Annotated in this window: 56 protein-coding genes and 1 riboswitch (2 of these 57 cut by a window edge); of the genes, 37 read left to right on the forward strand and 19 right to left on the reverse strand. The window is 27.6% G+C overall.

The features are described 5' to 3' along the window. The 13 genes from IC175_RS11225 to IC175_RS11285 form a co-directional block, all read left to right on the forward strand. A protein-coding gene (locus IC175_RS11225) for a flavin reductase family protein (RefSeq protein ID WP_227835340.1) crosses the window boundary here: on the forward strand, positions 1-281 show its 3' portion. 274 nt of this gene lie to the left of the window's left edge; 281 of the gene's 555 nt are visible here — the last part of the coding sequence; its start codon lies beyond the left edge, outside the window; the stop codon is at positions 279-281. Positions 282-510: 229 nt separating this feature from the next. Further along, a complete protein-coding gene (locus tag IC175_RS11230; RefSeq protein WP_227851517.1) occupies positions 511-1629 on the forward strand; it encodes a C45 family peptidase in 1119 nt (372 codons plus the stop codon). 157 nt (positions 1630-1786) lie between these two features. Next, on the forward strand, positions 1787-2656 hold the full coding sequence (locus IC175_RS11235) for an AraC family transcriptional regulator (protein ID WP_227851518.1): 870 nt from the start codon (positions 1787-1789) through the stop codon (positions 2654-2656). A gap of 379 nt (positions 2657-3035) precedes the next feature. Next, on the forward strand, positions 3036-3581 hold the full coding sequence (locus IC175_RS11240) for a PTS glucitol/sorbitol transporter subunit IIC (protein WP_227432620.1): 546 nt from the start codon (positions 3036-3038) through the stop codon (positions 3579-3581). Positions 3582-3593: 12 nt separating this feature from the next. After that, positions 3594-4607 carry a PTS glucitol/sorbitol transporter subunit IIB gene (locus IC175_RS11245; RefSeq protein ID WP_227432621.1) on the forward strand — a complete coding sequence of 338 codons (1014 nt, stop codon included), beginning with the start codon at positions 3594-3596 and terminating at the stop codon, positions 4605-4607. Positions 4608-4827: 220 nt separating this feature from the next. Beyond that, positions 4828-6801: a BglG family transcription antiterminator gene (locus IC175_RS11250; protein WP_227432622.1), complete on the forward strand. Its 1974-nt coding sequence runs from the start codon at positions 4828-4830 to the stop codon at positions 6799-6801. 50 nt (positions 6802-6851) lie between these two features. Beyond that, complete coding sequence (locus IC175_RS11255; RefSeq protein WP_227432623.1) at positions 6852-7211, forward strand: transcriptional regulator GutM; 360 nt, start codon at positions 6852-6854, stop codon at positions 7209-7211. 28 nt (positions 7212-7239) lie between these two features. Further along, entirely contained in the window at positions 7240-7596 is a 357-nt protein-coding gene (locus IC175_RS11260; RefSeq protein ID WP_227432624.1) for a PTS glucitol/sorbitol transporter subunit IIA, read from the forward strand. A 37-nt stretch (positions 7597-7633) separates the two neighbouring features. Continuing rightward, positions 7634-8926 carry an NAD(P)H-dependent oxidoreductase gene (locus IC175_RS11265; protein ID WP_227432625.1) on the forward strand — a complete coding sequence of 431 codons (1293 nt, stop codon included), beginning with the start codon at positions 7634-7636 and terminating at the stop codon, positions 8924-8926. Between the two features lie 456 nt (positions 8927-9382). Next, entirely contained in the window at positions 9383-10021 is a 639-nt protein-coding gene (locus tag IC175_RS11270; RefSeq protein WP_227432626.1) for a helix-turn-helix transcriptional regulator, read from the forward strand. Positions 10022-10027: 6 nt separating this feature from the next. Next, entirely contained in the window at positions 10028-10870 is an 843-nt protein-coding gene (locus tag IC175_RS11275) for a pyruvate, water dikinase regulatory protein (RefSeq protein WP_227432627.1), read from the forward strand. 63 nt (positions 10871-10933) lie between these two features. After that, positions 10934-13561, forward strand: a complete 2628-nt coding sequence (gene ppdK, locus IC175_RS11280) for a pyruvate, phosphate dikinase (protein WP_227432628.1) — start codon at positions 10934-10936, stop codon at positions 13559-13561. 228 nt (positions 13562-13789) lie between these two features. Then, a complete protein-coding gene (locus IC175_RS11285) occupies positions 13790-14035 on the forward strand; it encodes a hypothetical protein (RefSeq protein ID WP_227432629.1) in 246 nt (81 codons plus the stop codon). Positions 14036-14200: 165 nt separating this feature from the next. On the opposite strand, the gene IC175_RS11290 is transcribed toward IC175_RS11285, so the two are convergent. Genes IC175_RS11290 through IC175_RS11300 form a run of 3 tightly spaced genes read right to left on the reverse strand, consistent with a single transcriptional unit; the run spans position 14201 to position 19899 of the window. Then, entirely contained in the window at positions 14201-15517 is a 1317-nt protein-coding gene (locus IC175_RS11290; protein ID WP_227432630.1) for a TolC family protein, read from the reverse strand. Positions 15518-15539: 22 nt separating this feature from the next. Beyond that, the gene (locus IC175_RS11295; protein ID WP_227432631.1) at positions 15540-18671 is read right to left on the reverse strand and encodes an efflux RND transporter permease subunit; all 3132 of its coding nucleotides are present in this window, start codon (positions 18669-18671) and stop codon (positions 15540-15542) included. 4 nt (positions 18672-18675) lie between these two features. Then, complete coding sequence (locus IC175_RS11300) at positions 18676-19899, reverse strand: efflux RND transporter periplasmic adaptor subunit (RefSeq protein ID WP_227851519.1); 1224 nt, start codon at positions 19897-19899, stop codon at positions 18676-18678. A 250-nt stretch (positions 19900-20149) separates the two neighbouring features. Here IC175_RS11300 and IC175_RS11305 point away from each other — a divergent pair, with 250 nt between their 5' ends. Beyond that, positions 20150-20635 (forward strand): MarR family winged helix-turn-helix transcriptional regulator, encoded by a 486-nt coding sequence (locus tag IC175_RS11305; protein WP_227432633.1) that lies wholly within the window; start codon positions 20150-20152, stop codon positions 20633-20635. A gap of 114 nt (positions 20636-20749) precedes the next feature. On the opposite strand, the gene IC175_RS11310 is transcribed toward IC175_RS11305, so the two are convergent. Next, positions 20750-22990, reverse strand: a complete 2241-nt coding sequence (locus tag IC175_RS11310) for a type IA DNA topoisomerase (protein WP_227851520.1) — start codon at positions 22988-22990, stop codon at positions 20750-20752. Between the two features lie 112 nt (positions 22991-23102). Between IC175_RS11310 and dut the strand changes: the two genes are divergently transcribed. Both dut and IC175_RS11320 read left to right on the forward strand, forming a co-directional pair. Next, positions 23103-23534: a dUTP diphosphatase gene (dut, locus tag IC175_RS11315; RefSeq protein WP_227432635.1), complete on the forward strand. Its 432-nt coding sequence runs from the start codon at positions 23103-23105 to the stop codon at positions 23532-23534. A gap of 260 nt (positions 23535-23794) precedes the next feature. Continuing rightward, on the forward strand, positions 23795-24985 hold the full coding sequence (locus IC175_RS11320) for a C40 family peptidase (RefSeq protein WP_227482824.1): 1191 nt from the start codon (positions 23795-23797) through the stop codon (positions 24983-24985). Positions 24986-25249: 264 nt separating this feature from the next. Here the strand turns inward: IC175_RS11320 and IC175_RS11325 are convergent, their stop codons facing one another. From IC175_RS11325 to IC175_RS11335, 3 genes are read right to left on the reverse strand one after another with little or no spacing between them, the layout of a single operon-like run. Further along, positions 25250-25822, reverse strand: coding sequence for a manganese catalase family protein (locus tag IC175_RS11325; RefSeq protein WP_227432637.1), 573 nt, complete (start codon positions 25820-25822; stop codon positions 25250-25252). 28 nt (positions 25823-25850) lie between these two features. Next, positions 25851-26117, reverse strand: coding sequence for a spore coat protein CotJB (locus IC175_RS11330; protein WP_021385274.1), 267 nt, complete (start codon positions 26115-26117; stop codon positions 25851-25853). Further along, positions 26117-26326: a spore coat associated protein CotJA gene (locus tag IC175_RS11335; protein WP_227432638.1), complete on the reverse strand. Its 210-nt coding sequence runs from the start codon at positions 26324-26326 to the stop codon at positions 26117-26119. The genes IC175_RS11330 and IC175_RS11335 overlap by 1 nt, the downstream gene beginning before the upstream one ends. Before the next feature lie 267 nt (positions 26327-26593). Between IC175_RS11335 and IC175_RS11340 the strand changes: the two genes are divergently transcribed. The 6 genes from IC175_RS11340 (at position 26594) to IC175_RS11365 (ending at position 32216) form a co-directional block, all read left to right on the forward strand. Then, positions 26594-27454: a tRNA 2-thiocytidine biosynthesis TtcA family protein gene (locus IC175_RS11340; protein ID WP_227432639.1), complete on the forward strand. Its 861-nt coding sequence runs from the start codon at positions 26594-26596 to the stop codon at positions 27452-27454. A 37-nt stretch (positions 27455-27491) separates the two neighbouring features. Further along, complete coding sequence (locus IC175_RS11345; protein WP_227851521.1) at positions 27492-28529, forward strand: 3'-5' exonuclease; 1038 nt, start codon at positions 27492-27494, stop codon at positions 28527-28529. A 373-nt stretch (positions 28530-28902) separates the two neighbouring features. Beyond that, positions 28903-29409, forward strand: coding sequence for a flavin reductase (locus tag IC175_RS11350; RefSeq protein ID WP_227824161.1), 507 nt, complete (start codon positions 28903-28905; stop codon positions 29407-29409). Between the two features lie 332 nt (positions 29410-29741). After that, positions 29742-30413, forward strand: a complete 672-nt coding sequence (locus tag IC175_RS11355) for an MORN repeat-containing protein (protein ID WP_227835345.1) — start codon at positions 29742-29744, stop codon at positions 30411-30413. A gap of 158 nt (positions 30414-30571) precedes the next feature. Continuing rightward, a complete protein-coding gene (locus IC175_RS11360) occupies positions 30572-31078 on the forward strand; it encodes a PolC-type DNA polymerase III (RefSeq protein ID WP_227432643.1) in 507 nt (168 codons plus the stop codon). 127 nt (positions 31079-31205) lie between these two features. Then, positions 31206-32216 carry a biosynthetic peptidoglycan transglycosylase gene (locus IC175_RS11365; protein ID WP_227851522.1) on the forward strand — a complete coding sequence of 337 codons (1011 nt, stop codon included), beginning with the start codon at positions 31206-31208 and terminating at the stop codon, positions 32214-32216. A 104-nt stretch (positions 32217-32320) separates the two neighbouring features. On the opposite strand, the gene IC175_RS19665 is transcribed toward IC175_RS11365, so the two are convergent. Next, positions 32321-32587: a tyrosine-type recombinase/integrase gene (locus tag IC175_RS19665; RefSeq protein ID WP_413927245.1), complete on the reverse strand. Its 267-nt coding sequence runs from the start codon at positions 32585-32587 to the stop codon at positions 32321-32323. After that, on the reverse strand, positions 32560-33096 hold the full coding sequence (locus IC175_RS11370; protein WP_413927246.1) for an N-terminal phage integrase SAM-like domain-containing protein: 537 nt from the start codon (positions 33094-33096) through the stop codon (positions 32560-32562). Before IC175_RS11370 ends, IC175_RS19665 begins: the two co-directional genes overlap by 28 nt. 222 nt (positions 33097-33318) lie before the next feature. On the opposite strand from IC175_RS11370, the gene IC175_RS11375 reads away from it, so the two are divergent. Both IC175_RS11375 and IC175_RS11380 read left to right on the forward strand, forming a co-directional pair. Further along, positions 33319-34692, forward strand: coding sequence for a cell wall-binding repeat-containing protein (locus tag IC175_RS11375; protein WP_227851523.1), 1374 nt, complete (start codon positions 33319-33321; stop codon positions 34690-34692). Positions 34693-35467: 775 nt separating this feature from the next. Further along, positions 35468-35863, forward strand: coding sequence for a hypothetical protein (locus tag IC175_RS11380; protein WP_227851524.1), 396 nt, complete (start codon positions 35468-35470; stop codon positions 35861-35863). Positions 35864-35975: 112 nt separating this feature from the next. Here IC175_RS11380 and IC175_RS19670 read toward each other — a convergent pair whose 3' ends face one another. The 7 genes from IC175_RS19670 to IC175_RS11410 all read right to left on the reverse strand — a co-directional run bounded on the left by IC175_RS19670 (position 35976) and on the right by IC175_RS11410 (position 39365). Further along, complete coding sequence (locus IC175_RS19670) at positions 35976-36209, reverse strand: IS3 family transposase (RefSeq protein ID WP_255613168.1); 234 nt, start codon at positions 36207-36209, stop codon at positions 35976-35978. 36 nt (positions 36210-36245) lie between these two features. Then, positions 36246-36521: a DDE-type integrase/transposase/recombinase gene (locus IC175_RS19675; RefSeq protein WP_413927247.1), complete on the reverse strand. Its 276-nt coding sequence runs from the start codon at positions 36519-36521 to the stop codon at positions 36246-36248. Next, a complete protein-coding gene (locus IC175_RS19680; protein ID WP_413927248.1) occupies positions 36518-36817 on the reverse strand; it encodes an IS3 family transposase in 300 nt (99 codons plus the stop codon). Before IC175_RS19680 ends, IC175_RS19675 begins: the two co-directional genes overlap by 4 nt. A gap of 64 nt (positions 36818-36881) precedes the next feature. Continuing rightward, the gene (locus IC175_RS11395) at positions 36882-37166 is read right to left on the reverse strand and encodes a helix-turn-helix domain-containing protein (RefSeq protein ID WP_227851526.1); all 285 of its coding nucleotides are present in this window, start codon (positions 37164-37166) and stop codon (positions 36882-36884) included. Positions 37167-37256: 90 nt separating this feature from the next. Further along, positions 37257-37400, reverse strand: coding sequence for a cyclic lactone autoinducer peptide (locus IC175_RS11400; RefSeq protein WP_227824155.1), 144 nt, complete (start codon positions 37398-37400; stop codon positions 37257-37259). 12 nt (positions 37401-37412) lie between these two features. Beyond that, positions 37413-38000 (reverse strand): accessory gene regulator ArgB-like protein, encoded by a 588-nt coding sequence (locus tag IC175_RS11405; protein ID WP_227824154.1) that lies wholly within the window; start codon positions 37998-38000, stop codon positions 37413-37415. Between the two features lie 42 nt (positions 38001-38042). Further along, on the reverse strand, positions 38043-39365 hold the full coding sequence (locus IC175_RS11410; RefSeq protein ID WP_227851527.1) for a sensor histidine kinase: 1323 nt from the start codon (positions 39363-39365) through the stop codon (positions 38043-38045). Between the two features lie 440 nt (positions 39366-39805). On the opposite strand from IC175_RS11410, the gene IC175_RS11415 reads away from it, so the two are divergent. After that, on the forward strand, positions 39806-40027 hold the full coding sequence (locus IC175_RS11415) for a hypothetical protein (protein ID WP_227851528.1): 222 nt from the start codon (positions 39806-39808) through the stop codon (positions 40025-40027). A gap of 418 nt (positions 40028-40445) precedes the next feature. On the opposite strand, the gene IC175_RS11420 is transcribed toward IC175_RS11415, so the two are convergent. Then, a complete protein-coding gene (locus IC175_RS11420) occupies positions 40446-40622 on the reverse strand; it encodes a hypothetical protein (protein WP_227824151.1) in 177 nt (58 codons plus the stop codon). Positions 40623-40670: 48 nt separating this feature from the next. Continuing rightward, positions 40671-40767: riboswitch (cyclic di-GMP riboswitch) on the reverse strand. Positions 40768-41482: 715 nt separating this feature from the next. Here IC175_RS11420 and IC175_RS11425 point away from each other — a divergent pair. Genes IC175_RS11425 through IC175_RS11435 form a run of 3 tightly spaced genes read left to right on the forward strand, consistent with a single transcriptional unit; the run spans position 41483 to position 43538 of the window. Then, on the forward strand, positions 41483-41857 hold the full coding sequence (locus IC175_RS11425) for a BlaI/MecI/CopY family transcriptional regulator (protein WP_255612849.1): 375 nt from the start codon (positions 41483-41485) through the stop codon (positions 41855-41857). Then, the gene (locus IC175_RS11430; protein ID WP_227851529.1) at positions 41850-42893 is read left to right on the forward strand and encodes a M56 family metallopeptidase; all 1044 of its coding nucleotides are present in this window, start codon (positions 41850-41852) and stop codon (positions 42891-42893) included. The genes IC175_RS11425 and IC175_RS11430 overlap by 8 nt, the downstream gene beginning before the upstream one ends. 57 nt (positions 42894-42950) lie before the next feature. Continuing rightward, positions 42951-43538 (forward strand): peptidoglycan-binding domain-containing protein, encoded by a 588-nt coding sequence (locus IC175_RS11435; RefSeq protein ID WP_227851530.1) that lies wholly within the window; start codon positions 42951-42953, stop codon positions 43536-43538. A gap of 275 nt (positions 43539-43813) precedes the next feature. Here IC175_RS11435 and IC175_RS11440 read toward each other — a convergent pair whose 3' ends face one another. Then, positions 43814-44830 carry an alpha-hydroxy-acid oxidizing protein gene (locus IC175_RS11440; protein WP_227851531.1) on the reverse strand — a complete coding sequence of 339 codons (1017 nt, stop codon included), beginning with the start codon at positions 44828-44830 and terminating at the stop codon, positions 43814-43816. A gap of 332 nt (positions 44831-45162) precedes the next feature. Further along, the gene (locus IC175_RS11445) at positions 45163-45345 is read right to left on the reverse strand and encodes a hypothetical protein (protein WP_227432649.1); all 183 of its coding nucleotides are present in this window, start codon (positions 45343-45345) and stop codon (positions 45163-45165) included. A gap of 325 nt (positions 45346-45670) precedes the next feature. Here IC175_RS11445 and IC175_RS11450 point away from each other — a divergent pair, with 325 nt between their 5' ends. The 9 genes from IC175_RS11450 to IC175_RS11490 form a co-directional block, all read left to right on the forward strand. Further along, positions 45671-46090: a DUF3785 domain-containing protein gene (locus IC175_RS11450; RefSeq protein WP_227432650.1), complete on the forward strand. Its 420-nt coding sequence runs from the start codon at positions 45671-45673 to the stop codon at positions 46088-46090. 340 nt (positions 46091-46430) lie between these two features. Further along, complete coding sequence (locus IC175_RS11455) at positions 46431-48062, forward strand: GGDEF domain-containing protein (protein ID WP_227824147.1); 1632 nt, start codon at positions 46431-46433, stop codon at positions 48060-48062. A gap of 83 nt (positions 48063-48145) precedes the next feature. Then, positions 48146-49972 (forward strand): diguanylate cyclase, encoded by a 1827-nt coding sequence (locus tag IC175_RS11460; RefSeq protein WP_413927249.1) that lies wholly within the window; start codon positions 48146-48148, stop codon positions 49970-49972. 21 nt (positions 49973-49993) lie between these two features. Next, a complete protein-coding gene (locus tag IC175_RS11465; RefSeq protein WP_255613374.1) occupies positions 49994-51985 on the forward strand; it encodes a sigma 54-interacting transcriptional regulator in 1992 nt (663 codons plus the stop codon). 260 nt (positions 51986-52245) lie between these two features. Beyond that, on the forward strand, positions 52246-53505 hold the full coding sequence (locus IC175_RS11470) for an aminotransferase class I/II-fold pyridoxal phosphate-dependent enzyme (RefSeq protein ID WP_227432654.1): 1260 nt from the start codon (positions 52246-52248) through the stop codon (positions 53503-53505). A gap of 60 nt (positions 53506-53565) precedes the next feature. Continuing rightward, entirely contained in the window at positions 53566-55353 is a 1788-nt protein-coding gene (gene iorA, locus IC175_RS11475) for an indolepyruvate ferredoxin oxidoreductase subunit alpha (RefSeq protein ID WP_227432655.1), read from the forward strand. A 1-nt stretch (position 55354) separates the two neighbouring features. Continuing rightward, the gene (locus IC175_RS11480) at positions 55355-55930 is read left to right on the forward strand and encodes an indolepyruvate oxidoreductase subunit beta (protein WP_227432656.1); all 576 of its coding nucleotides are present in this window, start codon (positions 55355-55357) and stop codon (positions 55928-55930) included. Positions 55931-55983: 53 nt separating this feature from the next. After that, positions 55984-57054: a butyrate kinase gene (buk, locus tag IC175_RS11485; RefSeq protein WP_227432657.1), complete on the forward strand. Its 1071-nt coding sequence runs from the start codon at positions 55984-55986 to the stop codon at positions 57052-57054. Positions 57055-57270: 216 nt separating this feature from the next. Further along, positions 57271-57671: the 5' portion of a YczE/YyaS/YitT family protein gene (locus tag IC175_RS11490; RefSeq protein WP_227835358.1), read on the forward strand. The gene runs 301 nt beyond the window's last position; only the first 401 of its 702 coding nucleotides appear in the window; it begins with the start codon at positions 57271-57273; its stop codon lies off the right edge, out of view.

Consider the following 57671-nt stretch of genomic DNA (forward strand, 5'->3'; position numbering starts at 1 on the left):
TATTTGAATACGAAATAGGTGATGAAGGTGCACCACTAATAAAAGAATCAAAACTAAACATGGAATGTTATGTGGATGATATTTATGAAACAAATGGATTTGAAAATTTTATCTTAAAAATAAGTCATACATATGCAGCCGAAGAAATTTTAAATGAAGAAAGCAAAATCGATTATGATAAATTAAAACCAATTTTATTTGAAATGCCTGGATATACATATTTAAAAACAGGAAATACATTTGCTAAATGTATGACACTTAGAAAGAATGAAGGGGAATGATTATAATGCACTAGTAAAACAAGCCCAACAAGAAATACAAAAAGGTATTATGCCTAGTATTAAAAAAACATCATATGATTTAAATGATATAGAAACTTAAATAATCCTATATAAATCTGGTACTTATTAGACCTTTTAGATTTGTTAACTTATCATAGCAAAAAATATCATGAAAGGTTATAGCTCTGATGATAAAATTAAATACAAGATATATGTAGGAGGAAATAATATGGAGACCTTAAAAGTAAGAACTTTCGAATTATGTGGTACAAATTATGAAATAGGGTATGAGTTAGGAAAATCAATTGTAAATATACCAGAGTTGATAGGTGAACAAATTAATAAATCTAATGTTTTAACTAAAGAAGAAGAAAATCATATGGTGGAGTTATTTGATAAATATTGTCCAGGGCTTAATGAAGAATTACAAGGTTTTGCTGATGCTATTAATGTAAATCAGAATCAAATTTTATACTATACTATGACATATCTTAGACCAGGTTGTAGTCAAGTTGCATTAGCACCAGAATTAACTGAAAATGGTCATGTACTATTTGCACGTAATTTTGACTTTTCACACAAGATGGAGGATTTTGTATTATGCAGAACTAAGGTAGCTGGTAAATACGCACATATTGGGACTACAGTAATGCAGTTTGGTAGAACTGAGGGAATGAATGAATGTGGTTTAGGTGTGAGTCAGTCATCTTGTGGTTTACCTGTAGGTAATTCAGAGGGACTGAGAAAGCCAGCTGTTGTAGGTTTACAATTTTGGGCTGTTATTAGATATTTGTTGGAAAACTGTAAGGATGTAGAGGAAGCATTGGTATATATAGAAGACATGCCAATAGCATATAATATTAATTTATTGATTGCAGATAAGTCTGGAAATATTGCACTTGTAGAAACTTTAGATGGAAGAAAAGACATAAATAGAATAAATAAGGCAGAAAGTGAAAGGGAATCATTTTTGCATTCTACAAATCATGTCCATATTGAGGAACTTCATAAACTAGAACCACAATCAATGAGCAATTCTATTCATAGATATAAATTAATTAAAGAGTATATAGAAAGTTCTAAAAAGATTGGAGAGAAAGATTTAATTAATTTATTGACTTCAAAATATCCACAAGGTCTATCTTGTAATTATTATAATGATTTTTTTGGAACTTTAAAAAGTATAGTTATGGACCTAACTATGGGAAAATTTAATATTTTATGGGGTGGATTGGAAGACAATGGTTGGAATAGTTACTATTTAAATGATAACTTTAAGCATACAACACAACTTGTAAATATAAATATAGAGAAATCACCATCAGATTTTTTTAAATTAATTGAATAAGAAATACTCTGATTATCCTATGTAGTTATATATACAAAATAAAATGAAAGTGCTACATAATGTTGAATTGTTTATGATATTTTAGTATAGTAAACAAAATAGTGTTACTTAAAATATTATAATACTTGAGAATATTAAAGAGAATAGGGGGATAATCTTGGATTATTTAAAGTATTTTGAAAAATCTATAATATATATTGAAAATAACTTAAAAGAAGATATAAGTGTAAATGATGTAGCAAAAGAATCTGGATATTCTTATTATCATTTAACACGTTTATTTAAATTTATGTTTGGTGAGAGTGTAGGAAGTTATATAAAAAAAAGAAGATTAGTTAATAGTTCTAAAGAACTTTTATACAGTGATAAAAAGGTACTAGATATAGCAATTGATAGTGGTTTTGAATCTTCAGAAGCATTTAGTAGAGCATTTAAATCTATATACAAGGTCAGTCCCATAGAATATAGAAAAAATAGAATAGATGTATTTGTTGGAAAGAAGAAAAAACTAGAATTAGATTTTATGAAACATTTAGTTGAAAATGTAACAATCAAACCAGTTATAAAAGAGATAGATTCAATAAAAGTAATTGGTATAAAAGAAAAAGTAACACTAGAAGATGAGTCATTACCTAGTTTGTGGGAAAAATTTAGAGAAGTATACAATATGGTGCCAAACACTTTGCCATCAAACAGAGCATTTGGAATTTGTGAAGCAACTCCACAAATACATCTACTTAGTGAAACTATGGAATTTAACGAAATAATAGGGCTTGAAGTTAGTAGCTATGAAAATATACCAAGTTTATTTGTTTCAAAAAATATTGATGGAGGAAAATACGCTGTATTCACTCATACTGGTAGCTTGGACAAGCTAGATAAAACTTATGAATATATATGGGGAACTTGGTTCTTAAGCACAAAGGAAAAAATTGATATAAGAGATGATTTCGAGATATATGATGAAAGATTTTTAGGACCTGATAATGTAGATTCACAGATTGATATTTGTATACCTATAAAATAACTGTAGATAAAACTAAAAATAAGCTGAAATAGAAAGTAGATGCTCAGAAAAGAGCATCTATTTTTTTATTTATAGTAGCTATCGACAATTTCGATAATAAAATAAATAAAAACAAGTTCTTAAATTTCTAAGAAAAATTTAAAATATAGTCATAATAAAATTTGTATATTTCTGAAAATTCTAATTAGTACAACTTTTTCCTTTGCAAAGTTGAAAAAAGATGTATTAATTTATCAAAAATATTATATTAAAATGATATTAATCAAAGAAAAACATTTATAATAATAGTATATCTTACAGAAAAAGGATACAATTTGTAGAATTAAAGCTAGTCAATAAAATTAAAAATTTAAAGAAATTATAGGGAGGTTATAATCTTATGGAAAACGTTATTACAGGTCTAAGTAAAGGTGCAGAGTGGTTTATTGGTTTATTTCAAAAGGGAGGAGAACAATTTGTAGGTCTTATATCAGGGACTCTTCCAACATTAATCGTTTTAATGGTAGCTATTAACTCATTGATTAAAATAGTTGGTGAAGAAAGAGTAAATAAATGGGCTTCTAAACTTGGAAGAAATGCTTTTACAAGATATACTTTGCTTCCATTAGTGTCAGTATTTTTCTTAGGAAATCCTATGTGTTATACATTTGGTAGATTTCTAAAAGAGGAACATAAAGCAGGATTTTATGATGCAGCTGTTTCATTTGTACATCCAATTACAGGACTTTTCCCACATGCAAATGCAGGAGAACTTTTTGTATGGCTAGGTATATCAGCAGGTTTAACTACATTAGGTAAGGAAACAACTACATTAGCATTATGGTATTTTATAGTTGGTCTAATTGTGATTTTTATAAGAGGTGTAGTAACAGAAAAAATGTACGCATTTTTAACAAGAAAAAATAAAGCAACAAATAAGGCTTAGGAGGGGTTTAAAATGGATGAAAATAGAGTATTAAAGATAGAAAAGGGAACTTCTGGTTGGGGAGGACCTTTATACATAAAAAAAGAAGCAACTAGAAATAAAATATTGTCAATGACTGCTGGTGGTATTCATGAAGTGACATTAAAAATAAAAGAATTATTGGATTGTGAGGTTATAGATGGATTTAAAACTGGGATTCCTGATGAAGAGGTGGCAGTAGTTATTATTGATTGTGGTGGAACAGCAAGGTGTGGGGTTTATCCAAAGAAGAAAATACCTACAATTAATGTAAATCCAGTGGGAAAAACAGGGCCTTTAGCAAAATTTATAACTGAAGAATACTATGTATCAGATGTTAATATTAATTGCATAAGTATTTTAGATGGTGAAGAAACACAAAAAAAATCTCAAGAAAATAAAAATGAAAGTCAAAGTTCTATTAGAAAGCCTGATAATTATAATGAAGTAAAATCAAAAGCTCAAGAAGAATATGCGAAGAAAAACATAATACTTTCTATTGGGCAAGGAGCAGGACAAGTAGTATCAAAGTTTTATGATGCGGGTAGAGATACCATCCAAATGATAATGAATAATGTAATACCATTTATGGCATTTGTAAGTATGCTTATGGGAATTATTTTGGCATCTGGGTTAGGTGATTGGATTGCAAAGGTAATATCGCCACTTGCAGGAAACATTGGTGGTTTGTTAGTTATATCAATAATTTGTACACTTCCATTTTTATCACCTATATTAGGCCCTGGAGCAGTTATAGCACAGGTAGTAGGTACTCTTGTAGGAACACAAATTGGTCTTGGTGCAATACCAGCATATTTAGCACTTCCTGCTTTATTTGCAATAAATGGGCAAGCTGGCTGTGACTTTGTCCCAGTAGGATTAAGTTTAGGAGAAGCAGAACCAGAAACCGTGGAATATGGCGTACCAGCATTATTTTACTCTCGTTTAATAACTGGGCCAATATCTGTAATTATTGCGTATGGCGTTGCAATATTTGCATTAAGATAGTATTTTATGTTGTTATGAGATTTAAACTTAATTAATAAAATTGTAAATGTAAACTTAAGCTAGTCAAAATTTTAGTTAATGAAAGACTAGCTTTTGTAGTATTAATTAGGAGTGATTATTGATTTGGATTAATACTAAATTTTCCTCTAGCAAAGTGAAATTTTATGTATTAATTTGGTTTCAAGTTTGTACTAGAATGAAATCAAGGAGGAGATGCAAAATGAATGTAACTGAGAAAATTCCTTCTATTGACCGTAAAATATTCAAGATATTGATTATGTGTAGTAAAAAAGAGTTTGTAAGTATTGATTCAATAGCAGACGAATTGAATGTTACAACCAGAAGTGTCAGAACATATATAAAGCAATTGAATAAAGATTTAGGAAGTAACATAGCAATAATAAAATATATAAAAGGTCAAGGCTATAAACTAGAGATAAAAGATAAGCAAATACTCAATAAGATTATTGATGTGAATAAAAAAAGTGTATTTTCATTAAATTCAAAGGAAGAGAGGGCAGAGTTTATACTAAATTATTTGATAGAACTAGATGGATTTATTACACTGGATAGTCTAGCAGATGAGATGTGTATAGGAAGAACTACGCTAGTAAATGACTTTCAATATGTAGAAAAGGTATTAAATTCTTATAATTTGAATTTAGTAAAAAAGCAAAATACAGGAATGAAATTGCATGGTAGTGAACTTGATATTAGGTTACTTATATTAAATCAGTTGTATAAAGATTCAAGAAAAGATTTAAATAATTCTAAGTACTTTAAATGTATCAAAAAAGAAGAAATTGCAAGTTTAGAAGAAGAATTATTGACTTTATTTAAAAATAATAATTTTTATGTTACAGATGAAATGCTCAGAGAAGTTTTTAATTACATAGTAGTTTTGATGTATAGAGTAAAAGAACAGAAGATAGTAAAAGAGTATGATGTAAAATTTGATTTACTTAAGTCATATGATGAGTATCTTATTGCTGGGGAAATAAAGAATATTTTATCAGAAAAATTTGAATATATTTTAAATGATGAAGAAATTATTTATTTAACTATACCATTAGTAAGTGGAAATGCACCAGCATCAGAATGTGCTTTAAATAGTAGTAGAATAAATAAAAATATTGATGATTTAATGGAAAGCATATTCAATCAGATATATGTTGATATGGGTATTTTTATAAATGAGGATGAGTTAAGGGTAGGACTTGGATATCATCTTAGTTTTACACTGAACAGGCTATTATTTAATATAAAATTAAAAAATGTATTGTTAGAAGAAATCAAACAAAACTATATACTTCCATTTAAGCTGGCACAAATAGCAGGAAAAGTAATAGAGAAAAAATATAATCTAGAAGTTTCTGAGGATGAAATTGGTTATATAGCAATTCATTTTAGTGGATACTTAGAAAGAAATAGTAGTAGATTTTATTCAATTAGGAAAATAGCAATTATATGTGGGACAGGTCTTGGAACAGCAAAACTATTAAAAATAAGAGTTGAAAAATTGATAGGAAATAATCCTAAAATTGATACTCTTTCAAGTTTTAATTTGAGAAACATTAATTTAGATGAATACGATATAGTTTTTACAACTATTGATTTAGATACATCAAATATAAATACAATAGTATTAAAAATCAATACAATATTTGATGAAAATAAATTGAGGGAACAATTAAAGACCGTATTATGTTTAAGAGAAGGCAACATAGATACTACTGATTCTCCAAATTTACTAATAAATAATTTGTTAAATGAAAATAAATTTATGATATTAAATGAAAAAACGATACTTGATTCATTAGAAAAAATGATGGACAATCTTATGGATTTGGGATGTATTGATGATAATTTTAGAAAAAATATAATCAAAAGAGAAGAAAAATCTCCTACAGTTTTTGATAAAGGTTTATTATTTCCTCATGCTGTAAATGAAAAGTCAGATAAATTTTTAATGGCAGTTGGGGTTTTAGAAGAGCCAATATTTTATGCAAATAGAAGTATAAAAATAATACTTATGACAATGTTTCCATGTGAGGATAAGGTGGATTCAGATTTATTGGTAAAGATTTATGAAGAAGTTTTAAAGATAGGACAAAATGTAAAATTAACAAATAAGATAAGTAAATGTAGAAGCTTTGTAGAATTTAAAAAAGTATTGATTGAGAATATTATATAGGTTTTGTATAGGACTAAAAAAACAAATTAATTTATGAAAGGTGTGTAAATATGAAACTACTTATAATTTTATTTGTTGTTTATGTTTTAAATACTTTGTTTGTAATGAATCAGAATAAACTATATTTCAAAGCCTTAAATAAAGCTAAAAAAATGGGCGATATAGTGTCTACAGGAAAAAAGAAAAGTTATTTTTCTAAAGGAAGTATAGCTATTATATCTTCAGATTCAGAGGGATTTATAAAGTGTGGAGAAATTTTAAAAGGTCGCACAGTGATGGCTAAGTTTAAAGAGATTGAAGATATAAAAGGATTGGACATATATAGTGCAGAGCAAAAATTTAAAGATGAAGAAAGTATTGTACAAGCTATAAAATTTATAAAAGAAAAAATAAATGTTTCTTTTAATTAATCTAATATAAATTATCAGGAGGGATATCATGAAGTATGAAGTTAAGATAAGTGGGATAGGCAGTTTAGTTGAAGAATTAATAAATGAAAGCAACTGTCTTATTATATACGATGAAACTATTAATGATGAAGATTTGAAAGATATATCTGTAATTCATTCAATATCAACATTAAAAAGTAATGTTGAAATAGGGGATACACTTACAATAGGAAATCGAGATTATTGTATAGTTTCAGTTGGTGATATTGCTCAAAATACTCTTAGAGAAATTGGTCACTGTACAATTAAATTTGATGGAGAAGATAAAGTAAATTTACCTGGAGAAATACATGTAGAAATTGGAAAACCAGATATAAAGATTGGAGATTTAATAACTATTTATTAATTTGAAAAATAAAATTATTATAACAGGAGGAATTGATATGTTAGATTTAAACAGAAAACTTGCAAAGCTAGAAGAAGAAGGTAAAAAAATAAAAGTAGCTCTTATAGGTGCTGGTCATATGGGTAATGGAATGGTAAGTCAAATGGCAAATATGAAAGGAATGGAAGCATCTATTGTTGTAGATATAAATCTAGAATTAGCTCGTAAAGCATTTACTGATGCAGGTATAGAAGAAGAAATCATAGATAATGTAACAAATGAAACAGATGCAGAATTAAAATTACAAGAAGGAAAAGTATTAACATGTAATGACTTTCTTGTGGCTTGCAAAACAAAGTCAATAGATGTAGTTATAGATGCAACAGGAGGTATTGCAATTGGTGCAGAAATAGCACTAAATGCTATTTTAAATAAAAAACATATAGTAATGTTAAACGCTGAAACTGATTGTGTTGTTGGTCCAATACTTAAAAAATTAGCAGATGACGCAGGAGTAATATTTACAGGTTCTGCAGGAGATGAACCAGGGGCAGTAATGGGTCTATTTGATTTTGCAGATGCAATGGGATTTGAAGTTAGAGTAGTAGGTAAAGGTAAAAACAATAAACTAGATTTAGACTGTAATCCTGATACTGTAAAAGAAGAAGCAGAAAGAAAAGGAGCTTCACCTCATATGATAGCTTCTTTTAAAGAAGGTACTAAAACAATGGTAGAAATGGCTTTAATGTGTAATGCAACTGGATTTGTACCTGATGTAAGAGGTGGGCATGGTATTGAAGCTACAGTTAATGAAGTACCTAAGAAATATGCATTAAAAAGCGAGGGTGGAGTATTAGATAATTATGGTGTAGTTGATTTTGTAAATGGTATAGCACCTGGTGTTTTCGTTGTAGTTGCTCATAAATTAAAAGCAGTTAATGATGAATTAAAATACTTAAGTATGGGTGATGGACCTAATTACATATTATATAGACCATATCATTTATGCAGTTTAGAAACTCCTTTATCAGCAGCAATGGCAGTTTTAGAGCATAAGGCTACAATAGTGCCTAAAGCTGGATTAGTTGCAGAAGTTATGACTATAGCTAAGAAAGACTTGAAAAAAGGTGAGTATATGGATGGATATGGTGCATATACATGCTATGGCACTATAGAAAAATATGATGTTGCAAAAGAAATGAATGCTGTACCTATTGGTTTAATCAGTAAAAAGACTAAAGTTATTAAAGATATTAAAAAGGGTGAAGTTATAACATATGATATGGTAGAGATAGAAAAAGATACTACTTTATATCATTTAAGACAATTACAAGAAAAAATATTTGGATAAAATTTATTGTATAATAATATAATATAGATGTTATTTAAAAGAGGGTTGATGGTTATTTTAAAATCAGCCCTTTTAAATTTTTTTATATTTTTTGAGAGAGTGTTTTGATAAATCTTATTTTATAGTTTGTTTACAGTTAAAAATCTTACTAGTAGGTTTAATTTAAATTAATTCTGCAATTTTATATTCATATTTAAGATAATATAATTAAAAATTTTAATATAAAATGAATTAAAATAGCCAATTATGTATTATAATATTAACTGTAATACTAATATAGTTCTATTAATTAAAGAAATATCCCCCATTAATATACAATAAATATCTTTAAGCAAAAGAACTTGGTAAAAAATATATCGTATTCAATAAAAAATCTGTTTACAGAATGGTATATATAGTTATATAATATACTATATAAGATACGAAAAGATAAAAAGTATAGCACAATGAAAGAAGGTGATTATTATTCAGCTTAATGAAAGACAACTAAAAATAATAGATATAGTTAAGGAAAATGAACCAATAACGAGTGAAAGTATTGCCTCCAGCTTGAATGTGACTCGTGCTACACTTAGATCTGATTTAGCTATATTAACAATGACAGGAATACTAGACGCAAGACCAAAAGTTGGATATTTTTATTCAGGAGTTAGTGAAATTAATTTAATTGGTAAAAGTATAAAAGAAAAAACAGTAGAAGATATAATGAGCATGCCTGTACTAGCTAAGAAAGACGAAAGTATATATGATGTAATAGTCACTATGTTTTTATCTGATGTAGGGAGTATAGTTATTATAGATGAAAATGAAGAATTATGTGGAGTTGTTTCTAGAAAGGACTTATTAAAAGCAACTATAGGAGGTTCTGATATAAATAAGATGCCAATAGGTATGATAATGACAAGAACTCCAAATGTAGTTACTTTGACTAAGGGAGCAAGTGTTTTATTAGCTTCAAAAAAAATAATAGAACATGAAGTAGATTCGATTCCAATTGTTGAATATAAAGAAGAAGACAAAAACCATATGAGAGTTGTTGGGAGAATATCAAAAACCAACATAACTAAGCTATTTTTAGAAATAGTTGACAATTAAGGAGGTATGCTGGTGAAAAACCTAATTATATATGCAGTATCAGACTCAGTAGGGGAGACTGCACAACAAGTTGCAAAAGCATGTATGTCACAATTTTATGTAAATGAAACTTATGAAATAAAAAGATTTCCATATATGATTAATAAGGGAGTATTACTTGAAACACTAGAAAATGCAAAAGCTGAAAACGCTTTGATTGTATATACATTAGTTGATGAAGAGCTATGCAGTATTGTTGAAAGATATTGCGAAAGAGAAGGTCTTAGTTGTATAGATTTGATGACAGATATATTAAGGGAAATAAGTAAAAGAACTGGAAGAAAACCAAAAAGAGAAGCTGGTATAATCAGAAAATTAGATGAATCTTACTTTAAGAGAGTTGAGGCTATAGAATTTGCAGTAAAATATGATGATGGAAAGGACCCTAGAGGAGTTCTTCAAGCAGACATAATTTTAGTGGGAATATCAAGAACATCTAAAACTCCTTTAAGTATGTATTTAGCTAATAAAAATATAAAAGTAGCTAATGTACCATTAGTTCCAGAAATACCAATTCCTAAAGAAGTATTTGAAATAGAAACTAAGAAGATAATAGGTCTTACTAATTCACCTGAAAAGTTGAATGAAATAAGAACTCAAAGATTAAAAGCTTTAGGGCTATCTAGTAAAGCTAATTATGCTAACTTAGAAAGAATACTTCAAGAATTAGACTATTCAGAAGAAATAATGAAGAAAATTGGATGCCCAGTAATAAATGTTTCAAATAAAGCAATTGAAGAAACTGCAGGTATAATTTTAGACATAATGAAGGAAAATGGTCTAAAAATATATAAAGAAATAGAAATTTAATAAAATGTTTAATAATAAAAATGATATAAATTAAAATAAAAAAGATTAATGGGGGATTTAACAATGGAAACTAAGTATGTTTATAGTTTTGGTGAAGGAAGCAAAGACATGAAATCTTTACTAGGAGGTAAAGGTGCCAATTTAGCAGAAATGACTAAGATAGGCTTACCTGTCCCTCCTGGATTCACTATAACAACAGAGGCATGTAATGACTACTATGTTAATAATGAAAGTATAAGAGCAGAAATAATAAAAGAAATAGAAGCACATCTAGCTACTTTAGAAAAAGATTTAAACAAAACATTAGGATGCAATAAAAATCCACTACTAGTATCAGTTCGTTCTGGTGCAGTATTCTCTATGCCAGGAATGATGGATACAATACTTAACTTAGGTCTTAATGACAATAGTGTTATTGGTCTAGCAGAAGCTACACAAAATGAAAGATTTGCATATGATAGTTACAGAAGATTCATACAAATGTTTTCTGATGTTGCTATGGAAGTGCCAAAATACAAATTTGAAAATGTACTAGATAGAGTAAAAGAAGCAAAAGGATACACAGTTGATACAGAACTTACAACTGATGACTTAAAAGAAATAGTAAAAGAATTTAAAGCAATATACAAAAAAGAAATAAAAAGTGATTTTCCACAAGACCCAAAAGAGCAATTAATGCTTGCTATAGAGGCAGTGTTTAGATCATGGAATAACCCTCGTGCAATCGTATACCGTAGATTAAATGATATAGCTCATAATTTAGGAACAGCAGTAAATATTCAATCAATGGTATTTGGTAATATGGGAGAAACTAGTGGTACAGGTGTTGCATTTACTAGAAATCCAGCTACAGGAGAAAATAAATTATTTGGTGAATTCTTAATGAATGCTCAAGGTGAAGATGTTGTTGCAGGTATAAGAACTCCTCAAAATATATCAACTCTTGCTGAAGTAATGCCAGCTGTATTTGATGAATTCGTAAAAATTACTCATATACTTGAAGGTCACTATAAAGATATGCAAGATATAGAGTTTACTATAGAAAATGAAAGATTATATATATTACAAACTAGAAATGGTAAAAGAACAGCAGCAGCAGCAATAAATGTAGTAGTTGATTTAGTTGAAGCTGGAATAATAGATGAAAAAGAAGCTATAATGAGAATTGAGCCTAATCAATTAGACCAGTTATTACATCCAAAATTTGAAGATAAAGCTTTAAAAGAAGCTAAAGTTATAGCAAAAGGTTTACCAGCATCACCAGGTGCAGCAAGTGGTAGAGTTTACTTCAATGCTGATGATGTAGTAAAAGCAAATGAAAAGGGAGAAAAAGTAGTTTTAGTTAGACTAGAAACATCTCCAGAAGATATAGAAGGTATGGTTAAGGCTGAAGGAATTCTTACAGCTAGAGGTGGAATGACATCACATGCAGCAGTTGTTGCTAGAGGTATGGGTAAATGTTGTGTTGCTGGATGTGGAGAAATAAAAGTTGATGAGTTTAATAAAGAAGTAAGAGCTCTTGATGATATAGTTATAAAAGAAGGAGAGTACATTTCTATAGATGGTTCTACAGGAAATGTTTACTTAGGAGATGTTAAGAAAACAGAAGTTTCTTTAACTGGAAACTTTGAAAAATTAATGCAATGGGTAGATAAGCATAAATGTATGATGGTTAGAACTAACGCAGATAATCCTAGAGATGCTCGTGCAGCTATAGAATTTGGTGCTGAAGGTATAGGTCTATGTAGAACTGAGCATATGTTCTTTGATGAAGACAGATTACCAGCAGTTAGAGAAATGATATTGTCTAATACAGTAGAGCAAAGAGAAAAAGCTCTTGAAAAAATATTACCAATGCAAAGAGAAGATTTTGTAGAGTTATTCAAAGTTATGGATGGAAAGCCAGTTAATATAAGATTACTAGATCCACCACTACATGAATTCTTACCTCATGATGATGAAACTATAGAAGAACTTTCAAAAACTATGGGAATAAAAGTAAGTGATATTAAGAAGAGAATAGTTGATTTAGATGAATTTAACCCAATGCTTGGGCACAGAGGATGTAGACTTGCAATAACTTATCCTGAAATATGTGTAATGCAATCTAAGGCAATAATACAAGGTGCTATAGAAGCAATAAGAGCAGGTGTTAAAGTTTCTCCAGAAATAATGGTTCCATTAATTGGAGAAGTAAATGAGTTAAAGATAATAAGAAAAATGATAGTAGAAACTGTTGATGCTATAATCAAAGAAGAAGGAGTAGAAGTTCCTTATACTGTAGGTACTATGATAGAAATACCTAGAGCTTGTTTAACAGCTGATGAAATAGCACAAGAAGCAGACTTCTTCAGTTTTGGTACTAATGACTTAACTCAAATGGCATTTGGATATTCAAGAGATGATGCTGGTAAATTCTTAGGTCAATATGTAGATGAAGAAATATTAGAAAAAGACCCATTCCAAGTACTAGACCAAAATGGTGTTGGTAAGTTAGTTAAGATGGGAGTTAAATTAGGTAGAGAAGTTAAACCAGAATTAAAACTAGGAATATGTGGAGAACATGGTGGAGAACCATCTTCAGTAGAGTTCTGTTATAATGTAGGACTTAACTATGTATCTTGTTCACCATTTAGAGTGCCAATTGCTAGACTTGCAGCAGCTCAAGCATCTATAAAAAACCCTAGATAATAATATATTATAAATATATATAATTAAACTAAAATATTATATCTCCTATATATCAATGTATCAAATAGAGTATTTGTAAATTGAGTATAGGGGATTTTTATTTTATATTATTATAAAAAAACTAATTTATATTATAGTAGGTGAAACGTATTTAATTATGTTGCATACATTATTGTAAGAGAGAAATTTCAACCAATAATTAAATTGAGTTTACTGGAGGGGATAAAGTTGACAAAGTGTCCTAAATGTGGAAAAGAAGTATCATCACGTCCAGGTAGTATATGCCCACGATGTGGATTTAAAGTAGTAGAAGAGAGTCTTAAAATGAGATGCCCAGAACCTAGCTGTAGAGCATTAGTATCTAGGAAGTTGGACTATTGTCCTAAATGTGGATGTAAGCTGAAAGGATATAATATTTCAGAATTTGTTAATATGGTCAGATGTAAAATAGATGAAACATTTGATAAGAAGTAATTAAATTAAGCTTTAGACTTTATTTTGTAGTGAAGAATATATGTGTTCTTAGAATCAATAATATTTTAGTAAATAGAAAAAGAGTTGAACTAATAATAAGCCAACTCTTTTTCTATTTTATTGAGCAAATTTATTTTAGTAAATAAATGCTTTTATACAACAGTATTATTTTTTGCCTCCATCGCTAAGTATCCATGGCTTTTCTATACCATTTTTTAATGAATTATAGTTTACAATAAGTGTATCATAGCTATTTTTAGCATCTTCATTGCTTACTACTTGTTTTTTATAGTCAGTTAGAGTAATCAATCCTAAGTCATATCTTAGCTTAGTATTTTTTAATTGTTTTTCCGATAATTCAAGCTGTTTTTTAGTTGTTCCAATTGTATCTTCTAAAGCAAGTAATTGTGCATAGCTATCAATCAAGCCTTTTTTTAGAGCTTTTTTACTATCCTCTAGTGTAACTAAGCCATTTTCAGTATTATATTTTTGTTGAAGATAATTTGCATATGTAGTAAGTCCAGATGCATAAGTCTGTCTTTCAAGATTGTATGCTTCAACTGCTTTTTCATATTGCTCATAATCTTTATCATATTTCTTCTTAAGAACTTCATATTCAGCATCAGTTAAACTACCTTGTTCTGGTTTTGTAGGAGCAACTGGTCTTGTAAGATTAGGTCTATCTGGTAAATCTGCCTTATTTTCATCGTCATCATTAAAACTTTCTTCTGTACGTTCTAAAATCAATTGGTCATACTTTAAGTATTCATTAACCTTACCTTCCATGTATGAATCAACTGAACCACCTACTCTAAAAGACTCAAAACGGTATTCTTTATCTAATTGATAGTTGTCTAAATTTATATTAGTCAACAACTTAAAATAATCTTGATTATTTTTTAGTTCTTGAAGTTTAGATTTTTGAGTATTTTGTAGCGTCTGAAGTTCAAGCTCAGCTGACTCAGTTTCCAATGATGTCACTAGACCTAAATCCTTTTTTAGCTTCATATCTTTAATTTCTTTAGTTTTTATCTCAAGATTATTTTTTATTTTATCTAACTCATTTTCTCTTGATACTAAATCATTATACTTATTAGTAATATCATTTGCTATTTGGTCTTCCATAAAATATTTTGCCTGTTCGCTTTGATTTTTAAGAAGTCCAATTTGGTCATATGGAAATGAGTTGTCACTTCCAGTAAAACTATCAAATTCATCCTGTACTTCTAGTTTTTCTTTTAACATTTTTATTTCTTCTGATTTCATTTTTAATTTTTCACTATTTTTAATTGCTGCACTGACAGCATCTCTAGCAGTTAAAAGTTCTTTTTCAGCCGTTCTTTTAGTCGAGTCACTTAAGGTAGCATTATCAACTTTATTTATAGAAGAAGTATTATCATTTGCATAGGCTGGCATTAAATTAGCTGTTATTATACCAACACCACATCCAATTGCAATTATTTTACTAACTTTTTTCTTCAATACAATCGCCCTCCATTTATATTTAAATTTTAGCTTTTAATTTTGGTTTCTTAAATATTTTTCCTTTTATATCTCCTATTTTATCTGTTATTTTACCAAATATTTTAGGCATCCTATCTGAAAACTTATTTTCCCACTTATCAAATATTAAATATATAGTAGGGATAAGTACTAGTGTTATTAGTGTAGATACAGTAAGCCCACCCATTATAACTACGGCTAGTGGTTGCATTGTTTCTCCACCTTCACCAAGAGATAATGCTGTTGGTAACATACCTAGAATTGTTGTTGCAGTTGTCATTAAAACGGGTCTTAGTCTCGCAGCACAACCAATTGAAACCAATCCAATTAAATCATTACTACTATTTGCTTTTCTAAGTTGTTCTATGTAGTCAATAAGAACTATACCATTGTTAACAACGATACCGATAAGTAAGATTATACCTAACATACCTACAGTACTTAAACTTTGACCAGTTACCAAAAGAGAAAGTACAACTCCAACAAATGCAAATGGCACACAGAACATTATTATAAATGGTTTACTAAATGATTCAAATTGAGCTACCATTACCATATAAACAAGTGCTATGGCTATAACCATTGAGAATCCAAGACTGGCCATAGATTCATTCATCATTTCTGTTTCTCCACCAACACCAATAGAGTAGTCTTTAGGGATTAGCATCTTATTAGTTTTTTCTAATGCTAATTTTGTAGCTGTACCAGCATCTAAATTATCAAGTGTTGCAGTTATATTTACAGAAAAATCACCATCAGTTCTTGATATGGACTGTAAACCATCTACCATTTTTATATCCGAGAAAGCTCCAAGAGGTACTTCATTTCCAGTTGTAGAATTTACTTTTAACTGTTTTATATCTTCTAGATTATCGATACTATCTGCTTTAAACTTTAGATTTACATCGACTTTGTAGTCATCAATAGTAGCAGTAGTAACTGAATCACCATTTATTGCAGTACGCAATAATCCTGCAATTTCTGCTGTATTTACACCGTATTCTTGAGCTCTATGTTTGTCTATTGTAAATTGAGCTTCTTGTGTTGTATCTGTAAGGGAAGTCTCTACATTTCTAAATCCTTTTATAGAACTGAATTCTTTTTCAACTTCTTTTCCTAATATCTTTAATACATCCAAATCAGGGCCCTTCATCTCTAATGTGAAGTCTGCTCCTGAAGTTCCACCCATAACACTACTATTTTGACTTACATTTATTTTACAATCTGGAACAGTAGCAACTCTATCAATTATTTCTTTTTCTATTTCATCGGTAGTTCTTTTTCTATTTTTTTGAGATTCCAATTCAATTGCTATACTTGCACTATTATTATTTGAGTCTGATGTCAAACTTGTTATCAATGTCTTGATTTCTGGAATATCTGAAACTTTTTTCTCTGTCATAGACACATAATAATCATTAGCTTCTAAGCTAAGACCCTTTGGAAGTTCTATAGAAATAGCCAATTCTCCTTTATCTGCTGCAGGCATAAAGTCCATACCTATAAAGCTCATTCCGAATAGAGAAGCTACAAATATAAGTAAACTTGATATTACTACTAATTTCTGATGTCTCAAGCATACACTTAGTAATCTTTTATATCCTTCACTTACCTTATCAAATATAGGGCTATCTTTTTCTTTCATTTTTTCACTACTTTTACCTCTACTTAGTTTTGCAAATACACTAGGAACAAGAGTAATTGCACCTATAAAAGAGAAGGCTAGAGAAGCTATAAGTGTTTTACCTAAAGCCCCAAATGTTATTTTGGCTATACCTTCTGTAAACATAATAGGTAAGAATATAGCTATAGTAGTCAATGTTGATGCTAGTATTGCATTGGTGACAGTTCGTGTACCTTCAATAGCACAATCATCAATGCTCAAACGACCACTTTTCCTGTATTTAAATATGTTTTCAATTACAACTGTAGCATTATCAACGACCATACCAACTGAAATTACCAATGAACTTGCAGTGATAAGGTTTAAACTTTCGCCTGTAAAATAGAGAACAGCTATTGCTCCTATTATAGAAATTGGTATTGCCACTGCAACAACTAATGAAGCTCTTACACTTTTTAAGAAAGCAAATATTACTACAAATGCAATAACTGCACTTATAAGTAAATTGCTCATTACACTGTTTATTGATTCGCTTATGTAAGCACTTGTATCATTGGCAATTTTAATTTTAAATTGTGGATTTTCTTTATTCAATTCATCTACATATTTATATGCATCTTGCATAACTTTTACAGTATTTGCATCTTGTTGCTTAGAAATATCTATTACTAAACTGCTTTTTCCATTGTATCTATAAATACTATCTTTGTCTGCAAATCCATAATCTACACTACAAAGAGTATCTAAGTTAACAGTGTTTCCTCCTTTTACAGGAATTTGAATCTGTTTTATATCATCCAAAGATTCTAATTTATCAATTGATCTTAAGACTATCTTATCTTCACCTTGAGTAATTGAACCATAAGGGAATGTTTTATTACTAGATGATAAAATACCTTTTATAGTTGATAAACTAACTCCATAATTTGAAAGAACTGATGGGTCAGCTATTACATTAACTTGAGCTTTTTCTCCACCTTTAATGTCTGCTGATGTAGTACCATCTATAGATTCTATTTTAGGCTGAATTACATCTTCAGCGTATTTTCTTAGTGCTTGTGCATTATTATTTCCACCAGATATAACAAGCTGACCTATAGCTTGTGCATTCATATCTAATTTTAGTACTGTTGGCTTAGCTGCATCATCTGGTAAACTAGTTTGTAATGCATCTACTTTAGATCTAACATCGTTCATTATTTCATCTAGGTTGGTTCCAAATTCAAATTGAGCTACGACCATAGAAACACTTTCTTGTGAACTTGATATAGTTGAGCTTACATTTGAAACAGATGATAAACTTTCATCAACTTTTTGGCTAACTTGTTCGTCAACGTCTTGAGGACCTGCACCTGTCCAAGTAGTCATAACCATTACAACAGGTATTTCTATATCAGGCATTAGATTTATTGACATTTTTTTATATCCAATACCACCAAAAACTATTAATACTAAGAAGACCATTATGATTGTGAGAGGACGCTTAACGGAAGTATGTGTTAAATTCATAATACTATTTCTCCTTTTCTACAGGAAATATCTTAGTTCCATCAGAAATAAGACTTATACCCCCAATAACCACTGTATCTTTTTCACTTACACCACTTTTGATTGCTATTTTATCCTCTGTTACAATTCCAGTTTGAACTAATGTTTTCTTTGCTATGTTATCTTTAGTTGCTATGTATACATATTTTTTTCCCTTTTCTTCAAATATTGCTTTTTTAGGTACTGTAACAGCTCCATTTTCTTTTTCAACGCTTAAGTTTACTTGTGCAGACATTCCTGCTTTAAATTTGTTGTTAGTATTAGTAACAAGTATTTTAACAGGATATAAAGATGTCTGAGGGTCAACTACTGAAGGAACATAATCTATCTTTCCTAAAACTCTTTGGTCTTCAATAACAACATCTACATTACCATCCTTTTTAAATTTAGCTATATCTGCTTCTGCTACATTTAAGCCTACTTCTAATATATTAGGATTAGAAATCACAAAAGCTGGTTGTGATTGTGTTATCATCTCTTTTGAGTCAAAGTTTTTGGCTGTGATTGTTCCATCCACTGGAGCTTTTAATGTCAGCTTATCTAAGTTACTCATTGCTAAGTTATATGATACTTGAGCTTGGTCAAGTTGTTTTTTAGCAAGTGATTTAGCTTGAGGTATACTTTTTGAAGTTGCTGTATTGTATGCTCTTTGTGCAGAATCTAGTTGTTGTTTTGATTGTTCTAAAGCAACTTCTATTTTTTTAAATTGGTCTAAACTAATTACTTCCTGCTCATAAAGAACCTTGTTATTGTCATAATTTCTTTGGGATTCATCATATTGAAGTTTTGCGCTATCAAGAGCTGTTTTTGCTTGATTCACTTGAGCTTCTAATGCACCCCCAGTAGTACTTGCATAACTTGCTTTTGCTAAATCTAGTGATGCTTTAGACTGTTTTACACTGTTTTCTAAATCTTCACTAGTTATACTCAATAAATCATCACCTTTTCTTACATTTTGGCCAAGTTTCACATAAACTTCTTGAACTGTGCCAGCAGTTTGAGCAGTAACTGATGTCTCATCTTTAACTTTTGTAGTTCCTGAGAAAGCATTTGTATTTTCTATTTCTCCACCTACTGCCTTTTGAACAGAGACTGCTATAGGTTTTTCTGGTTCAGGTTCATCTGTTTTTCCACATCCAACTAAGAACAGTGAACTACACATTAAAAAAACTACTAAATATCTTTTCATATCTCCTCCTATTATATTTTACACTAGCTTGTTGTAGAATTTAAAGTGTCTTATAATTTAAGTTTAGTTTTAGGCTAATTAAAAAACTTCCCTTTTTTGGCATTTTATAATTCTCTAATTTGATTATAAATTTATAATTATTATGAGTCAATAACTTTTTCTTGTTTTAAATTTATTAATAGTTTATAATTTATACTATAATAAGTAATGAATATTTTATTACAGTATTTATTGAAGGGATGTTACAAATATGGATAACGATAATATACTTAAAATAGCAGACTCTTTTTTAGACTTTTTATTTGTACTTCAAAATAATATATTCAAAGAAAACGATTTGTTAAAAAAATTTCAAAACAACTCAGATATGATGAAAGAGTATTTTGGAGAGTGTCCAATGGCTCCATCACATGCAAAGGTAATTCTTTATCTTATGACATCAAATTCATCATCAATTTCTCAAATAGCTTCTAATTTAGGAATACTAAAATCAAATATGACACCAATTATTGATAGATTGGTAGAGCATAATTTAGTAAATAAATTTCCTGACCCAAAAGACAGAAGAGTTCTTAGAGTTGAATTGACAGATAAAGCATTTGAATTATTTGATATTGTACAATCTATTCTTAAAGAGTCTATAGTAAAGAAACTATCAAATCTTTCTGATGAGGAACTAACTTTATTAGATGAACATACACTTAAACTATCAGAAATAGTAAAAAAATTAGTTTAAATGTACATATGAGAAGTTATTATATAAAGTTAAATTTTTACACAAAGCAGAAATAGCAGTAGTATAATATATTTAATATTATACTACTGCTATTTCTGCTTTTATGAATATTATTTAATTCTCAAATTCTATTTTCCAGTTGAAGTAGCCAGTATCTGGATTTTTATTATATTTTAATGTAGCATCAAACTTGTTTCCATTTTTAGAAGTTAAAGATTTTACTTTTGTCTCACCTTTTTTTAAAATATTTTTGACCATAGTTTTATTAACTTTCTTTTTGTAGAGGCTTAAGTATTTGTCATTTTTCCAAATAACGAACTTACACTCTTTATGATTTTTACAAGCAAATCCTTTATCAAACTCAAGAACATCACCTTGACAAATAGGACATTTACCAAGAGACGTATTTTCATTATTGGTTTTATTTTCTTTTTTGATATCTGTATCTTTTGATACAGCAATTTCCTTTTCAGAATCAGTTAAACTTTTTTTGGAACTATTTTTTGAATCCTTTGCTTTTACCTTAGTAAATTTTTTAGTTTTTGAATCAAAAGTATAAGCCTCTGTATTTATATTTTTTGAAGCATCCTGTTTTATAATATTAACATTTTGATATATAAAACTAATAATATGAGTAAGATATTCTTTTCTAGTGTATTTACCTTTTTGAATATCACTTAAACTTTTTTCAAGTTTACCAGTGTAATCTACATCAAATAAGTCCTTAACAGGAAAAATTTCAACTAAATTTTTTCCAAGGTCTGTTATAAAGTAAGATTTGCCTTTTTTCTTTACATAGCCCACTTGACTTATTTTTTTTAGTACATCAGCACGTGTGGCTGATGTTCCTATTGAATACCCTGAAAGTACAGTTGTGTCTTCTTCAGGTACATTTTTACCACAATTTTTCATAGCTTTTAAAAGTGTATCTTCAGTATATGATTTAGGTGGTGTTGTTTGTTTGGTTAATGGCTTTATCTCTAAGACATCAACAATATCATCCTTGTTTACAAATGGAAGTAAATCGTTTTTTTCTTCCTTATTATACACCTCAAGGTATCCCTTTGATTTAAGTACTTTTCCTTTTGTTAAAAAAGTGCAATCATCTACTTTAGTCTTAATTTCTGTATTCTCATATTCAGCAGGAGGCATAAAATTTGCTACAAATCTATCTTTTATAGCATCATAAACCAATTGTTCATCTTTAGATAAATTTTTTGGTATTATGTAAGTAGGAATTATAGCACTATGTGAATCTACTTTGGATGAATCAAAGACCCTTTTTGTTTTGGAGAATTTAATTTTATTTTCATATTCAAGACCGACTTTTAATTTTTCTAAAGTTTGAGAAGCCTTTGAAGTTAAACTTTCTTCTAAAAAAATAGAATCGGTTCTTGGATAAGTTATATACCCACCTTTACCATTACCCTCATAAAGAGATTGACATACATTTAAAACTTTATCAGAGGTAAAATTAGAGTACTTAGAAGTTATATATCCTTGAAGTGATGTTAAACTAAAAAGTTTTGGTGCATACTCTTTTGACATAGTAACTTTTTTATCTAGTATTTTACCAGTTTGAGATGTAATTGAAGCTATGACTTTATTTGCATCTTCAAGTGTGTCAAATTTACTTTCTTTACCTTTAATATATTTACCTTTATATTCACCATTTTCAGCTTTAAAATGACCTTCTACTTCATAATAAGTTTTGGGAACAAAATTCAGTATTTCCATATCCCTATCATAGACTAATTTGACTGTTGGAAGAATTACTCTACCTATATTTAATAATTTCCCATTTCCATATTTTAATGTAGCAACGGAAGTGAAGTTTATTCCAATTAACCAATCAGTAATAAGTCTTGTATATCCAGCAGCTTGAAGATTTCTCATTTCATCTTCATCTTTTAAGTTTTTTATACCTCTCGTAATGTCTTCTGGAGTCCATTCATTTACCAAAATTCTTTTTACTGGTTTCTTATTTTTTGCAAGTAAAAATATTAAAAATGCTATAAGTTCTCCCTCTCTGTCATTATCAGTGGCATTTATTACATATTCCACATCTTTTCTGTTTAAAAGTTTTTTTACAGTATTGAATTGTTTGGTTTTAGAACTATCAATTTTGAATTTAAACTTATTTTCAGGCACAAATGGAAAGTTATTCATTTTCCAAGAGCCAGAATACTTATCTTTATCATAATCTTTCATATCATATAATGATACTAAGTGTCCAACTGCATAAGTAATTATATAGTCATTTCCTTCAAAGTAACCATCTTGTCTAGTCTTTGCACCTAAAAACGATGCTATAGTTTTTGCAACAGATGGTTTCTCAGCAAGTACAAGTTTCATAAAAAATCCTCCTTTAAAACACTAATAATTATATTACCATAAAAAAATAAAAAACTTCAAGAGGCTGAAATTTAAGTTATAATATTTATAGGAAATTGAAAGGAGATATAAAATGTACAATTTAAAAGTAAAAAAATTAAATGACGACGCTATAATACCTAATTTTGCTCACAAAGGTGATGCTGGTATGGATTTGTATTCTATAGAGGAGGTTGTAATACCTTCTGGAGAGACTAAACTTATTAAAACTGGAATATGTATAGAACTTCCTGTTATGACAGAAGCGCAAGTAAGACCTAGAAGTGGACTTGCTTTAAAACATTCAATTACTGTGTTAAATACACCAGGAACTATTGATGAGGGATATAGAGGAGAGCTTAAAATCATATTAATAAATCATGGAAAAAATGATTTTAAAGTTGAAAAACATATGAAGATTGCTCAAATGGTAGTAAAACCTATATATGAGATTAATATAGAAGAAGTTAAAGAATTAAGTGATTCCGAAAGAGGAAAAGGTGGATTTGGTTCAACAGGGTTATAAAAGTTACAAAAAAGTTAAAAAATATAAAATTGTTTAATAAGATATAGTTTGGCTATATAACTGAGTTTTAACCTCTCTATGATTAAAAAATATTTATGGTAATTTATGGTATAGAATTATTACTATAGACAAATAGTTACAAATTTGTAATAATATTAATATAAAAGAAATAATTGATATTTAAAAATAGTGTCAATTATTTCTTTTATGTTAGAAATAAAAAATAAATCTACTAGAAAAGAGGAGATGAGTGGAAAGTTATGAATTTTAATCAAAAGAGAGTAGCAGCCAGTATAATGGCCACAGCGATAATAATGCCTACAATGGGGAATTTAGCATATGCTAATGAGTCTGAAATAGAAAGTTCAACTGTAGAAAGTAGAACAATAACAGGGAATGCAGTAAATTTTAGAAAAGGACCAGGTACAAATAATGCATCTATAGGAAAGTTCTACAAAGGTGATAAAGTTGAGTACATAGGAAAAGATGGTTCTTGGGTAAAAGTTAAATATAATGGGAATACAGGTTATGTGCATGAAAAATATTTATCAATAAATAGCCTAGGAAATAGTAATGAAAGTAATGATGCTTCAGTAAAATCAACAAAAGTTGTTACAGCAAAGGGATTAAATTTTAGAACAGGTCCAAGTACAGGAAGTTCTAAAATATCTACTTTGGGATATGGTACTGAAGTTGGATACATATCTGAGTCAAATGGATGGTCAAAAATAAGTTCTAATGGTAGAGTCGGTTATGTTTCAAGTAAATACTTAGGAACTAACTTAAGTGATTCTGCAAATGGAAATGATGGAAGCAGTTCAAGTGATATTGTAAAGGATACAAAAGTTGTAACAGCAAAATCATTAAACCTTAGAACAGGACCAGGAACAGGACACTCTAAAGTGGCTACATTAAGTTATGGTACTGAAGTTGGAAGTATCTCAGAAGATGGTGGATGGACAAAAGTAAATCATGATGACCAAACAGGATATGTATCAAGTCAATATCTTGCAGAAAAAGGTTCTGTTGATACTTCAACTCCATCCGATTCAACTAATTCTCCAAGTCAGGGAGCTGATAGTGTAATAGGCTTTGCAAAGACACTACTTGGAAAACCATATGTATGGGGAGCAGAAGGTCCAAATAGTTTTGACTGTTCTGGATTCACACAATATGTTATGAAAAAATCTGCTGGAGTTAGTATACCAAGAGTATCTAGAGACCAAAGTAAGTATGGAGCATATGTAAATAGAGGAGACCTTAGAAGCGGAGATTTAATATTCTTTGATACACAAGGTTCAAATAATGGCTCTGTAAGTCATGTTGGAATATATATGGGAAATGGAGAGATGATACACGCATCTTCAGGTTCATCAAAAAAGGTAACAATATCTAATATAAATAGTAGTTACTATTCAAGTAGATATGTAAATGCAAGAAGAGTTTTATAATCATTTAAACTTAATGATAAAACTTTATAAATAGATATTTCTTTATTGCTTATAAAATAAAAGCAGGTATGGTGTCAATAGTATTGTAGATTACTATCTATTATTACTGTTGATTTAGTACCTGCTTTTTGTTGTTTATTTATTCTATCTGCGTATAGAAAATGGACAGTTCTTTATAGTTTTTTATATTTTTAAGCTAATTTAAGCGAAAAAGTAAGTTAGTAAATTAGTAAATAATTGTAGTTTTATATATAAAGAAGAATTTTAGAATATTTTTTGACATTCCTCTAATTCATAAGCATCCATTAAAGCTTCACCAAATCTTTGATAGTGAATTATTTCTCTTTGACCTAAGAATTTTAGTACGTTTATAACATCAACATCATCTGTTAAGTTTATAAGTTGATAATATGTTGCAAGTGCTTTTTGTTCAGCAGCCATATCTTCATGTAAATCAGTTACAGGATTTGACATAACTGCGATAGGTCTTACATCAAATGGAACCCCATTTGAATCTGTTGGATAAATTCCATATCCATTTTGTGCATAGTTTGAGCCAAGACCAGCAGCTTTTAATTCTTCTGGGCTTACATCAGAAGTTAACTGATAAACCATAGTACATATAAGCTCAACGTGAGCTAGTTCTTCTGTACCAATATCTGTTAAAAGTGCACGCATATTACCAGTAGGCATTGTATATCTTTGACTTAAATATCTTAAAGATGCAGCAAGCTCTCCATTTGGTCCTCCAAATTGAGTTATAAGAAACTTAGCCATTCTTGGGTCACAAGTTTTTATATTAACTGGGTGTTGTAAAGTTTTTTGATATATCCACATGAATTTTCAATCCTCCAATACTTGATGTCTAATAATTAAATTCTCTGTCCCAAGGCCAAGGTTGCTCAGCCCATTGCCAAGGGCATCTACTTGGAGCATACCCAAAGTTAGTTAAAGGACCATATTTATTTTCGTAAGCGTATCTAGCCTGTGCAAATTGGTTACATAATGAATTGTAAGTGTTGATAGCATTTTTATCATCAGGATGAGTGTCTAAATATAAGTTCATATCAACACATGCAAAAGATGTTTCCTGAATTTTTCTCATAAGTTCAGCTCTAGATGAATCTTTCATTATCTTCTACCTCCTCTTAATTTTTTTGGCTTAGCATATAATTCTTTGTTGTACATTTCAGATTCTAATAAATTTAGTTCTGGAAATATAGTTCCAAATTTTAATGCATCAGAAAGGCAGTACATTTCTGTGAAAATTTGATTATTAATATATGGTCTAGCCAAAGATGAACCACAATTTTTTTTAATATCTCTAGTTTTATTTTCCAAGATGAAAACCTCCTTGTTGTAAATAGATAGGTAAGTCTATCTAGTGTATAATATTCATACATTTAAAAATCGTTACTCATAATAAAATATTAAATGAGAAAAATAAAAAAGATAATAAAAGAAAGGCTTTATTTATGTTATTATAAGTTTATGTGTTATTGTAAACTATAAAGTATTTATTAAAATTAAAGTAAAACTATAGTATTTTATAGAAGTAGGTAGACTTTTTTGTAAAATATTATTAACATAAATATACGAGGTGATTAAATGAGTGAGCTATCAGGAAAAGGCTGTGAAATTATAGTTCCTTTTGAGGAAAGACTTTCACTAAGGGATATAGAAAAAAGTATTATAAAAAAATATAGAAAACATTTATGGTCTAAGTTTATAAAGGCAATAAGAGATTATAAACTAGTTGAAGAAGGGGATAAAATAGCTGTAGCAATATCTGGAGGAAAAGATAGTATTCTTATGGCTAAAATGTTTCAAGAATTAAAGAGACATGGACAAGTTAATTTTGATGTTGAATTTATTGCTATGGACCCTGGATATCATGCAAATATAAGGCAATTACTTATAGATAATTGTGAGTATTTAAATATTCCAATACATTTATTTGATTCAAGAATATTTGAAATAGCTGATGAAATTGCAAAAGATTATCCATGTTATATGTGTGCAAGAATGAGAAGAGGAGCATTATATTCAAAAGCAGAAGAATTGGGGTGTAATAAACTTGCATTAGGTCATCATTATGATGATGTAATAGAAACAACTATGCTTAATTTGTTGTGTGCAGGAAATTTTAAAACTATGCTTCCTAAGCTTAATTCCACTAATTTTGAAGGAATAAAAATTATAAGACCACTTTACTATATAAGAGAAGAACACATTATAAGATTTATCCAAAATAGTGGTATATGGCCTTTAAATTGTGCGTGCATGGTTGCTGCTAAAAAAACTGGAAATAAAAGATATGAAATAAAAGATTTAATAAAAAGTTTAGAGCCAAATTTTAAAAATGTAGAAAAATCCATATTTAAAGCAGCAGAAAACGTAAATCTTGATTCGGTACTAGGGTGGCAAAAAGATGGGGAGAAACATTCTTTCTTAGAAAATTATGAATAAAAGTAATTAAAAGAATCACTATAAACAATTGGAAAGGGTGTTTATATTGAAGAGAGTATATATAGATTTTGAGATGAATATGCCAAATTCTAAATCAAAGAGAGATATATTAAATTCAGATATAATTGCAATTGGAGCAGTTATGTATGATGAAAAGACAAAAAATATTGATAAGTTTAAATCTTTAATAAAGCCAGTAAGTAATGCCCAGTTGTATCCTCATATACAAGAGTTGACTCATATATCTTCAGAAGAATTAAAGTATGCACCAAGCTATGAAGAGGTCATGAGAAAGTTTAAAAAGTGGTTAGGCATATTTTCTGAGGTTGAAGGAATATATACTTTTGGTAATTTAGATTTAACATGTTTCAATAACACTGATATGAGAAGTTCTAAAAAAAACAATCATCCAAGGTTCGTAAACAACATTAGAGAGTTATTTGTGGATATAAAAGAGAAATATATAGAGTGTGGTATAAAATGTATGAACTATATATCACTAAAAAATTTACTTGAATTTGCTAACTTAGAGTTTAGTGGAGATGCACATGACCCATTAAATGATGCATATAATTTATTTATTTTGGATGAGGCAATTACAAATAATGTAGATATACAAAATCTTTTAATAATGCTAGATATAATAAGACCTCCATTTAATAACATAAATCCAGATTTAAATGATTGTTTTGATAAATTTAAAGAATCACTTTATAAAAAAGAAGGAAATTATGATATTGTAGATTTTTCTATTGAGATAATAAAAACTGTGAGAATGTACTTATTGACAATTATAAATATAAACATACAAAACATAGAAGTTATAAAAGATATAGATAAAAAATTGGATACTATAGATAAATTAAAGAATATAGAAGATGGATATTTTTATTTATTAGAAGATGTGTATTTTGATATAAAAGATTTATTAGAAGATTTAATGCTTTATAGAGTACATGAAGATGAATACAAAAACGAAATAGAAAATATAATAAAGATGTTTGATGAAGATTTAGATAGTGAGAAAATATATATTGATAAGAATAATAACTTAAATGTTATTAATAAAGTATAAAAAGTTACAATTAATAGAACAAAATTTGGTGATTATGATAGTTTTTGAACAAAACTAGATTTAAATGGAACTAAACTACTATAAAAATATATAAAATAGTAATAAGTGTAGAAAGTATATATGCTTTCTACATTTTTAATATTATAGTATTCTAAATTTAATAAATGTATTATATATTTTATAATTAATATATTTTATTGACATTTTATGATTAAAAAATATAAAAACTACTTCTTGCGAAAGTAATTGATTTGTTGTATTATAATTTACATGAATATGGAAAATAATCTTGAAAGCTGTATTATAAAAGTGCATATATTTAAATTTTTAACAAATGACTTATTTATTAAAAGATGAAGGGTAGGATGATGTTATGGGATTTAAAGAAGTAAAAATTGAAGAACTACAGTTTAATCCATTCACTAAAATTGGTAAAGAGTGGTTACTTATAACAGCAGGAAACTCAGATAAATTTAACACAATGACTGCAAGCTGGGGTGGTGTTGGAGTGTATTGGAGTAAAAATGTTGTAACAACTTACATAAGACCACAGAGATATACAAAAGAGTTTGTAGATAATAATGACACATTTACAATTGCATTTTTTGATGAAAAATACAGAGAAGCTTTAAATATTTGTGGTACTATTTCTGGTAGAGATACAAATAAAGTAGAAAAAGCAGGACTTACACCATATTTTATAGATGATACAGTAGCCTTTGAAGAAGCTAATATGATTATGGTTTGTAAAAAATTATATCATGATACAATGCCACCAGAAAACTTTGATGCTAAAGAAAATGATGAAAAGTGGTATCCAAAGAAAGATTATCATACTATGTATATATCAGAAGTTGTAAAAGTTCTTATAAAAGAATAGATAAAATAAATTAAAAAATATTTTTAATAGTAAATAGGTATTTTCTTTTAATTACTATTAAATAGATATTTTTTTATTAAAAGATGAACTCTGTTTTCTGGGGTTCATCTTTTTTATTTCTTTGTATAAAAATATTTATATGAAGTATTCAAGGATATTTCATACGTATCTATTAATTATCTGTGTTTATTGTACTTAGTTTATTTTAAGAGAGATTCTTTTAAAATGAGATTTACTTAATATATAGTCTTAAAAGTATAAATGCCAACTAATAAAAATATATATTATATTAGGTATTTTAAATAAATTTTTATAGTAAAAGGGTGATTTTTATGGAAAATATAACTAGTTATTTTAGAACAATAGTATGTGTGTTTATATGTTTATCATCTGCATTTATATTTATTCAATTAGCTAGAGTTTTTATTAATAAGAAAAAAACTAGTATAAAAAATAAGTCAAAAAAAGGTTTTCGTTATGATAGAGATTTAATTGAGACAAGGAGAGAAAAAACATATACACAAGATAGAAATAGCGATAAAAATAAGAATATTGATAAGAAATTAAAGGGAGAAAAAGTATTCAAATATGATAATGGAGACTTATATAAAGGTGAGTTTATTGATGGGAAGAAAAATGGATTTGGAACATATATTTTTTCAAGTAAGGAAAGGTATGAAGGGTTATGGAAAGATGATAAGATGCATGGAATAGGTAAATATACTTATAAAGATGGTTCAATATATACAGGGGAATTTAAAGATGGTTTTAAAAATGGTCTAGGAAAATTAACTTATCCAAATAATGATATATATAAAGGTTATTTCTTAGATAATAAGAAAAATGGCAAAGGTGTATTATATAAAAGTGATGGAAATAAGCAGGCAGGAATATGGGAAAATGATGAACAATGTAAAAGTTTAGATTTTAAAGAATTAAGCAATAAAAAATTAAATAATAATGTTTATCAAAATAGATTAAATGATAATAAGATAAAAATTTAATTATTATAGTAAAATAATCTTTATTTATAATGGAATATCTGCTGTATATTTAGTAAAATTTGTAAAAATTTCATATATCATATAAAATTAAGTATTGATTAGTATATTGCATAAATATAGAATATAAATATATCCATTTGATAATAAGGAGAAGAGATATGAGAGAATATGTAGTTGTAGATTTAGAAACTACAGGATTAGATCCATATAAAGGTTGTGAAATAATAGAGATAGGTGTAACAGAAATAAAAAATGACGAAATTGTAAAAAACTATTCAAGGTTAATAAAACCTAAGGGTATAATTTCTTCATTTATAACAGAATTGACACACATAAGTAATGAAATGGTAGAAAAAGAGGAGTCTTTAGAGTTGGTTTTACCTAGATTTAGAAAATACATAGGTGATAGAACTATAATTGCACATAATGCAAAATTTGATTTAAAGTTTTTAAATTACTATCTTAGAAAGTTGGATTTAGAGCCAATAAATAATTATATATGTACACTAGAATTATTAAAAAAATGTAAAAGTTATAAAGGAAAAAATAAGAAGCTTGAAACAGCTTGTGCTTATTACAATATAGAGAATATAAATGCTCATAGAGCTGATAGTGACACTTTAGCAACTGCAAAGCTATTTTTAAAAATAAAAGATGAATATTAATCGCAAATATAGAGAAAATTAGTGAAAATATCCTTTATAAAATTGACCCTTAAACTTACAATTTTGTTCTTTGATTTATTTTGTGGAACAATGTATAATGTACCTTATATAAAGAAGGGAGACTAAAATGGGTTATTACAATGATGATGATAATAATAAAATAAGACGTAAAAAAGTTAGTAATAATAAAGATAGTAATAAAAAATCTAAACATTCTTATACTTCAACAAGTAAAAAAAATAAAAATTCTCAGACAGCCTCTAGTAAAAGAATGAGTGAAAAGGTAGATTCACAAAATATTATAAAAAGAGATAGTTTTACAAGAGATAATGTAAGACCTTTAAATACAGATTATAGTCAGAGAGATAGACGAAGAGTTGAGTACAAGCAAAGAGATAGAAAATTAAAAAGCAAAAAAAGAAGAAAGCAAAAGAGAATTAAAATAGCTAGAGCATTATTATCTGTTATGTTAGTGGCACTTATTATATTTTCAGTGGCAGGTGCAATTTTTACAGTTTCAGCTATAAAAGGTTCACCTGAAGTCACTAAAAAATTAATTAAGTCTAAATATATAAGTAGTGAGGTTGTCAGTATAAAACAAATGCCAAAGGACTTAAAACAGGCTATAGTTTCAATAGAAGATGAGAGATTTTATAAGCATAAAGGAGTAGATGTTATTTCCTTAGTTAGGTCAGTACTTAATAATGTGTTTACAGACACAACACAAGGTGGAAGTACTATAGACATGCAAGTTTCAAAAAATCTGCTTACAAGTGATGATAAAACTATGAAGAGAAAAATAAGGGATATGTATAATGCAAAGCAGATGAATAAGATTATGAGTAAAGATGAAATCCTTGAAGCGTATCTAAATAATATGTACCTAGGAAAAAATGCATATGGAGCTGCAAAAGGAGCTGAAGTGTATTTTGGTAAAAAAGTTGGAGAGTTAAACCTAGCTGAGTGTGCTATGCTTGCGGGTATGACCAATAATCCTGCGAGGTATATTGACCATGGAGAGGCTAAGAAGAGACAGTTGACTGTGTTGTATAAAATGCATGAACTTGGTTATATAACTGATAAAGAATACAGAATAGCAAAAGCTGATGACACTCCATTTAAGTCAGAAATTGATTAAAAATATAAAGAATGTAGCGTTTTCAAGGTCTTGAATAACTAAAAATGTAACAAAATAGGTGATTTGCCACCCATTTGCCACCATAATTACAATCTGGTGGCAAATTACTTTATAATTCCTTCAAAAATATTCACTGTTTCAGTCTTCATTTTATCAGTTACATGAGAATAAGTGTTCATAGTAGTGGCAATTTTATTATGACCTAGTCTTTTTTGTATATCTTTTATATTTGCTCCTGCTTCAAGAAGCATAGTGGCATGGGTATGTCTTAAGCTATGAAAATTAAAATCTATTCCTAATTCTCTATTTATAGTTCGTGACATGTTTTTTAAGTTATGTAATGTTATTTGAGAACCATTTTTTTGGTACAAACCCAATCTGAATCAAAGTACCTAGGAATTTTGACATAAAGCATAGGATTTTCCTTTATAAATCTGTATGGATGGACAGCCATCTTAAAAGAATTATTTAAAACACCCTTGATTACTCTTATAGTGCCACTAGAATAATTTTCTTTAGATTTATCGTTCAAAAATTTTTGAATAATCATGGGTGTTATAAGTTTTAATCGGTACTTTCCTAAATTTGGTTTTATATGATTTTCTATTGCACGTTTATAATTATTTTGAGTCTGAAATTTACAATTAAGCATTACATATTCTTTGTACCAAAAATCTAAAAAATCGGATACGCTAATATTATTCTCGTCAAAAACATTTCCACAATCTTCATATTCATTTAAAGCTATTCTAAGAGCTGGCTGAGCCTCTTTTTTAGTATCTCCACCTACACGCTCTATTTTCTTTCTTTTTCCTTCTACAATGGCTAATTTAAAGTAACAATACCATTTCTTACCACGTTTTCTTACGCCACCTTTCATAAAGTTTTTCCTCTCAAAATTAAATAATATGGTTAAAGTAAAATACTTCAATTATATTATAATAATTATATATATTATAAAGAATAAGATTATAAGAAAATAATTTATTCTAATGTTATTTAATGTCGTTAATTGAGTAGAAATAGTTTGTACTTTCGACAACATATAATATATGTTTGTTATACAATTTGATTGAGAGACATGAAAAAAGGGGGAGATATTTTGAAATCAAAGAAATTATTATCATTAGGGTTAGCTATGTCAATGTTTGTTGCTGGTTGTCCTGTATCTGCAAATGCACTTGATAAAATTGATAAAATTCAAGGAGCAGATAAATATGAAACTGCTGGGATTATTGCAGATAAACAAAGTTATACTACTGCAATACTTGTAAATGCAGATAGTACTATGGCTGATGGTCTAAGTGCAAGTGGACTTGCAGGAGCTACAAATGCGCCAATTCTTTTAACTAAAAAGAATAACATACCAAATGCAACTCTTAAGAGAGTAGAGAAAGCTAACAAGGTGTATATAATTGGTGGAGAAAGTTCTATTGATAAGGCAACAGAAACCTTTCTAAAAGATAAAGGAATAGAGACTAAAAGACTTCAAGGAAGCAATAGGATTAAGACAAGTTACAATGTAGCAAAAGAAATAAATTCTATTGATAAAGTAAGTGAGGTAATATTAACTAATGCTTTCAAAGGTGAACCAGATGCTATGAGTATTGCTTCTGTGGCTGTTAGAGATAAAGCACCCATAGTATTGACTGATGGGAAAAGTGTACCATTTAATACTACTGGAATAGAAAGTTATGCGATAGGTGGTACTTCATCAATGAGTGATAACTTAGTAAATGATACTAATTCAACTAGATTGGGTGGAGTAGATAGATATGATACTAATAAGAAGATAGTAAATAAGTTCTATAATGGGACAAAAGAATTTTACATAGCAAGTGGAACCGATTTAGTGTATGCGCTTGTTGGTTCTACAATAGCTCAAAATACTCCAATAGCGTTAGTTGATATTGGAAGTAATAAAGATATGCTTAAAAACGCTACAAAAGTAACAGGGATAGGAAATCTAAGTGATAAAATTATGTTAGAGTGTGAAAATACAATTAATAACATTAGCCTTCCAGCCTCAAATAAGAATATAATATGTGGATTAAAGATTGATTTTGATTCGAATCATATAATTTGGAAAGATAAAGGAAGCTATCTTGAATGTTACGATGAAAACCTTGAATATTATACTGAAGAATATAAAGACCCAACTGTTCCTATAAATGTAGAAAATACAAGTACACAAAATTTAGATATAACAAAATTAAAGGTTTATGGAGAAGCTAATTCAACATTATATATGGAGCAATATGCTAAAATAAAAATGGATTTTAATAGTTTTAGTGTATTAAAACCAGGAGAAAAATGTACTATTTATTTAGATATAATTTCATTAGACCCATCAAGAAGTATGTCATTGACATTTTCTTATGTAGGTGATAAAGAAAACTATAAATATGAACAAGGATTGGCAAGTAGAATATTATTTTATAACCAAGATGGAGAAGATTATTTTGAATATAAATAACTATTTGGTATACAAATTAATAGATGTTGAGGATGTCAATATTATTTGTGCCATCATAGAAGAGGACTTTTTATAATGGCGTAGATGGAATAAATTAACTTGTTACAATTTAATTCAAGAATTCAAACAAAAAGATTGTTCGCACAAGTTCTTTTTGTTTGAATATATTTAATCTAATTTATTATGTAATTCTTGTATTTAATAGAACTTCTTTTATGGTACAATAAATATATAGAGATTTTGCAGTGTTCGTTTTTTTTGATGGTTTGTTCGCAGTCGTTGAATTTACTGTACTGTATAGGTTTTTTGTGAAGTGTCAAAAAACACTATTACTCGCTCACTGCAATTTTAAAAGGATTATGTGACTTAAAGTTTTGAAAGTGCTCAATCTATTTTGGGGTTTTATATTAACTATGTGGTATGTAAATTTGTATTTATTGTTATAAAAATACGACAATCATCCTGCGTTTTATATTAACTAAGTAGATAGCATAGTAGTTTAAACTACTATGTTTCCTACAATTAAAATTTAAAAATAAATTATTAATAATGTTAAAAAATTTGTTTTCTATGAGTAATTTAATCAGCGAACTAAAATTCTGATTATAGAAACTATGATATAATAAATATATAAATGTGCAGTGACTGATATTTTGAAAATAAATACTGTAAGGATTGTAAATACTAAGTTATAAGTAATATTTTTTGAATTTATTTTGAGCTTTTACATTAACTAAGTGAAATGTAAATAAGATAATAATAGGAGTGGTTTTCAATGCTGATAAATTATCTTGATAGAGGTTATTTTAAACAAATATATATTATAAGTATTCTTGTAATAATATTTTCAATAATATGTGCATTCAAAGTAACTTTTCTATTCTTATTTCTTGCAGGTTTTTATATTGAACAAACATATAAGTTTTTAATAAAGTATAAAAATAAGCTTTATATTTCAATTACAGATGATGATATTTTGATTGATGATAAATATATTTTTAGAGGTAAAAATACTAAAAATCATATCAAATTTAAAGATATAGTAAGTGTAAATAAACAAGATAATATTATCGAAATTTTTACGAATGAAAACTCTTATTGTGTATATTTGAAAGCTTTAAGCATTGAGAGCGAAAAATATCTAATAAATATATTAAAGTCATTTTGTTGATTTAATGTATTCTAAAAAAATAATATTAATATGCTTTATATTAACTAAGTGGATAGAAGAGTAGTTGAACTGAACCCTACTTAGTAGACAGTTTTTAATAAGATAGTTATTTTTAAGCAGCACGCTTATATTCTATAGGTGTGTTGCTATTTAATTTAGATTGTAATCTATCATAGTTATACCAACGTATATAGCTATGAACAGCAGTTTCTAGATCATCTCTTGAAGTATACGAATTTAAGTAGATCTCTTCACTTTTAAGATGACCAAAGAAATTTTCCATATAGGCATTATCATAACAATTTCCTCTTCTAGACATACTTTGAGTAATATTATTTATTTTCAAGATATTTTTATAATCCCAGCAAGTGTAGTGAAACCCTTAATCACTATGAATTAATAGTGACTTCTTATCTGAATCAGAAAGGTTATTTATAGCCTTAGTAACTGTATCTAGTATAAATTTAACATCTAAAGTAGAACTCATTTCATATGAAATGAGTTCATTATTGTATAAATCTTTTATAGCAGATAGATAAATTCTCTGAAGAGATTTTCCATAGTACAAATATGTTATATCTGTGACCCATTTTGTATTAGGTTTATCACACTTAAATTCTCTATTTAATATATTAGGTTCTACTTTATCAAATATTATATTTTTTGGCTAGAGTATTTAAATCTTTTTCTACGAATTAAAGATTTTATATCTAAAGACTTCATCAATCTAATAATTTTTTTATGATTTACTTTTATTTTATAATTCTTAAAAAGCGTAGCTTTAATACGCCTATATCCATATACTTTTTTAGATTTATTATATATATCAATAATCTTTTGTTTTAAATCATAATCCCTATCGGGAGATTTTTGTTTCAACATCCATTTATAATATCCACTTCTAGAGACGTCTATAATTGAACATAAAAAACTTACTGTATAATTACTTCTCATGCTATGTATAATACGATATTTATCTACTGTGTGTATCACAACCTTTCTAAATTTAACAACTTTTTTAAATATTCATTTTCTGCTTTAAGTTTAAGTATTTCATCATCTTTGAAAGTTCTTTAGTTCTAGGTCTTCCTTTTGAAGATCCTTTACAAGATCCTCGCTGTTCTTCAAGAGCGTCTATTCCAAGTTCTCTATATTTCTTACACCATTTAATTATCATTTGCTCATGAATTTTAAATTCTTCAGCTAATCTTCTATATGACACGCCATCCTCTATGTGTCCTTTAACTGCTAATAATTTATATTCAACACTATATGTTTTTCTTACATTACATTTTTTAATCAAAAAAATCACCCCATTTAGTAGAATTTTACAGTATCTTGTTTACTGTGTCTACTAAATAGGGTGCTGTTCAAGATAGCTGCTACCTTCTTTTTAGTGATTTTTAGAATTTTTTAGTTTTTCTGGTGTTTTTGGTTGATATACATGCCACAGAGAAGTTGTGTTTGCAGATAAAAATGCTACAAACATAGCTAATACACCACATACTTTCATAAAATGATATAGAATTTTTTTCATGTTAACATCTCCTTATATTATTTTTTTATTTATAACGATTTGAATAATTAGCAATAAATTTATCCAAAATAAAGCTAAAAAAGTGTATACAACATAATTGTAAATAGATAAGTATCTGCATCCTAGAAGAATAGTCAAGAATAAAGTTATAGATATAATTCTTGACATTAACTTATTTTTTTTATATTTTATTTCATTCAGTGGATTGTTAGCATGGCATACTGGAGCAAAAATAAAAATGCCTATAAAGTTAAAACTAGACAATATCACTAAAAATAATGGAATAGGATTAGAATTGTTTAAAATTATTCCCAAAACCATAGAGATAAAAAAAATACTATTGAAAATTAGGATACAGTTTTTATTGCTATTTGCATGATAGCCACCTGAAAATTGTCTTATTATGCAAAAAGATATTAAGAATACTATAGAATAAATCAATTTACCTAATACCAAACCTATCATTAATGAAGCTAAAGTATTTATTATAGAAGATAGTAAAATCTCTAACCCATATGAACAGATTTCTAAATCATCTTTTTCTATTACTTGATTTAAAACAAACAAAAAAGCTATTTTATCAGCACAAGATTTTATCATTTAACTTTCTCCTTAAATAATTTTATTAATAAATTATGGATATCAACTATTCTCATATGCAATATTTGAATCTTTTTGTGATTTTCCAATTGGTATCATCATATTTAAATAAAATAAATTTTCAGAGAAATTTATAGAAATTGCACCACCATATTTTTCTAAAGAATTTTTTATACTTTTTATTCCTAATCCATGAAATTCTTTATCTTCTTTTGTAGTTAAAAAAGTATTCTTTTTCAATAAAATATCATTTGATTTTGTATTAGTAATTTTTATTACAAAGAATCTATTTACTATCATTCCCTGCAATTTGATTTTTTTATCACCATTTTTAATCTTTTCACAAGCTTCGATTGCGTTATCTAATGCATTTGCAAATATAGAACATATATCTTCTTCTTTAATAAAATTACAATCACTAAAGTTTATATTAATTCTAAAATCAATTCCTTTTTCTATACAAAGTTCTTTTTTTTCTGATAATATAATGTTTAAAGTAATATTTCCTGTATCAAATACAGTACTATATTCATCAAGCTTTTTTTCTATGTTATTTATGTAATTACTAGTATCAATATTCTTTTTATTCATTTCCTTAATACAAATAAGATGATTTTTCATATCATGGTTTAGTTCTTTTGTTTTAATGTAATATTTTTTTATATTACTATAATATTTATTTTCAGCATTTATTTTTTCCTGTAGTTTAGTTAATTCAATATAATTTTTATTACTTTTTAATATTTTAACTAGGCTAGAAATCAATGCTATATTAGAAAATGTTAATAATAGTACCATAATTAAGATATCTAATCTGGTAGTAGAAGAAATATCTAGAAGTTTTAAGATATATTTATAAAATATAAAAAATGATATCATATTTGCTACTATTGGTATGCACATATAAATTTCTCTTTTAGTCACTTGCAAATCGTTAGATATGAATTTATAAATGTACAATAGAGCAATAAGAACTATATTTCCTAAAACTATAGTTTCATATCTATAAAAATTATCATTTAATAAAATATTCATAGAACTCAAATTATTTATTGAAACTATCACTATCATACTTAATGCATTTATGCACACCAATATTGCCCAGTAAGAAAACAAAACTATTAAACATTTGGATATATTAACCTCATAATTTAATTTATAAAAAATAAACATTACAAAAATGCATATTAATATTCTATTATCAGCACCAACATTAGTATAGAAAGTAGAAATAATAATAAAGGTTGAAATTAAAAAATATAAATTTATTAAACTAGTTTTTACTTTACTTGTGTAATCAAACACTTTTTTGCACACCCAAATTTCTATAACAGAAGAAATAATTGTTATAAACATATCTAACATAATAAAACTCTCCATAACTTAAGTAATTTTGAATAAATTTCATTTAACAATACGAAAATGATTTGAAATTTTATAATAATTATATCATAAAATAAATTATCATTGGATAAAGTCGCTAAATATTATATATATATGTGATTATTAATCTAAATGAGTAAAACTATAATACATATTGTAATACTAAAACGAACAAAAATTATCATACTAAAACATAAGACAAGTTATAATTGTATTAGATATATACATTAACATACACTAAAAGTATTATTTTTATATGAGTGCTTTTAGTGTATATTTTTTTACTTTGTCGAATGATTTTTGTCGTATGAATATATTATGAATAAGACTTTATGATAAAATAAGTTTAGAGAAGTGTTTTTATATTAAAAATTAATGTTTTAAATATTTAGAATTTATAAAAAATTCAGGGGATAAAGCTGATGTTGTTAAAAGAAGAAATTGAGTTGAATTTAGAGCCAAGTGATTTAATAAATTCTAAACCACATAAATCTGAATATTCAGATTTATGTGGTTTAGATGCGAATTTTATAAAGGAAGAGTTATTGAAAGCTAAAAATATAGAATATAACAAAAGTTTGATTTGTCACCATATTGCTACTATAAGTTGTAATTTGGTGGCAAATTATTTTATATATTCTTGAAAATATTTATAGTTTTATATTCTACAGTCAATCTATTAATAAGAAATTAGTTGGAGAAATGAGGAAATTTTTATTTAGAGTGTTATTTTAACAGCTAGATTTATATACATTTATTTTTTCTTAAGAAATATATATTATTTCTCAAAAAGTAAAAAGTCACTCTTAGTGAAAGAGCGATTTTTAGCTTGATATAAAAATTGAGTGTTATAAAAAAAATAACTTACTATGATTGGTTATGAAACTTCACTCTAGAGCAATAGATTGTAGTTTCTTTTTTTGTTTTTGATGTTATTTTACATCTTCATTATATCGAATTTTATAAAAAATAAATATATTTGAATTAAATTTGTATCATTTATTGTAAGACTATTTAAAAGTAGATAAAACTAAAAAGGATTTTCTAGAAAATAAAATCTATCTAATTGTACTTATTTATTAAGAACATCACTTGGTATAAATATGATTCTACTACATTTTCTCCGTACTCTAGCATAAAATCATCTAACTGTGTATCTATAAAATTACAATAATCATGTGAACTACTAATATAAGCAGCTAATACATGTGTACATGTATCTATTTTCTCCATAAACATTTTACATCCCCCTAAAAAACTTTCATAAAAACAAAAAGAAAATATCTTTTTGGCAACTGGCTGACATAACTCATAAGATACTTTATAAGTCTTAGTCCCTATAGCTTTGCGTCACTAAATTTCTCTAGTTTTGCCGATTTAGTTTTATTCTACACCTATATAATACTAGAATATAATCCATTATTCAATATTATTATGAGAAAATAAAAAATATTTTAAATTGTGAAATAAATTTTGCTCAAAAAAATAAAATGAATGGATAAATTATATGGAAATACTTCTATATGGTTGTGTGTTAAAAAGTGCCTATTATTAATTTAGGCTAGAAAAAGCTTTAGGAAATGATAGGATATGAAAAAAGAAGAATTTTAAAAAGCTTATATGGTAAAAATTGGATGAAAAGGTTTGCTTTAATTCTCTTGCATATAAGACTCTATTGAGATAGAATTTATTTATGCATAAATTGACTTACACTATAGTGTGGTAATAAAACAAAGAAAGTATTTTAGCTTTGAAACAAAAGCTTTTTAAAAAATATACATAAAAATTTAATATCAAAAGTGATTTAAAGATTAGTCTAGTTTATTTCCCAAAAAAGTATTATAATGTTCTTTATGTGTAAAAAAGAATATTCATAATTAGATACTACTCAAGATAAAAAATATTAATATATTGTCGTTATTAATAATATAATAAAAATTTAATGAATTATATTATTAAATCTAACTTATAATATTTTAAAAAAGATTAGAAAATTAACATAAAATGTAAAAATTCACAATTTTTTCATAAAGTATTTGACTAAAAAATTCTCTTGTTGTAGAATTATGTTAGAAAGAGTTTTGGGGGAGGTGTAAATCATGATAAAAAAAATACCACAAGCAGAACTGAAAGTAATGAAATTTATTTGGAGAGTAGATGCTACAGTGACATCAAAAGATGTTATTGAAGCAATGGAGCAAGAATATGGATGGAAACAAACTACAACACTGACACTTTTATCAAGACTAGTAAAAAAAGAATTCTTATATGCTCAAAAAATAGATAGATATACACATTACACAATAGTGGTTAAGCAACAGGAATACTTAAACTTTGAGACAAAGGATTTCCTAAGTAATATACATAATGATTCTTTGGTAAGTTTAATTTCAGCTTTACATGAGGATGAAGCTATAGATAAAAATAAGCTGGATTTTCTAGAAAATTACTTTGATAATTTAAAGGATGAATAGTTATATGATACAAGTTTTTGAAAATCTTATACAGACAACTATTATATGTAGTCTTGGTATTTGTCTATTATTATTTTTGAAAAGATATTTATTTAAGAATTTTAGTAAAAAGTTCAATTATTATATTTGGTTAGTAATAGTCTTTAGAATGTTGCTTTTTCTTTTTAATTATACAATAGTGTATGAAGTAAAAGAATCAAAAAGTAATAATGTAGTAGGAAATAATATTACAGAAATCACTGTTCCTACAGATAATAATTTTATGTTGTATTTAGCTTATTTATGGATATTTGTAGCTATAGTTATTGCAGTGTATACTTTTGTAAAGTATACAAAATTTAAAAATCTTGTTGTCGATGTATCTTATGATATAGAAGATGATGATGTTAACTGTATGTATAAGGATTTACTGAAAGAATTAAAAATAAGAAAGAAAATTGAATTAAGAGGTTCCGATGAACTGATAAGTCCAGCAGGTATGGGATTGTTCAAATCGTACATATTTTTACCAGATTATCCTTATAGTAAGGATGAGTTAAATTGGATTTTAAGACATGAATTGATGCACTTTAAAAACAAAGATCTTTTAATAAAGTTTGCAGTATTATTTGTGAAAATAATATATTGGTTTAATCCACTTGTTTATATCATGAGTAATAGAGTAAATATCGATTGTGAACTGTGTTGTGATGAAAGTGTCTTGAATGATTGTTCTTTAAAAGATAAGAAAGAATATGCATTAGCACTTATAAAGTCAATTAAGTTAAGTAAAAATTATCAAAGTGGGATTTTGACAACAGAGTTTAGTAAGACAAACTTAGAAAAGAGGCTTGAAAGTATTGTGCATAAAAAATTTAAAAGTGGTGTTTTAATAGCAATAACTTTATGTTTATTATCATCAATTACATATTTAAATTTTGAAGCTATTTATATGAGTGCTATAAATAGTTCAATTGGAAAATTTGATGTTATTAAGGATACAAGTAAAAATAAACCAACTTACCAAAATGATATTGAAATAAACACAAATGATTGATGTAAAAATTCATAATAGAAACTTTTAATAGATTCTAAAATATCAAGGAGGAGTTTTATGTTTAAAAAAGCTAGAAAAATAGTATCAATTATATGTTGTTTACTGATACTAGGAAGTACAATAGTATTTGCAGATACAGAAAATGATGTAAAAAAAGAATCTACTCAAAAACCAATTGCAGAAGCAAATTTTCAAGGTTATACATTTACCTATGAAAATGCACCACAACAAATAAAGGATGAATATGATGAAACTTGCAAAGAACTTGGTATAATACCAGAGCCAGATGCTGAAATATTCATTCCAATTGATGAGGTACAAAATTATAATATAGATGCTATACCTTATGCTGTAATTGATAATTTTACGGTTAAATATTATGACTCATTTTTTGATGTAAGTGGGAGTAAAAACTATAGAGTATATGTGACAACTTATGTTGGATATGGGCATGTGACATCTGGAAATCCAGTACATTTAACACAGTTATTACTTAAAGGTTCTGGTTATTCCTTAAAAGTGGATAGCTTATTTGGTGATACTACATATAGTAAAGTTAAATCTTTTCAAGGTAGTCATGGATTAACTTCTGATGGTGTGGTTGGCTTAGGTACATGGACTAAATTAGCACAATATGGACTTTAGTTAAATTCACATAAATATAAATAAGTAGTATAATAACTGTATGTTATTTTCTTTAACATATAGTTATTATACAAAATATTAATATTTTTTAAACTTGGAACTTTTCGTGTAAAAAAGATATAGAATTATTTTTTAGTGAAATAGCCTTTTTATTGTTGTAAAAAGTGCAAGTAATGCTTTCTATTAATCAATAACCTATAGAAATGAAAAATATCATATCTAAGGCTTAAATAAAATATTTTCTTAATTTTAATAAGATTTTAAATGTTTTATAATCATTTCCATATAACCCTACCATCAATATCCTTAACCTCTTGACAACCAGTCAAAATCATAGTTTCACATAACTCATTCCTAACCTTATCTATAAAAAACTCAACACCATCAAGACCTCCACCAAAAGAAGCAGTAACAAAAGGTCTTCCCATCAAAACAGCATCAGCACCCAAACCTAACATCTTAACCACATCAACACCAGTTCTAACACCACCATCAGCAAGTATAGTTATCTTTCCTTTTACAGCCTTAGCTATATCTGGAAGCACCTCACAAGTACCAGGAGTATAATCAAGCACTCTTCCACCATGATTTGAAACAACAATAGCACTAGCTCCAGACTCTACAGCCATCAAAGCATCATCCACAGTCATAATCCCTTTTATTATAAAAGGCAATCTAGTCGCTTCAACCAACTCTCTAATCTCTTCAACTGTCTTAGGTGAAAAAGGATTTTCTTGAAGCTGATTATTAATTAATCCACAAGCATCAAGGTCTACACCAACTGCAAAAGCACCAGCCTCTTCAGATAATCTAATTTTTTCTATTATCTTTGAATTTTTCCAAGGCTTTATAAATACAATTCCATCTCCAGCATTATCTTTTAAAACGTCTAAATTATCCAATAAAAAAGTATCTACATTGGTATCTCCAACCATGGCATAGATTCCAGAGTTAGAGCAACCTCTAACAACAGGTTCTATGTATTCTTTTTCAGAAATCTTACCACCCATATTTAACATAGTACCTGATACAGGTGCAGCAAATATAGGAGCACTCATTTTTTTACCAAATAACTCGATAGTAGTATCTGGATTTGAAACATTATGTATTACTCTCATATTTATTTTTACTCTTTCCAAGCTTCTTCTATTTTCTATAAAAGAAGAGCCACTTCCTTTTCCTCCCATGCCAGGAACATTTCCAGCACAAGCTAATCCATTACAAATCTTACAGACTTTACATTTTCCATTAAAGTTATCTCTAGCAGATTCTAATAATTCATTATAGTTCATATCAAATTCTCCTTTTCATTATATTAAAATTGAGTATTACTATATTGAAAATATCTTAATTGTAAATGAAGAGATGATATTGTGATTAGTTAAACTGAATAATACATATTAGATATTTTTATTATTGTAGGTAAGTAAATTATAGCATATTAGATAAATAAACTTAAATTGTTTTTGTTGATATAGTATATATATAGGATATTTATTAAAATTCAAAAAGGCCATATATAGATTTTTTTAATCTATATATAGCCTTTAAATTTATGTCAATTTCTTTTTTATCAATGAATAAATAATATAGAATACAATATACAAAAAAGTTGCTCGAAATGTTAGGCTAATCCCCATTTACAAAGCAACATCATTATGCTATGTAAATTTGAATCAACAATGTTTTCACCATACTTCACCATAAAGTCATCTAATTGTGTGTCTATAAATGAATAATATCCACTTATGCTATCAATATATGCAGTCATTAAGTGTATACATTCATCACTTTTATCTTTATACATCTGTATCTCCCCCTATACAATATATAAAATTTGATACTAAATCGTATCTTATAAAATAGTTAAGTGTGTTACATCTATATCCAATCTCTGTATTCATATACTTATATTAATAGGTAAAGTGAATTTTGACAATAGGTTTTGAAAAACTGGATGTTCAAAACGTAAAGTTGGGTTTTAAGATAATTAAGTAAATTATATGTATACAATATATGTATATAACTTACTTAATAAGAAATATTATAAAATTATATAACAATTACTTTTATTAAGAATGTTTAAGTGGTAGAATAACTTGGGAGATTAATAATTATTAGGAGGATATAATATGAGTTTGTACAAGTTTATATATGAAGACAAGGAATATTTATTAAAAGAAGATAATTGCAGTGCTTTAATAAATGATGAAGAAAGTCCAATTCAAGAAATAAGCATTCCAAAAATAATTGAGATACTTAATGAATCAGAAGATGTTGATTTTGATATAGAATACTATCAAGAAGCATGCCCATTATGCTTGGAGGGTGTAAAAGAAAAGAAAAAATTCTTTCCGTTTTTAGAATATCATTTTTATATTTTTAGTAAGGATGGAAAATATGTAATAAGTAATATATCTAGTGATTATAAAGGGATGTCTTTTAATAAATTATCAAGAGCAAATAAAGTTGATAATAGTTACATTGTAAGTGTGATAATTTGCGAAAATTGTCAAGATTATATAATTCAAATAGAAAATTGTATAGTTTAGTGTAATTTATGTCTTAATTTAGGAGAAATTTCTAAATTAAGACACCGACTTTTTTTAAAAATAGTATGGAAAATTACTAAATTTATGAGATAATGAAAGTCGGAGGTGGGTTACAATATATAATAAATATTTGGAAGATATAGATAGTATAATTTTAGATTCAATGTTTAAGCTGACCTTGAATGAAAAACTATTAAATAATGATAACTTTTTTGAAAAAAGAATTGATGAAATTAACAATTCAATTAATTCCTACAAAACTGAACAAAGTAGTTTAATGTTATTAAAATTAAATTTTTTGCTAGCTTTACTGTATGGTATTCAAGGATTTAGTGAAAAAATGAAAAAGTATATTTTGATTTCCTGTAAATATATTGAACAATACTTACCTAAAGATTATGTGTTTTTAGCACGATTTTATTCACAAATAGCCATTTTAAGTTTAAAGAATGAAGATGTAAATAGAGCAGATCTATATATAGATAAATTTAATCTTATTTGTAAGGGGAGCAATTTTTTAGTGGAAGAAATTATCTTTGAATCTCAATTGATTTATATTAAAGCAAGTAAATGTATTGATTCTTCTATAATAATTAAGGAAATAGAAGACTTATATATAAAAGTAAAAGAAACTAATGATTTTAATTGTAAAAAAATATATTTTTTTATAATTGGTAAGATATATTTTTTGTTTTTAGATGATGCATTAATTGCTAAAATGAATTTCTTAAAAGCAAGAAAATATGCAGAGTTATCAAAAGATATAGAAGTATGCTCACTATGCGATATAAAGCTAGGGGAATGTGAATGTTCCTTTGAAAATTATGAAGGAGCAAGAGGATACTTTAATGAAGTAATAAAGAATAAGAAATATACAAACGTAAATATGATTCAAAAGTATAGAGCATCAAATAACATAACTAAATTATTAATAAAAACTAAAGACTATTCAGGTGCTATAAATAATTTAGCAAAATCTGAAGTATATTTGGAAAAATTTAAGAATCAAGATTTAAAAGAAGTAGAAAAATTAGACTTATGTATAAATCTAGCTATGTACTATGCAGAAAGTAATGAAAAATCATTTGAGAAATCAACTTGTTATTTAAATCGGGCTAAAAGTTTGTTAAATAACATAAATAATGTAGAAGAGTATATAATATATGATTTAGAAGTGATTTATCATCAGATTAATATATATTATATATTTGAAGATTATGAAAAGTCCTTGATTACAAGCAAAAAACTTCTTGAAAAGGCTAAAGAAGCTAAAAATTATAATTATGTGAAAGAAGCATATAAAACTATACACATGTGTTTTGAGAAGATACAAGATTATGAAATGAGTATGAGATACTTTAAAATGTACTATGAGTTAAAACAGATGTATATGAAAGCTAGGAATAGAAATTATATAGACTCCTTAAATTATAGACATGAGCATATCGAAAAAGAAATAAATAATATGAAAAAAATAAAACTCGATCTAGATAAGAAAAAATACATCGACCCTTTGACAAATGCTTATAATAGAGCATATTTAAATAATTTCTTAGAAAAACAAGAGATTAGTGAGTACAGTTCTGCATTTATGATAGATGTAGATTATTTTAAGGAATACAATGACACTCATGGTCATTATAATGGAGATATTGCTCTTAAAAATATAACTATGATAATAAAAAAATATTTAAAAGAGGACATGTCTGTTATAAGGTATGGAGGAGAGGAATTTTTAATATTGTCTATATGCAAAGATTATAGAAAAAGCAAAGTATTTGGAAAAAAGTTATGTAAGGTTGTAAAAAAATTCTTAAATGATGATTTGACGATTAGTATTGGTATTGATACTTGTAAAAATAGTAGTATAGATATAAGTGAAATAATTGAAAATGCGGATAAAGCCTTATACAAAGCAAAACAAACTGGAAGAAATAGATGTTTGCATTATTATGATTTTAAGAATTTTTAACTCTTGAAATAGGATTGGTGATTTACTTGAAAGGGAGTTTAATAGAAGATTTAAAGAGAAATATAAAAAAGATAGAATATGATATGTTGACTAAGTTCTATCTGAATTTGACCGATTTAAACTACATCTTGGATTATCACAAAGACCTTTTAAATACAAAAATAGATGCTAAAGATAGAGTCTATATTTTATATTTAATTAGTCTAATAAACTATGTAAAAAAAGATAGAGAAGCATCGTATAATTATTTGATAGTTTCACTAAAAGATATTAAACAATTATCACTAAAAGATGATGCAGATATAATATCTAAGATTTATATTTATCTTACTCTATCTGCTATTTCTATAAAAAAATACGATAAAGCAAATCATTTTTATTTTTTAGCCAAAAAAATTATAAAACAACAACGTTTGAATGAATTATTGGTTTTGTTTAATATGAGTTTATGTGTAGAAATAAGTGCACTATATAAAACTAAATCTGAAGTAGTACTCTTAGTAGAGGAAGTATCTTTTTTTAAAAAATTAAAAAATAAAGTTCTTGTAAGTAGAGCAAATTATATATTTGGTAGGGTATATCTATACTTATTTAACAACTTTATAAAAAGTATGGAGTATTTGATTGAATGTCTAAGATTAGCCCAGGAAAATAATCTATATTCTATAGAAGCTTTTTGCAAATGTATAATAAGCCTCTGTTATTTAGAAAGTGGGAATAACAGAGAAGCCATAAAGTATATAAAAAATGCACTAGATGTTGCACATAATAATAATTCAGTATGTTTAACTGAAAGAGTAGCAATAAAAATAGACCTTATATGGGCATATTTAAAAGAAGATATGAATAAAGAAGCAGAAGTTGTTTTAGAAAAAACTATAGAACTGATGGATGTTGTTGAAGGCGTATATAAAGATTATTTGTACTCATTCATATTTTTATATTCAGCCGAAATAGAGTTAAAGAAAGATACTTGTAATTTTGAAAGAGTAAATGCATATTTGATTTTATCAAAAAACATATATAAAAGTTTTGGAGATGTTTTTATATATAATTCTAAATTAGATTATATTTATAAGTTATATGGAGATTTATATATAAAATTTAACAATGTAGATGAAGGAATAAGATATTATTTGAAAGGTTTAAACTTAGTTAAAAAAAGTTCATTAAATCCTAAAAAACTGTCGATATTTTATGGCCTAATAGCAAAAGGATATGAATTGAAAAAAGAGTTCAAACTAGCGATTGAATATTATAAAAGTATGGATTGGTATTCAGATAAGTGGGAAAAAAACAATTCTTATAAAACATCACAAGGTATTCATAAACAATATGAATTAAGACAAAAACAAGAAAGTTTAAGATTACTTGTAGATAATAATAAGAAATTGGAAAATTATATTCTAACTGATGGACTAACTCGACTATATAATAGAAGATACTTAGAACAACAATTGAATTTATTCAATGAAGATAGAGATAAAAATATGATGGCAATATTGATTGATATAGATTATTTTAAAAGCTATAATGATAACTATGGTCATCCAGCAGGAGATAAAGTTATAATTAAAGTAACTGACATTATAAAAAATGTATTTATAGATATTACTGAACACATAATTAGATATGGAGGAGAGGAAATCTTAATACTAGTAGATTCTATAAAATCAATAAATGTTGAAGAGATTGATAAGATAGAAATATATATTAAAAGAATTTTTAAACTTCTTGAATTTGAAGGAATTGAACATATATACTCTAAAGTAGAAAACTATGTGACTATAAGTGCTGGAGTAAGTATAAAAAGATGTCGTAGTAGAAAAGATGTCGAGATATTAATTGAAGATGCAGACAAAAACCTATATAAATCAAAAAAAGCAGGTAGAAATCAGTATATACTATAATTTAAAATTGAGGTGATTTTATTGCAAAAGAAGATAGGAATTATAGCCTCTGATATTGAATTAAAAGAAAGAATAGAAGAATTATATAGAGAAGATGTAGAAAATGGAACTATAATAATTGACATACTTAATCTTGATTTAATGGAAAATCAAGGACGTATACTTGTTGAGAAAGGTGCTCAAGCTATAATCGGTAGAGGAGGAGGTTATAGTTTAGTAATAGACACAGTAAGTGTACCTGTAATACCCATGAATATGAAATCAACCGACCTTCTAAGAGCAATAGAAATGGCAAAGCGATATTCTAAAAAAGTAGTATTAATACTTGGAGATAATGAAGTTTCTTTTGATTATGTTGGTTGGAGAAATGTCATAAGTACTGAAATAACTGAAGAATGGTTTGAATCTAAATACGAAATAAGAAGTAAGGTTGTAAAGTATATAGACCAAAAAGATGAAGTTGTAATAGTTGGTGGAGGTCTAGCATGTTCTTTTGCGAGACAATATGGTATTGATAGTGTATTTGCAACTGCCAGTGACGAATCTATAAGAGAAGCTGTTGAGTATTGTAAGAAATTATTAGATACATTAGGCGAGGAAAAATTTAATAATGAAGTATTAAGAAATATATTAGATGGTATAAAAGATGGAGTAATTGCTATAGACAGTAATGGAAGTATAATTTTGTACAATGAAAGTGCAAAAAACATGCTTAAAGTAGAAAGAAAATGCGCGCTTAATAAATATATTCTAGATATATTTCCAAAAATGGGATGGCTATTAGATTGTCTACATGAGAAAGATGATGTAGAAGATAGAAAGATAAGAAATATAAACAACTTGATTGTTAATACTAGAACAACATTAATAAAAGTAGATGATAGCACTTATGGAGTTTTAGGAATAATACAAGATATAACTAAGCTACAAAATTTAGAAAGAAAAATAAGGTTTGATTTAAATCAAAAAGGTCTATATGCTAGATATACTTTTGATGATTTTTTATTTAAAGATAAATTAACAAAGGAATTTATTGAAGAAGCTAAAAAAATTGGGAAAAGTGATTACACAACGCTACTTTATGGAGAAAGTGGGTCTGGTAAAGAAATTATAGCTCATAGTATACATAATATAAGCAAAAGAAAAGACAGGCCTTTTGTGGCTATAAACTGTGCTACTATAGCAGAAAATTTACTTGAAAGTGAGCTTTTTGGATATGAAGAAGGTGCATTTACAGGTGCTAGGAAAGGTGGAAAAAGAGGGTTATTTGAACTTGCTCATGGAGGAACTCTTTTTCTTGATGAAATAAACAGTCTCTCATTTAATATTCAGACAAAACTATTAAGAGTAATAGAGGAGCGACAAATAATGAGAATTGGCTCTGACTACATAATACCTTTGGATATTAGAATCATAGCAGCTACCAATGAATCTTTAACAGAAAAAATAGTTATGGGTACATTTAGAGCTGACTTATTTTATAGATTAAGTAGTTTAGAGATAAATATCCCTCCTTTAAGAGATAGAAGAGAAGATATAATACCATTGTTTAATAATTTTGTAAATGAAGTTTTAAAGGATGATGGTTTACATGGAATAAACAGTATAGATGAAAATTTTGCTCTAACTAAGGATGAGATAAATGCGCTATATAATTATAGTTGGCCTGGAAATGTTAGAGAGCTAAAAACAATAGCTCAAAAGTATGTTGTGACAGGGAAAATTAAATTAAGAAAAGAGCAAAACTTTAAGGCTAAAGAAGTAGTACCTAGTTCCAGTGTAGAAGAATTTAATGTTGAAACAACAGCAAGTATGGAAACTACAGATAAAGTCATAGATATAAGTAAGATAAATGATGGTAAGGTAAGTATAGATATAAAAGAAGTAAATAAGTATGTTGAAGAAAAAATAATAAGCATGCTTTTTGCTCAGGGGCTTTCCAAAAATGAAGTTGCACAAGTTCTTGGAATAAGTAGAACATCTCTATGGAAAAAGTATAATAAAAATATTTGACATAATTACATATAAATTATTTTGAAGTGATGTTAATTTTTCAAAACGAATGTTAAGAAAAATTAACATTATTTTTTTGTAGAATTTTATTTTTTCAGACAAGCACATAGATTTGTAAGAAAAATAACTTAAACACTTAATTTTAGTAGTGAAAAAAATCAGAATTCTAAACAAAAGTAGTTTTACATAAAGTTAAATTTGTTGGCATGCTAATTGCTTAATATAAATGTGAGAGTAAATACAATTTTAGGGGTGATGGTATGAGTCAAAGTATGGTTGGTAAGCATGCAATGTGGCCAAAAGAAAATGATGTTATATTTAGCTTATCTGGAAGAGCTCAAGCAGCAGAAAAAGCTTTAGGTATGGATAATGTAATAAATGCAACAATAGGCGCTCTAATGGATGACTCAGGAAAATTAATAACAATGAAAACTGTATATGATGAATATAAAGCATTAGATAACTGTGATATAGGTGCATATGCAGCCCTTGAAGGTCAGCCAGACTACTTAGAAGCAGTTAAAAAAGTATTTTTTAGAGATTACTTACCAGAAGGACATATAAGAGTATTAGCTTCACCGGGAGGAAGTGGTGCAATAAAACTAGCTGTATGGAATTATACAAATGAAGGTGACGAAGTTTTAACATCTGATTGGTTTTGGAGTCCATATGTTAGTATAGCTGAAGAAGCTAATAGAAAAGTAGTAAACTACCAATTGTTTGATGAAAATAGAAAATTTAATTTTGATTCATTCAAAGAAAATTTTGTGAATATAGCAGAAAAACAAGGAAGAGTTTTTACAATTATAAATACACCAGCTCACAATCCAACAGGATATAGTGTTGCAGATGATGAGTGGGATAAAATATTAGACTTATCAAAAGAAGTTGCACAAGATAAAGACAAAAAGATAATATTTTTCGTAGATTCAGCATATATTGACTTTGCAGGTGATGATGATGTATGTAGAAAATTCTTTAAGAAATTTTCCAACTTGCCTGAAAACGTTCTTATATTAGTTGGTTTTAGTATGTCAAAAGGATTTACAGCTTATGGAATGAGAATGGGAGCTATAATTTGTATATCTTCAAATGAAGATGTAGCAGAAGAGTTCCATTATTCATGTGTTCATTCATGTAGAGCAAACTGGTCAAATTGCAATAGAAGTGCTATGGCAGTTCTATCTAATATTGTAAATGACCCTAAAAAATTCAAAGAATATGAGGAGGAAAAAGAAGTATACAAAAAAATGCTGACTAGAAGAGCAGATGTATTTGTAAAAGAAGCTGAAAGAGTAGGATTAGAAATTCTTCCATATATAGCAGGTTTCTTTGTAAGTATACCATGTGATAATCCAAGAGAAGTATGTGAAGAATTAACTAAACACAATGTATTTGCAATTCCATTGAAGATGGGATTAAGATTTGCAGTTTGTGCAGTTTCAGAAGAAAAATGTAAGAAAGCACCAAGTATTATAAAAGAAGCACTTGAAAGTTTAGAAGTAAAAATAAATAATTAATTTCATTGAACAAATTGGGTGGACTATGAATTTAATAATTGTAGATGGAGGGAATTTTATATGAAACAATTGATGACAGGTAATGAGGCAATTGCACGTGGAGCCTATGAGGCTGGTGTTAAATATGCATCTGCATATCCAGGTACTCCAAGTACAGAAATACTAGAAAATTTAGCAACATATAAAGATGCAATAGTTGCAGAATGGGCTCCAAACGAAAAGGTAGCACTTGAGGCTGCTATAGGGGGTTCAATTGCAGGAGCAAGAACTATGGCTTCTATGAAACATGTTGGTGTAAATGTTGCAGCGGATCCAATATTTACTTATGCATATACAGGCGTAAATGGTGGTATGGTACTTATTACTGCAGATGAACCGGGAATGCATTCATCTCAAAATGAACAAGACAATAGAATGTATGCAAAGTTTGCAAAGATACCTTTATTTGAACCATCAACTAGCCAAGAAGCTAAAGATATGATAAAAGAAGCTTTTGAAGTAAGTGAAAAATATGATACACCAGTTTTATATAGAGTTACAACAAGACTCTGTCACTCAAAAGGTTTAGTAGAGTGTTATGATAGAGAAGAAGTTGAAATTAAAGAGTATGTGAAAAATGCTAAAAAAATGGTTACTGTTCCAGCAAATGCTCAAATAAGAAGAGGCGTTGTTGAAGAGAGAATGGAAACTCTTAAAAAATTCTCAAATGAAACTGACTTAAACTACTATGAAATAAATGATACAAAAATAGGTGTTATAGCTTCAGGTATGTGTTGTAATTTTGCTAAAGAAGTATTTGAAAAAAATGCATCATATATGAAGTTAGGATTTACAAATCCATTACCTTATGAAAAAATAAAAGAATTTGCAGACAAAGTAGATAAAATATATGTAATAGAAGAAAACGACCCATTTATAGAAGAACAAATAAAAGCGTATGGAATAGATTGTATTGGAAAAGATGTAATACCTCCATATGGAGAAATGACACCAGATGTTTTAAGAAAAGCTATATTTGGAAAAACAAATGACACTATAGAATATAAAACTGAATTAGTAACACCAAGACCACCAAGTTTCTGTGCAGGATGTCCACATAGAGGATTCTTCTATGAACTTGGAAAGAGAAAAAATTTAATAGTTGGTGGAGATATAGGATGTTATACTCTTGGATTTGCTCCTCCATATAATGGAATAGATTATGTTGTTTGTATGGGTTCTGCCTTTGGAACTGCACATGGTGCTCAAAAAGTTCTTAACATGAAAGAAGGAAATGAAAAGAGATTAGTAGGTGTACTTGGAGATTCAACTTTCTTCCATACAGGAATAAATGGTCTTTTAGATGTAGTTTACAATAGAGGTAATTCTATATCAGTAATATTAGACAATAGAATAACTGGAATGACAGGACATCAAGAAAATCCAGGTTCAGGATATACTTTACAAGGTGATAAAACTAAAGATGTTGACATAGAAGGATTAGTCAAAGCTTGTGGAATAGAACATGTAAGAGTTATAGACCCTAATAATCTAAAAGAAGTAAATGAAGCATTAGATTGGGCTTTGGCTATAGAAGATGAACCATCTGTAATAATCACAAGATGGCCATGTGTACTTAAAAAATTCTCTAAAGAAGATATAGAAGAGTTTAATAATCCATTTAAAACTAAGTGTAAGGTTGACCATGATAAGTGTATAGGATGTAAATTATGCTTAAAAACTGGATGTCCAGCACTATCATTTGATAAAGAAAATAAATTATCAAATATAGATAGAAATCAGTGTGTAGGATGTGGAGTATGTTCACAAGTTTGTCCAAAACAAGCAATAGTTAAGGAGGAAAAATAATATGACTAAGAGTATACTTTTGGTAGGTGTAGGAGGTCAAGGAACTATACTTGCTAGTAAATTATTAACTATGGGATTGATGGAAGCTGGATATGATGTAAAAATGAGTGAGATACATGGTATGAGCCAAAGAGGAGGTTCAGTTTCTTCACAAGTTAGATATGGAGATTGTGTTCATTCTCCAGTTATAGAAATTGGAGGAGCAGACATTTTAGTATCTTTTGAAAAGATGGAGGCTTTAAGATGGTTTAATTATCTAAAGCCAGAAGGAAAAGCTTTAGTAAATAATCATAGAATAGACTCTATGACTGTTTTAATCGGAGGAGCTGAATATCAAGAAAATGATATAGATGCAGAATTAAATAGATTAAATGCAAAAGTGATAAATGCAGCAGATAAAGCTGAAGAATTAGGAAATGCAAAGATAATGAATGTTATTTTATTAGGATGTCTAGTTAAATCTATGGAACTAGAGTCTATTGACTGGGAAAAAATTATAAGTGAAAATGTTAAACCAAAATTTGTCGAGTTAAATATAAAAGCTTTCCATGAAGGTATGGAAATGGTTGGCAAATAGTTTATAATATATATAAGATAAACTATAGAAATTAATGCGAAAGGAAGAAAAGTATGACTTATAGAATATTAGCCATAAATCCAGGTTCTACTTCTACAAAAATAGGAGTATATGATGGAGAAGAACAAATTTTTGTGAAGACGATAGACCATCCAGCAGAGGAGATTGCAAAATATAATACAATTCAAGACCAATTTGAAATGCGTAAAGAGGCAGTTTTAAGTATTCTTGAAGAAAACAATATAGATTTAAAATCTCTTAGTGCAATAGTTGGAAGAGGTGGAGTTTTACCACCAGTAAAATCAGGGGCATATTTAGTAAATGAAGAAATGATTGATGTACTTAAACATAGACCAGTACTTGAGCATGCTTCAAATTTAGGAGCAGTTGTTGCACATGCAATATCAGAACCACTTGGAATAAATTCATATATCTATGATTCTGTTGCAGTAGACGAACTTATAGATATAGCAAGAGTATCTGGGCTTTGTGGAATGGATAGATCAAGTGCAGGGCATGCACTAAATACTAGAGCAATGGCTTTAAAATATGCTAAAGATAGAGGTAAAGATTACAAGAGTTTAAACTTAATAGTAGCTCATATTGGTGGAGGAGTAAGTATTTATCTTCATGAAAAAGGAAGAATGGTTGATATGTTATCTGATGATGAAGGGCCATTTTCACCAGAAAGATCAGGAAGAGTTCCTGCTACAAAATTAGTAGCTGCTTGTTATTCAGGTCAATGCTCAGAAAGAGAAATGACTAAAAAGATAAGAGGTAAAGGTGGTATAGTTTCATATTTAAATACTGTAGATGCTAGAGAAGTTGAAAAGATGATAGCAGAAGGAAATGAAGAAGCCAAAATTATTTATGAGGCAATGGCATATCAATTGGCAAAAGGAATTGGAGAATTAGCAACTGTAGTAGATGGAAAAGTTGATGCTATAATTATAACAGGTGGAATTGCATATTCTGAAATGTTTACTTCAATGGTTAAAAAGAGAGTTGAATTTATAGCGCCAGTAGAAATTATGGCAGGAGAAAATGAGTTAGAATCACTTGCTTTTGGAACTCTTAGAGTGCTAAATGGAGAAGAAGAAGCTAGAATTTATAGTGAAAATTAATTAAATTAACTAAAAATGTTTAAATATTAGAAAAGTGGTATATCTATTTTTACACTAAAGCTTAGAATATAGGTGAAGACGTGTAAAATATGGATTGCCACTTTTTTTATGATTGAAATTCTATATTAAAATGATGAAAAATTTTGTAAAACTTTGTACTTATATATATATTTTATTGGTATTTATTGTTATTATTATTATGAGGAGTGATTTTTAATGGGAAAAATTAATTTAAAAAGTATGATAAGGTTGTTTTCAGGTTTTTTTATATTTGCAATTTCTTCTGTGCTTATGGTTAATGCACATGTTGGTCTTATGCCTTGGGATGTGCTTCATCAAGGTTTATCTATAAAATTAGGTATAACTATAGGTCAGGCGTCCATATTGGTAGGTGTTATAATCGTTATATTGGATGCAGTTTTTGGTGAAAATATAGGATGGGGTACATTGCTAAATATGACATTTATAGGAATTTTCATTGATTTAGTAATATTTTCAGGTGTGATACCTCATGCAAGTAATACTTATATAGGAGTATTAATGGTTGTTATAGGAATCATCTTAGCTGCTATAGCTAGTTTTTTGTATTTAGGAGTTTGCCTTGGAAGTGGGCCAAG

Origin of the sequence: Clostridioides sp. ES-S-0123-01 (genome assembly GCF_020658415.1) — a bacterium.
In the GTDB taxonomy this organism is placed as follows: domain Bacteria; phylum Bacillota; class Clostridia; order Peptostreptococcales; family Peptostreptococcaceae; genus Clostridioides.

Bases quoted from the DNA above. Each gene is read 5' to 3' on its own strand.
- IC175_RS11230 (WP_227851517.1), top strand. From the start codon at position 511: ATGGAGACCTTAAAAGTAAGAACTTTCGAATTATGTGGTACAAATTAT.
- IC175_RS11240 (WP_227432620.1), top strand. From the start codon at position 3,036: ATGGAAAACGTTATTACAGGTCTAAGTAAAGGTGCAGAGTGGTTTATT.
- IC175_RS11245 (WP_227432621.1), top strand. From the start codon at position 3,594: ATGGATGAAAATAGAGTATTAAAGATAGAAAAGGGAACTTCTGGTTGG.
- IC175_RS11250 (WP_227432622.1), top strand. From the start codon at position 4,828: ATGAATGTAACTGAGAAAATTCCTTCTATTGACCGTAAAATATTCAAG.
- IC175_RS11255 (WP_227432623.1), top strand. From the start codon at position 6,852: ATGAAACTACTTATAATTTTATTTGTTGTTTATGTTTTAAATACTTTG.
- IC175_RS11260 (WP_227432624.1), top strand. From the start codon at position 7,240: ATGAAGTATGAAGTTAAGATAAGTGGGATAGGCAGTTTAGTTGAAGAA.
- IC175_RS11265 (WP_227432625.1), top strand. From the start codon at position 7,634: ATGTTAGATTTAAACAGAAAACTTGCAAAGCTAGAAGAAGAAGGTAAA.
- IC175_RS11275 (WP_227432627.1), top strand. From the start codon at position 10,028: ATGCTGGTGAAAAACCTAATTATATATGCAGTATCAGACTCAGTAGGG.
- ppdK (WP_227432628.1), top strand. From the start codon at position 10,934: ATGGAAACTAAGTATGTTTATAGTTTTGGTGAAGGAAGCAAAGACATG.
- IC175_RS11295 (WP_227432631.1), bottom strand. From the start codon at position 18,671: ATGAATTTAACACATACTTCCGTTAAGCGTCCTCTCACAATCATAATG.
- IC175_RS11300 (WP_227851519.1), bottom strand. From the start codon at position 19,899: ATGAAAAGATATTTAGTAGTTTTTTTAATGTGTAGTTCACTGTTCTTA.
- IC175_RS11305 (WP_227432633.1), top strand. From the start codon at position 20,150: ATGGATAACGATAATATACTTAAAATAGCAGACTCTTTTTTAGACTTT.
- IC175_RS11310 (WP_227851520.1), bottom strand. From the start codon at position 22,990: ATGAAACTTGTACTTGCTGAGAAACCATCTGTTGCAAAAACTATAGCA.
- dut (WP_227432635.1), top strand. From the start codon at position 23,103: ATGTACAATTTAAAAGTAAAAAAATTAAATGACGACGCTATAATACCT.
- IC175_RS11320 (WP_227482824.1), top strand. From the start codon at position 23,795: ATGAATTTTAATCAAAAGAGAGTAGCAGCCAGTATAATGGCCACAGCG.
- IC175_RS11325 (WP_227432637.1), bottom strand. From the start codon at position 25,822: ATGTGGATATATCAAAAAACTTTACAACACCCAGTTAATATAAAAACT.
- IC175_RS11330 (WP_021385274.1), bottom strand. From the start codon at position 26,117: ATGAAAGATTCATCTAGAGCTGAACTTATGAGAAAAATTCAGGAAACA.
- IC175_RS11340 (WP_227432639.1), top strand. From the start codon at position 26,594: ATGAGTGAGCTATCAGGAAAAGGCTGTGAAATTATAGTTCCTTTTGAG.
- IC175_RS11350 (WP_227824161.1), top strand. From the start codon at position 28,903: ATGGGATTTAAAGAAGTAAAAATTGAAGAACTACAGTTTAATCCATTC.
- IC175_RS11355 (WP_227835345.1), top strand. From the start codon at position 29,742: ATGGAAAATATAACTAGTTATTTTAGAACAATAGTATGTGTGTTTATA.
- IC175_RS11360 (WP_227432643.1), top strand. From the start codon at position 30,572: ATGAGAGAATATGTAGTTGTAGATTTAGAAACTACAGGATTAGATCCA.
- IC175_RS11365 (WP_227851522.1), top strand. From the start codon at position 31,206: ATGGGTTATTACAATGATGATGATAATAATAAAATAAGACGTAAAAAA.
- IC175_RS11370 (WP_413927246.1), bottom strand. From the start codon at position 33,096: ATGAAAGGTGGCGTAAGAAAACGTGGTAAGAAATGGTATTGTTACTTT.
- IC175_RS11380 (WP_227851524.1), top strand. From the start codon at position 35,468: ATGCTGATAAATTATCTTGATAGAGGTTATTTTAAACAAATATATATT.
- IC175_RS19680 (WP_413927248.1), bottom strand. From the start codon at position 36,817: ATGAGAAGTAATTATACAGTAAGTTTTTTATGTTCAATTATAGACGTC.
- IC175_RS11400 (WP_227824155.1), bottom strand. From the start codon at position 37,400: ATGAAAAAAATTCTATATCATTTTATGAAAGTATGTGGTGTATTAGCT.
- IC175_RS11405 (WP_227824154.1), bottom strand. From the start codon at position 38,000: ATGATAAAATCTTGTGCTGATAAAATAGCTTTTTTGTTTGTTTTAAAT.
- IC175_RS11410 (WP_227851527.1), bottom strand. From the start codon at position 39,365: ATGTTAGATATGTTTATAACAATTATTTCTTCTGTTATAGAAATTTGG.
- IC175_RS11415 (WP_227851528.1), top strand. From the start codon at position 39,806: ATGTTGTTAAAAGAAGAAATTGAGTTGAATTTAGAGCCAAGTGATTTA.
- IC175_RS11420 (WP_227824151.1), bottom strand. From the start codon at position 40,622: ATGTTTATGGAGAAAATAGATACATGTACACATGTATTAGCTGCTTAT.
- IC175_RS11425 (WP_255612849.1), top strand. From the start codon at position 41,483: ATGATAAAAAAAATACCACAAGCAGAACTGAAAGTAATGAAATTTATT.
- IC175_RS11430 (WP_227851529.1), top strand. From the start codon at position 41,850: ATGAATAGTTATATGATACAAGTTTTTGAAAATCTTATACAGACAACT.
- IC175_RS11435 (WP_227851530.1), top strand. From the start codon at position 42,951: ATGTTTAAAAAAGCTAGAAAAATAGTATCAATTATATGTTGTTTACTG.
- IC175_RS11440 (WP_227851531.1), bottom strand. From the start codon at position 44,830: ATGAACTATAATGAATTATTAGAATCTGCTAGAGATAACTTTAATGGA.
- IC175_RS11445 (WP_227432649.1), bottom strand. From the start codon at position 45,345: ATGTATAAAGATAAAAGTGATGAATGTATACACTTAATGACTGCATAT.
- IC175_RS11450 (WP_227432650.1), top strand. From the start codon at position 45,671: ATGAGTTTGTACAAGTTTATATATGAAGACAAGGAATATTTATTAAAA.
- IC175_RS11455 (WP_227824147.1), top strand. From the start codon at position 46,431: ATGAAAAAGTATATTTTGATTTCCTGTAAATATATTGAACAATACTTA.
- IC175_RS11460 (WP_413927249.1), top strand. From the start codon at position 48,146: ATGTTGACTAAGTTCTATCTGAATTTGACCGATTTAAACTACATCTTG.
- IC175_RS11470 (WP_227432654.1), top strand. From the start codon at position 52,246: ATGAGTCAAAGTATGGTTGGTAAGCATGCAATGTGGCCAAAAGAAAAT.
- iorA (WP_227432655.1), top strand. From the start codon at position 53,566: ATGAAACAATTGATGACAGGTAATGAGGCAATTGCACGTGGAGCCTAT.
- IC175_RS11480 (WP_227432656.1), top strand. From the start codon at position 55,355: ATGACTAAGAGTATACTTTTGGTAGGTGTAGGAGGTCAAGGAACTATA.
- buk (WP_227432657.1), top strand. From the start codon at position 55,984: ATGACTTATAGAATATTAGCCATAAATCCAGGTTCTACTTCTACAAAA.